Here is a 55,567-nt window from a genome sequence, read left to right as displayed (position 1 = left end):
CGATCGGATTGTCAGCCGCCTCTTCCTCCAGCGCGCCGACCGCCCGGATCGCCCGGTCGAACAGCGCGATCTGGTCGGGAAAGGCGTCGCGGAAGAAGCCCGAGATGCGCAAGGTCACGTCGACCCGCGGCCGGCCGAGCTCGGCCAGCGTCACGATGGCGTAGCCGGTGACCCGCCGCGAGGCCCGGTCCCAGACCGGCCGGGCGCCGATCAGCGCCAGCGCCTGGGCGATGTCGTCGCCGCCGGTGCGCATGTTGGAGGTGCCCCAGGCCGTCAGCCCGATCGAGCGCGGCCAGTCGCCCTCGTCCTGCAGATGCCGCGTCACCAGGAGCTCCGCCGAGCGTCGGCCGAGATCGTAGGCCGCCTCGGTCGGCACGGCGCGGGTGTCGACGGAAAAGAAGTTGCGCCCGGTCGGCAGCACGTCCGGGCGCCCCCGCGTCGGTGCGCCCGACGGTCCCGGTGCGACAAAGCGGCCGGCAAGCCCGGCCAGAAGGCCGGCGATCTCGGCCGGGCCCGATCCCGTCACCGCCGGCGCCAGCCGCGTCTCGACCTCGGTCAGCACCGCCCGCGTCGCCGTCCAGCCCGGCTCCGCCGCCGTCTCGCCGGTCACGAGCCGCGCCGCCAGCCATTCGATCCGCTCCACCGTATCGCCGGCCGTACGCCATGCGTCGGCCGACAGGTTCTGGAGCACGTCGGGCCGCGCCGCGGTCCATGGGGCCGCCATGTCGCAATCCAGCGGATCGAAGCCGCCCGTCTCCACGCCATCGCTCGCCAGCAGATCGGCCGCGATCGCCCGGTGCAGCGAGCCGTCGCCCGGCGCACTGCCGCGCGGCAGCCGGGCCAGCGCCACGGTCAGATCAGTCAGCAGCCGGCCTTCCGGCGCAACGCCGAAGACATGCAGCCCGTCGCGGATCTGCATCTCCTTCAGGTCGCACAGATAGGCGTCGAGCTTTTCCAGCGCCGTATCCTCGGCTTCACCCGCCGCGATGCCGGCATCCTGGTCGAGACCGATGTCGCGGACGAGGTCGAGGATCTGGCCCTTCAGCAGTTCCAGCCGCCGCGGGTCGCTGCCTGCCGCCTCGTAATATTCGTCGACCAGCGCCTCCAGATCGCGCAGCGGCCCGTAGCTTTCGGCCCGCGTCAGCGGCGGCGTCAGATGATCGATGATCACCGCGCTCGTGCGGCGCTTGGCCTGAGTGCCCTCGCCCGGATCGTTGACGATGAAGGGGTAGAGATGCGGCAGCGCCCCGAACACCGCCTCGGGGAAACAGGCCTTGGACAACGCAAGCGCCTTGCCCGGCAGCCATTCCAGATTGCCGTGCTTGCCCATGTGGATCACCGCGTCGGCATCGTATTGCGTCCGCAGGAAGGCGTAGAGCGCCAGGTAATTGTGCGGCGGCACGAGGTCCGGCGAGTGGTAGGTCTCCTTCGGGTCGATATTGTAACCGCGCGCCGGCTGGATTCCGACCAGCGTCTCGCCGAACCGTGCCAGCGGCAGGGCAAACGCGTCCCGATCGGCCAGGAAGAACGGATCGGCCTCCGGCGCGCCCCAACGCCCCGTCACCGCCGCCTGCACCGCCTCCGGCAGACCGTCGAAGAACGCCCGATAGGCCTCGAACGCCAGCGTCTCGCGGATCTCCCGCGCCGCCGTCCCGGCATTGGTCGGACCGGCCATCAGATGGTCGATCAGCCCGTTGCCCGTCGTCGGCACGTCGGCGACGTCGTAACCCGCCGCCGCCATGGCGTTGAGGACGGTGATGGTCCCGGCCGGCGTGTCCAGGCCGACGCCGTTGCCGAGCCGCCCGTCCCGGTTGGGGTAGTTCGCCAGGAGGATCGCCACCCGCCGCGCTTTCGCGGGCTTTGTCCGCAGCCGGCACCAGCGCGCCGCCAGTTCGGCGACGAAATCCACCCGGTCCGGCAGCGAACGATGCGCCACGATGTCCGTCTGGGTGAGCGCATCCCAGTCGCCCGCCGACTTGAAGGCGATGGCCCGGCCAAGCACCCGCCCGTCCACTTCCGGCAGGGCGACATTCATCGCCAGATCGCGCGCCGAGAGCCCCTGCGACGACGTCTCCCAAGCCTCGCGCGGGCCGCTCGCCAGCACCGCCTGCAGGACGACGGCCCCGCCTTCCTCCAGCACCGTCGGCACCCGCTCGCCGCCGGGCGACGAGACCGCGAAGCCGGTCAGATTGACGACGACATCCGGCGCCCGCTCGGCAAACAGCGCCCGCAAGGTCTCGATCGACACCGGGTCCTTGAGGCTGGAGACATAGACCGGCAGGACGTCGAGCCCCTGCCGCGCCATCGCCCTCGCCAGCGCCTCGACGGGCTCGGTCTGGCCGCTCTGCATCAGCGCCCGGTAGAAGACGATCGCCGCCAGCGGCCGCGCCGCCGGCGTCGCCACTGTTTCGCCGGGAGCATCCGGGTGCAGTGCCGGAGCGGCAGCCGGCCGCGACGCGTCGGCCGCGACGCCTGCCAGTTCCAGCCTGCCCGCCTTCAGCAGCGGCTGCGCCTCCGGCGGCCAGTCCCCGTCCGACAGGATCGCGCCCAGCGCCTGCAGGAAATTCTCCGCATTCGCCGGCCCGCCCTCGACGAGATAGCGCCACAGCCGGTCGCGCTGCCCCTCTCCAAGCGTGTTGTAGCGGTCGAGGCCCGGATCCGGCTTGTCGTCGCCGGGCACCACGACCAGATGGCCGCCCGTCGCCTGGGCATTGGCCAGCAGCGCGTCCAGCCCGTAGGGCCAGTAGGCCGCACCGCCGAGTATGCGCACCACCACCAGCTTTGCGTGGCGAAGCGTCCGGGCGACATAGGCGTCGACCGACATCGGATGCTTCAGCCGCAGGAAATTCGCCAGCCGCAGCGACGGGGCAGCCGCGCCCAGCCGCCCGGCGGCCCCGGCCAGGCCGGCGATCTCCGTGTCGGCGGCCGACAAAACGACGATGTCGGCCGCCGTCTGGCCGAGATCGACCGCCTCGCCGCCATCGTCGATCGTGCCTTTCTGGGCAAGAAGAAGATGCACGACGCTGTGCCCTACTCCGCCGCCGCCTGCGCCGCTCCGTCGGTCAGGGCGCGGATGGTCGCCTGGATCGTCCCGCAGGTCGCCGCGTCCAGCCCGTCATGCAGGCCGATGACGACCAGCCGGGTGGCGCGGGTCTCACCCGGCTTCCAGGGCCGGTCGAAATAGGTCTCGATGCGCTGGCCGACGGCCTGCACCACCAGCCGCATCGGCTTGCCCGGCACATCGGCAAAGCCCTTCAGCCGCAGGATGTCGTGGCCGGCAATGACCGCGGACAGCCCGTCCGCGAAGGCCTTCGGATCGGCGACCTGCCCGGCCTCCACGACGAAGCTCTCGAACTCGTCATGGTCGTGATCGTGCCCCTGGCCTTCATGGTGGAGCTCGTGATGCGACTTGCGATCTCCGATCAGATCCTCCGTCCCGGCGGACAGGCCCAGGAGCACGTCGGTCGGCAGCACGCCACCTTCCGCCGTGACGATCTTCACGGCCTCGGCGCACTGGCCGCCGATCTCGCCGCGCACCCGCTCCAGCGTCGCCGCGTCGACGAGGTCGGCCTTGTTCAGGACGATCAGGTCGGCCGCCCGGATCTGGTCCTCGAACAGCTCTTCCAGCGGATTGTCGTGGTCGAGGCTCTCGTCGGCGGCCCGGGCCGCGGCGACCTTGGCCTCGTCGTCGGCAAAGCGTCCGGCGGCGACCGCCGCGGTGTCGATGACCGTCACCACGCCGTCCACCGTCACCCGCGTCTTCACCTCGGGCCAGTTGAACGCGGCGACCAGCGGCTGCGGTAGTGCCAGCCCCGAGGTCTCGATGACGATGTGATCGGGCAGCCGGTCGCGGGCGAGCAGCTTGGTCATGGTCGGGATGAAGTCGTCGGCGACGGTGCAGCAGATGCAGCCATTCGTCAGTTCGACCACGTCGTCCTCTGTGCAGGTCTCGATGCCGCAGCCGGTCAGGATGTCGCCATCGACGCCCAGATCGCCGAACTCGTTGATGATCAGGGCGATCTTCCGGCCGCCGGCATTCTGCAGCATGTTGCGGATCAGCGTCGTCTTGCCCGCTCCGAGAAAGCCGGTGACGACGGTGGCTGGTATCTTCTGCACGGCTTCAACCTTTCAGGGTGAGCGGCAGGCCGGCGGCGACGAAGATCGCCTCGTCGCACGCGGCCGCGATCAGTTGGTGGAGACGCCCGGCGTGGTCGCGGAAGCGCCGCGCCATGGCGTTTTCGGGGACGATCGACAGGCCGACCTCGTTGGAGACGAAGACGATGAGCCCCGGCGGCCGGCCTTTCAGGCAGGCCACGAGCCGATCGGCCTCCGCGTCGACGTCGCGTTCGGCGAGCATCAAATTCGACACCCAGAGCGTCAGGCAGTCGACCAGCAGCGCCCGGTCCGGCGCAGCCTCGCTTTCGATGGTCGCGACGAGATCGAGCGGCGCCTCGACGGTGCGCCACGGCGCCGGCCGACGCGCTTTGTGCGCGTCGATCCGGGCGGTCATTTCGGCGTCGAAGGCCTGCCCCGTCGCGATGTAGACGGGGGCGCGGCCGCTCTCGCCGACGCGGCGCTCGGCGAAGGCGCTCTTGCCAGAGCGCGCGCCGCCGAGAACGAGGACGAGGCGGTCGGTCGCGCCGGCCTCAGCCGGCAAGACCGGCGATCGCCAGCAGCTGCTCGCCGAGGATCATCGCCCCGGCACCGGCGACGACGCCGCCCGACACCCGCAGGCCGAAATTCTCGCGGGCGGCGAGGCCGCTGCCGAGAAGCCGCACGGCGATGAAGCCGGCGGAGACCGCGACGACATACTGGATGGCCGCGAAGCCGATCAGATAGGCGGCGACGGCGCCCGATTCCGAACCGACCACCGCTTCGCCATAGGCATAGCCGTGGAACAGGCCGGCGACGGCGAAGAGCGAACCGATCGCGAGCATGCCGTAGGAGCGGCCGGACAAAGCGAGGATGCCGATGCCGGCGACCGACAGGGCGACGACGAATTCGGCGGCCGGCAGGTCGAAGGCCATCAGGTGCAGCAGCGTGCCGGCGACGGTGGCGCCGATGAACAGCAGCGGCGCGGCGAAGCGATGCGCGGTCAGCGCGGCCAGCAGGCCGACACCGATGATGAAGGCCAGATGGTCGAGCCCGATGACCGGATGGGCAAGACCCGACAACAGGCCCCCGCCCATGCCCTGCGGCGCCATGCCACCCGCGGGGTGGTGGGCGAAGGCCGCGGTCGGAATCAGGGACAGCAGCGCCGTGACGGCGAAACGATTGCGGAAAGGCATGAAGACAACTCCCGTGTCCTGTTGGAACGGACGCGGATAGTCCCAAAAAACCGGCGTTTCCCCGAAACTCCGCGGCACGACGGCCGCCGGATCGAAACACAGGTCCTGAAGGAACATCCCGTCCCGTAGACGTCGCACGTGGATGGCAGGTCTCCTGGCTCGCGGGTCGTCGGTCTTCGCCTGGCCTTCCCGGAGACATCTCCAGTGGCTTTTCGCCGGTCTCGCCTGGCCTGACGGCCCGACGCATCCCGGTGGTGAAGACCTCGCCGCTCTACAGTCGCGGGGTCGGCTGCGATATGGGCCCCCTGTTTGGGTCGGCCCGTCGCATTCCCTCTTCGCCCCTGCCGCGTGGCAGCGGGGGAACCATCCTTCGACGGACCCGGCGCAAGCGTCGAATCCGATCAGCTCGCAGACTAGCGATCGGCCGGCGCGACGCAAGCCAATTCGCCCCACGGGCGGGCTCTGCGTGCCGTGCGCGGCCCGAACGCAAAAGGCCCGGCCGCAGTCTCCTGCAGCCGGGCCTCGATGCATGTCAGGCGCTCGGCTCAGCGCGCCGCCGACTGCTCGCAGGCTTCCACATGCTTGGCCAGCGCCTCGTTGGAGAGGATCGCGCTGATCGTGCGGATGTCGCGGTTCTGGAACTTCGGCGTCTTCTGCAGCTCCTTGAGCCGCTCGAGCATGGTCACTCGGCTCATGGTGTTCTCCTTCTTGCCGGTTCCGCGACGGGGATCCCGCCGCGGGTTGGGGCGGGCGCCGTCAGGCGGCCCGCACGCTCGCGGTCACGGGAATCTCGATGTCGACCTCGAGGGTCGAGACCTGTTCGCCGCGATCCATCTTCACGATCACCTTCTCGCGGTCGACATGGACGTGCCGTGCGATCACCGCGAGAATCTCCTCGCGCAGGAGCCCGACGAGATCGGAATGGCCGACCGTCGCGCGCTCGTGGGCGAGCAGGACCTGCAGGCGCTCGCGCGCCATCGGCGCCGAGCTCTGCTTGCTGAAGAAACTGAAAAGGCTCATGCCGCTCTCCGTCCGAAGATCTTGCCGAACAGGCCGCGCTTCTCCCCCGGGATCACCATGGGAACGGTCTCGCCGGCCAGGCGGCGCGCGGCGTCGGTGTAGGCCAGCGCCGGCGCGCTGCGGGCGTCGCCCAGCGTGACCGGCGTGCCGAGGTTGGACGCGCGCAGCACGTCCATCGATTCGGGAATGATGCCGAGGAGCGGGATCGACAGGATCTCCAGCACGTCCTCGACCTTCAGCATGTCGCCGCGCTCGGCCCGGTTCGGGTCGTAGCGGGTCAGAAGCAGGTGCTTCTCCATCCGCTCGCCGCGCTCGGCCTTGGCGGTCTTGGCGTCCAGCAGACCGATGATCCGGTCGGAATCGCGCACCGAGGAGACTTCCGGGTTGGTCACCACCACGGCGACGTCCGCATGGCGCATCGCCAGGGTCGCGCCGCGCTCGATGCCGGCCGGGCTGTCGCAGATGATCCAGTCGAAGGTCTCGCGCAGCTCGTTCATGACGATCTCGACGCCTTCCGACGTGAGATTGTCCTTGTCGCGGGTCTGCGAGGCCGGCAGCAGGAACAAAGTCTCCAGCCGCTTGTCGCGGATCAGCGCCTGCGGCAGCTTGGCGTCGCCCTGCACCACGTTGATCAGGTCGTAGACCACCCGGCGCTCGGCGCCCATGACCAGGTCGAGATTGCGCAGGCCGACGTCGAAATCGACCACGACGGTCTTCTCGCCCCGCTGCGCCAGCGCGGCGCCGAGCGCTGCCGTGGAGGTCGTCTTGCCGACGCCTCCCTTGCCCGAGGTCACCACGATTACTTTTGCCATCTCGTTCTCCTGTATGCTGGTCGGCCGCCGGCTAGACCAGGATTTCCGTCTTGAGCGTGTCGCCGTCGAGCCAGACCTGCACGGCCTGCCCGCGATGCGCCGGATTCATGTCGTCGGCCATCTTGTAGAGGCCGTCGATCGCCAGAAGCTCGGCCTCGAGCTTGCGGCAGAAGATGCGGGCCGAGGCGTTGCCGACCGAGCCGGCCATCGCCCGGCCCCTGAGGGTGCCGTAGACGTGGATCGAGCCGCCTGCGACGATCTCCGAACCCGACGCGACCGAACCGAGGATGGTCACGTCGCCTTCCGGGAAGATCACCGACTGGCCCGAGCGCACCGGCTCGTGGATGATGATCGACGGCATCGCCCGGACCGGCTGCGGCTCGGGCCGCGGGGCCGGCGCTTCGGCCTTCGCGGCAGTGCTGGCCGGCGCGCTCGCGGGAGCCGGCGCGGCCGGCGCCTCGAAATCGTCGGCCGGACGTCCGCCCTTCATCGCCGGCGGCATGCCGAAGCCGAGCAGCGAGGCACGGGCGCCCTCGATGCCCATGATCCGGACACTGCGCTCGCCGAGTTCGCCGATCAGCTCCTTCAGCTGCGCCTGGTCGATGTCCAGGCCCTCGACGTCGAGAACGATGGGACGGCCGAGGAAGAAGCCGGTCGAACGGGCGGCCAGATCGTCGAGGCGAGCCAGCCAGCTGTCGAACGGCAGCTCGGGGGACAGCACCAGCGCGAGGAAGGAGCGGCCCTTGAGGCGGATCGGACGGGTGTCTGTTAGCGCTTTGGTCATCTGCGTTAATTTTCGGTTGCTGGGCGATCTAATCGGACGTCGGTTAACCGGAGATTAAGCCTCAAAGCCTGCGCCGGGCTGACGCGAAAGCGGCGATTTGCCCTGTCGGGATACGGCCTTGGCGGGGCTATGACGTCCTTGTGGCCTTGCGATGGCAGCCGCTTTCGGCCATGACGCCGGGGCAGGGTCGGCCCTTGAGATCGGGGCTACGGCCGCAGACACGGGGACTTGCCATGATCACCGGACGGATGTTCGCCACGCTCGCAGGGGCCCTCGGCCTGTTCGCCGGGCTCGCCACGCCGGGCCTCGCCCAGGAGCCGATCACCCTCGGCGAGATGAACAGCTACACCACCCTGCCCGCCTTCACCGGTCCCTATCGCAAGGGCTGGGAACTGGCGCTGGAAGAGATCAACGCCGCCGGCGGCATCGATGGCCGGCCGGTCGCGGTCGTCAGCCGTGACGACAATGGCAAGCCCGCCGACGCCATCCGCATCGCCGAGGAATTCGTCGCCTCCGACGACGTCGCGGTTGTGTGGGGCGGCTTCTTCTCCAATGTCGGCCTCGCCCTCACCGACTTCGCCAAGCAGCGTCAGGTGCCGTATCTGGCGACCGAGCCGCTGGCCGACGCCATCGTCTGGTCGCAGGGCAACCGCTACACCTTCCGCCTGCGCCCCTCGACGGCCATGCAGGCCGCGATGCTGGCCGAAGAGGCCGCCAAGCTCGACGCCACCCGCTGGGCGACCATCGCGCCGAACTACGCCTATGGCACCGATGCGGTCACCGCCTTCAAGGCCGAGCTGAAGAAGCGCAAGCCCGACGTCGAGTTCGTCGGCGAGCAATGGCCGCCCCAGGGCAAGCTCGATGCCGGCCCCACCGTGCGCGCCCTCGAAGCCATGAAGCCCGACGCGATCTTCAACGTCACCTTCGGCGCCGACCTCGCCAAATTCGTCCGAGAGGGCGACATTCGCGGCCTGTTCGACGGCCGCGAGGTCGCCTCGCTCCTGTCCGGCGAGCCGGAATATCTCGAGCCGCTGGGCGCCGAGGCCCCCGAAGGCTGGATCGTCACCGGCTACCCCTGGTACGACATCGATACGCCCGAGCATGACGCCTTCCGCAAGGCCTACGAGGCGAAATACGGCGAGCATCCCTATGCTGGCTCGCTCGTCGGCTATAACGGGATGAAGGCCCTCGCCGCCGCCCTGACGAAGGCCGGCGGCGCCACCGACGCCGACTCGCTGATCGCCGCCTTCGAGGGCCTCGAGGTTTCCGACGCCCCGTCCGGCCCCTTCACCTTCCGCGAGGCCGACCACCAGTCCACCATGGGCGCCTGGGTCGGCCGCACCGCGGTGCGCGATGGCCAGGGCGTCATGGTCGACTGGCGCTATGCCGACGGCGCCGACTATCTGCCGTCGCCCGAGGACGCCCGCAAGCTTCGCCCCGCCGAATAGGCTGGCCGCACAGGCAGCGCACAGACGCCAGCGCGCGGTGACCCCTCCGGTCGCTGCGCGCCGGCGCCCATCCCCAACGAGGAGACGGTGTTGACGACGCTCGGCTTCGTATTCGCCCAGCTCCTGGCCGGCCTTGCCGACGCGTCGTCGCTGTTCCTGGTGGCGGCCGGCCTGTCGCTGATCTTCGGCGTCACCCGCATCGTCAATTTCGCCCACGGCTCGCTGTTCATGCTGGGCGCCTATGTCGCCTATTCGGCGGTCACCTGGCTGCCGACCGGCTTTCTCGGCTTCTGGGGCGGGATGCTCGTCGCGGCCGTCGCAGTGGCGCTGATCGGCGGGCTGATCGAGATCGTCATCCTGCGTCGGCTCTACGCCTCGGCCGAGCTCTACCAGCTCGTCGCCACCTTCGGCGTCCTCCTCGTCATCCAGGATGTCGCGCTGGCGATCTGGGGGCCGGAAGACCTGCTCGCGCCCCGCGCGCCCGGTCTTGGCGGCGCCCTGCGGATCTTCGGCGAGCCGGTGCCGCAATACGACCTCCTGCTGATCGCCGCCGGCCCGGTCGTCCTCGCCGTCGTCTGGCTGGTCCTCAACCGCACCCGCTGGGGCACGCTGGTCCGCGCCGCGACCGAGGACCGCGAGATGACCGGCGCCCTCGGCGTCGACCAGGCGCGCCTGTTCACCACCGTCTTCATGCTGGGCGCCTTCCTTGCCGGCCTTGCCGGCGCCCTCCAGACCCCGCGCGAGGCCGTCAGTCTCGCCCTCGATCTCGACGTCGTGGTCGAGGCCTTCGTCATCGTCGTCGTCGGTGGGCTGGGCTCGATCGGCGGCGCCTATGCGGCCGCCGTCCTGATCGGCGTCCTCAATGCCTTCACCCTCCTGTGGTTTCCGACCCTCGCCACTGTCCTGCCCTTCCTGGTGATGGCGGCGATCCTGGTGGTGCGGCCCTACGGCCTGTTCGGCCAGGCTGCCCTCGTCGCGCCGGCCCCGGCCGAACGCGGCGCCACCCTGCGGCTGCCTGGCCGCACGGTGACGATCCTCGTCGTCCTCGCCGTTGCGGGTCTCGCGCTGCTGCCGCTGGTCGAATCCGGCTTTGCCCTGATCCTGCTCACCGATTTCTTCGTCGCCGCCCTCTTTGCCGCCAGCCTGCAGTTCATCATGGGCCTCGGCGGCATGATCTCCTTCGGCCACGCCGCCTTCTTCGGCCTCGGCGCCTACGGCGCAGCACTGGCCGCCACGGCCCTCGGCCTGCCCATGTTCGCCGCCATGGCGCTGGGCGTGGCCACCGGCGGCCTAGGCGCGCTGATCATCGGCTGGTTCTGCGTCCGCCTGTCCGGCGTCTATCTCGCCATGCTGACCCTTGCCGGCGCCCAGATCCTCTGGGCCGTCGCCCTGCAATGGCAGGATGTCACCGGCGGCGACGACGGCATTCTCGGCGTCTGGCCCGACCGCTTCGCCGCCTCCCGCACGGTCTATTACCTGATCGCCCTTGGCCTGTGCGCCGGCGGCCTCTGGCTGATCCGCCGCATCGCCCATGCGCCCTTCGGCTATCTCCTGCGCGCCACCCGCGACTCGCCCCTGCGCGCCGAGGCCATCGGCCTCGACGTGCGCGGCCGCCAGCTCGCCGCCTTCGTCATCGCCGGCCTCTTCGCCGCGCTCGCGGGCACGGTCTTCGTCTTCGCCAAGGGCAGCGTCTTTCCCACCATCCTGGCGGTCGGCCAGTCCGTCGACGCCCTTTTGATGGTGCTGATCGGCGGCGTGCAGGCCCTGTCGGGTCCGATCGCCGGCGCCGCGATCTTCGTCGGCATCGAGGACTGGGTCGGCCGGCTGCCCTATTGGCGGTCGATCTTCGGCGTCATCATCCTCGCCGTCTGCATTCTGGCGCCCCAGGGCATCGCCGGTGGCCTGCGCTCGGTAGCCGGCCGCGTCCGCCGCCGCGCCACAGCGCCTTCCGGAGCGCCGGCATGAACGCGCTGGAGATCCACGGCCTGAGCAAGGCCTTTGGCGGTGTCGTCGCGGTCGACGACGTCGGCTTTCACGTCGCCTCGGGCGAGATGCTCGCCCTGATCGGCGCCAATGGCGCCGGCAAATCCACCACCTTCAACATGCTCAACGGCCAGCTGCGTCCCGATCGCGGCTCGGTGCGGCTGTTCGGGTCAGAGATCGCCGGCCTGCCGGCCCGCCGCATCGCGCGCCGCGGCGTCGGCCGCACCTTCCAGATCACCCAGACCTTCACCTCCATGACGGTGCGCGAAAACCTGCAGACCGCCCTGCTCGCCCATCGCAAGCGCCGCTTCGACTTTTTCTCCCGCGCCGTCGCCGCCGAGCGGGCGGAAGCCGACCGCCTGCTCGCCATTGTCGGCATGTCCGAGGCCGCCGACCGCCCCTCCGCCGAGCTTGCCTATGGCGACGTCAAGCGGCTGGAACTCGCGGTCGCGCTGGCCGCATCGCCGCGGCTCCTGCTGATGGACGAGCCGACAGCCGGCATGGCGCCGCGCGAGCGCACCGCCCTGATGGCGCTGGTGCGCAGCATCGTCGAGGACACCGGCCTCAGCGTCCTCTTCACCGAGCACGACATGGATGTGGTCTTCGCCCATGCCGACCGCATCGTGGTGCTCAACCGGGGCGCCGTCATTGCCGAGGGCACCGCCGATGCGATCCGCGCCGACCCGACCGTTCGCGCCGTCTATCTCGGCGGCGGCACACCGGAATCAGTCACTGAACAAGTCTCGCCAAATGCTTGAACTGCAAGCGATCGACAGTTTCTACGGCGACGCCCACATCCTGCATGGCGTGTCGCTGACCGTGAACGAAGGCGAGATCGTGGCCCTCGTCGGGCGCAACGGCGCCGGCAAGTCCACGACGCTGAAGAGCGCCATGGGCCTCGTGCGCCCCCGCCGCGGCACGGTGCGCTATTGCGGTGCCGACATCACCGGTCTGCCGCCCTATCGCATCGCGCGGCTGGGCCTCGGCTACGTCCCCGAGGATCGCCGCATCTTCAAGGATCTGACGGTCTCGGAGAACCTCGAGGTCGGCCGCCGCGACGCCGCGGATGCGGACACGCCATGGACGCCGGCGCGGCTCTTCGACCTCTTCCCCAATCTCGGCGAACGCCGCGGCCAGAAGGGCGGGCGCCTGTCCGGCGGCGAGCAGCAGATGCTCAGCCTCGCCCGCACCCTGATGGGCAATCCGCGGACCCTGTTGCTCGACGAACCCTCCGAAGGCATCGCGCCGGTCATCGTCGACGCCATGGCCGCGGCGATCCGCGACCTCAAGCGCGAAGGCCTGTCGGTGCTTTTGTCGGAGCAAAATCTCGGCTTTGCCCGCGCCATCGCCGACCGCGCGGTGATCATCGAGACCGGCACCGTCCGCTTCACCGGCAGCTTCGCCGAGATGGAAGCCGATCCCGACATCGTCTCCAGCCACCTCGCCGTCTAGGCGGCGCGGCCCTTTCGACGGACGCGATCAGCCACCGTCGCCGAAACCCGCGCCCTGGTGCTCGCCGAGCTTCGGCGCCGGCCGCTCCAGCGACAGTTCGGCATCGCCATAGGTGATCGGGCTGCGCACGCCCGCCATGCCGCCCGGCGCGATCTGCATGCCGCGATGGACGATCTGCGGATCGGCGAAGACGTCGGCGACATCGTTGATCGGCCCCGACGGCACGCCCACCGGCTCCAGCGCGGCCAGAAGGTCGTCGCGGCGCCATGCGGCGATCGCCCCGGCCAGGATCGGCGTCAGCGCCTCCCGGTTGGCGACCCGCGCCTCATTGGTGGCGTAGAGCGGATCGGCGGACAGCTGCGGCAGGTCGAGGACGGCGCAGAGCCGCGCGAACTGCCGGTCATTGCCGCAGGCGATGATCAGATGGCCGTCGGCGACCGGAAACACCTGATACGGCACGATGTTGGGATGGGCATTGCCGAGCCGCGACGGCGCGGCGCCGGTGGCGAAGAAGTTCAGCGCCTGGTTGGCCAGGACACCCGCCATGCAGTCGTAGAGCGCCATGTCGACATATTGCCCGCGCCCGGTCCGCTCGCGGTCGGCCAGCGCCGCCTGGATGGCGATGGTGCCGTAGAGCCCGGTGAAGATGTCGGCGAAGGCGACGCCGATCTTCTGCGGCTCGCCCGCCGGATCGCCGGTCAGGCTCATGATGCCGCCCATGCCTTGGATCATGAAGTCGTAGCCGGCCCGGCCCGCATAGGGGCCGTCCTGGCCGAAGCCGGTGACCGAGCAATAGACGAGGCGCGGATTGATCGCCTTCAGGCTCTCGTAGTCGAGGCCGAACTTTTCCAGCCCGCCGACCTTGAAGTTCTCGATCAGCACGTCCGCCTCGGCTGCCAGCGACCGTACCAGCGCCCGCCCCTCCTCGGTGCCGAAATCGGCGACCACCGAGCGCTTGCCGCGGTTGCAGGCGTGGAAATAGGCCGCCGTGCGCTCGCCGTCCCGCTCGACGAAGGGCGGCCCCCAGCCGCGGGTGTCGTCGCCCGCCGGGCTCTCGACCTTGATCACGTCGGCGCCGAGATCGGCAAGCGTCTGGCCGATCCACGGGCCGGCCAGGATGCGGGCGAGTTCCAGGACCTTCAGTCCGGCATGGGGTGCGTGCGTCATCCGGTCGGCGTGCCGCCCGGCGCCGGCGCTGTCAAGCTGCACCAGCGCTTATCGACGGCCCTCGGGGTGAGGATAGCTATGTCTTACGCTGCGGCATTCTGAGTTGATACTCAACCTCAACAGACGCGCGCGAGCATGCCGGACGGCCTGCCGGCGCCCCGACGGGGAAGGCGGGGCGAGGTCGCCCTCGCGACCTGCCCCTCGCCGGGATCGGCGAATAGGGCCCGCTCGCGGAGCCGCCGGAGGCTGCGCCCGGCCGCTCCCGGCAGCAGGCCCGCCTTCCTCAGTCCACGAAGGCGCGTTCGACGACGAAGGTGCCGGGCTTGTTGTTGGCGCCTTCCTCGAAGCCGCGGGCTTCCAGCAGCGCTTCCGTGTCCTTCAGCATCGCCATGGAGCCGCAGATCATCGCCCGGTCGGTCTCCGGGTCCAGCGGCGCGATGGCGAGGTCCTCGAACAGCTTGCCGTTCTCGATCAGCGTGGTGATCCGGTGGCCCCGCGTCTCGCCGTCGCGGGTCGCGCTGGCGTGGAAGATCAGCTTGTCGCCGATGAACTCGCTCATCAGCTCGTCGGCCTTCGACGTCTCCACCAGTTCGCGGCCATAGGCCAGCTCGGCATTGCCGCGGCAGGTCTGGGTAAGGATCACCTGGTCGAACTTCTCGTAGGTCTCCGGGTCGCGGATCACCGAGGCGAAGGGCGCGATGCCGGTTCCGGTCGAGAACAGGAACAGCCGCTTGCCAGGCTTCAGCGCATCGTGGACGAGCGTGCCCGTCGGCTTCTTGCGCATCAGCACCGTGTCGCCGACCTGGATCTTCTGCAGATGCTCGGTCAAGGGGCCGTTCGGCACCTTGATGGAGAAGAACTCCAGTTCCTCGTCCCACGCCGGGCTGGCGATGGAATAGGCGCGATAGACCGGCTTGGCCGCGTTCGGCAGGCCGATCATCACGAACTCGCCCGAGCGGAAGCGGAAGCTCTGCGGCCGGGTGATGCGGAAGGCGAACAGGCTGTCGGTATAGTGCGTGACCTTGGTCACCGTCTCGGCAAAGACGCCGGCGGGAATCGGGAAGGCAGGCTCCGGCGAATGCTCCGGCTGTTGGGCGAGAGAACTCATCAGGCGTCGTTCCTTTCCATGGTCCGCGACCGCGCGAGACGGCCTTGTCCGGTGCGCGCGACGGATCAGCGCCGCGTCACGATTGATCGGGTCCCGGCTGTCGGGAGAATGGCAGGCCGGACAGCATCCTTGCCCCGTGCCTACATCGCAGTCGTGCCGGAAGATAGAACCCCGCACCCCGCAATGCAGCGTCGCACGTTCCAAATATCGGCATTGTTCGGGGAAAACATTCGCCGCAGCCGCCATGCGGCGCGTGCGTCCGCCCTCACCTCAGTTCAGGTTCGCCGCGGCCCGCGCCTCGGCCATCTCTTCGAGGCACGCGACCCGCGCGCTCGAACAGGCAAATCCCGCGATCACGCTGCGCACCACCCGCGCGCCGACCCCGGTCAGGTCGAAGCCGCGATCCGAGCGCAGCCATTCCGAGATGACGCCGCTCACCGCACAGACATAGGCGGTGGCCGCCTCCTTCGGCTGCCATTCGTGCTTCAGCTCGCCGCGAATCTGCACCGCCGCGAAGATCCCAGTGATCGCCTTGTGCATGGTGGCCTCGGCATCCGCCCGGCGCAGCATCGCGTCCTGCATCTCGCCGACATATTCGCAGCGAAACAGGAGAATGGTCAGGATCTTGCGCGTCCGTTCGTCGCGCTCCAGATGGCGAAGCGCCTCCAGCGTGTTCTCGTAGAGGTCCTGCAGCGACCGCCGGCCGGCACAGGCCTGCTCGTCGAAGAACTCTTCCTGGGGCAGCTTCGCGCGCTCCTGCATCGCCCGGAACAGTTCGAGCTTGTTGGAGAAGTGCCAGTAGATCGCGCCGCGCGTCAGGCCGGCGCTCGCGGCAATGTGACTGAGGGTCGTTCCTGCGACGCCCTGTTCGTAGAACAGCGTTTCCGCCGCGTCGAGGATCGCCTCGCGCGTCTGCATCGCGTCCTGCTTGGTGCGTCTCAAGTCCGGGCCTCCCTTGCTCCGATACATTTATGGATGTATGTATGCCGCAATGCAAGAGAGCGGCGCCATGGCCGGCCGGAAAAAGGTTTTACAATGCGCGGACTTAACCTGATTTTGCGCATGACGGCGTGCGTCGGCGTCTCGCTGGCAGCCGCGGGCGCGGCCTTCGCACAGGCCGGCGGCACCCCGCCCCCGCCCGCCGTCACCGTCCTGACGGTCAAGAGCAAGAACCTGCCGGTGACCTACGAATATGCCGGTCGCGTCGCCTCCTCCCGCGAGGTCGAGGTCCGGGCGCGCGTCGGCGGCATCCTGCTCGAACGCAATTTCGACGAAGGCTCGCGCGTCGAGGCCGGCACGCTGCTGTTCCATATCGATCCGGCGACCTACGAGGCGCAGGTGGCGCTGGCCAAGGCGCAGGTGCTCCAGGCGCAGGCCCAGCTCGGCCAGGCCAAGCGGACCGAGGCCCGCGCCCGGCAGCTGGCCCAGAGCGGCGCGTCGAGCCAGGCGACCCTCGAGGACTCCGTCTCGTCGCGCGAACTCGCCGAAGCCCAGGTCGCAGCCGCCGAGGCGCAGTTGCAGACCGCCACCCTCTCCCTCGACTACGCCACCGTCGAGGCACCGGTCGCGGGCGTCACCAGCCTGGAACAGGTGCCCGAGGGCAGCCTGCTCAGCACCGGCGACCTGCTGACCCGCATCAGCCGCCTCGATCCGGTCTATGTGAACTTCTCGGCCGCCGACAGGGAAGCCGCCTCCATCCGCGAACTGGTCGAGAGCGGCCAGTTGCAGGGCGCCTCCTCGCCGTCCGACCTCACCGTCACGCTGATGTTCGGCAATGGCGAGACCTACGGCGAAACCGGCACCATCGACTTCACCTCGACGACGATCGATTCACAGACCGGCACGATCCTGTCGCGCGCCGTCCTGCCCAATCCCGAAAGCCGCCTCCTGCCGGGCCAGTTCGTGCGCCTGCAGCTCGAGGGCCTGTCCATCGAGAACGCCATCGAACTGCCGACCGAGGCGCTGATGCAGGGCCCGCAGGGCACCTTCGTCTACACGCTGAACGACGAGAACCTGGCCGAGGTCAGCCCGGTCGTCGTCGGCCGCGAGCTCGACGGCTCCATCGTCATTTCCGAGGGCCTCGCCGATGGCGACAAGGTCGTCGTCAAGGGCGTCGTCAAGGTTCGCCCCGGCGCCCCGGTCAACCCGCAGCCGGCAGCCGCGAACGCCGATGCCGCCAGCAGCGAGCCGGATGCGCCGGCGCCGGACGCCCCCGCCGCCGAGGCAGCCCCCGCAACAGACGCCCCCGAGCCCGCCGCGGCCGAGCCCGCCGCCGACACCGCCAACGAGGCGGCTGGCGAACAGCAGGGTGCGATCGAGCGCGCCGTCGACGCGGCGAACGACAAGGTCGTTGCCGACGCCGGGCACACGCCCGGTGAAGCCGGCCGCACGGATGCTCCGCCGGTGCCCCTGACGGCCCTGCCCGATGGCGACGACGCCCGCCGCGCCACCAGCGACGGCGACGCTTCGTCGGAGTCCGCCCGATGAATGCGCGGTTCTTCGTCGACCGGCCGATCTTCGCGGCCGTCATCTCGATCCTGATCACCCTCGGTGGCCTGCTGTCGATCAGCGCGCTGCCGATCGAGCAGTATCCGCAGCTTGTGCCGCCGCAGGTCCAGGTGCGCGCCTCCTATCCCGGCGCCAGCGCCGAGACCATCGCCCAGACCGTCTCCGCGCCGATCGAGCAGCAGATCAACGGCGTCGAGGACATGCTCTACATGCAGTCCACGAACTCCTCGACGGGCACGGCGACGATCACCGTCACCTTCGCCAGCGGCACCGATCCCGATCAGGCGACGATCAACGTCAACAACCGCGTCCAGCAGGCCAATGCCTCGCTGCCCGAGCAGGTCCAGCGTCTCGGCGTCACCGTCGCCAAGCAGAACTCGTCGATCCTCGCGGTTCTGACCATGTCGTCGGAGGACCCGCGCTACGACGCGACCTATGTGTCGAACTACGCGCTGCTCAACGTCCTCGACGAGCTGAAGCGCCTGCCCGGCATCGGCGAGGCGCAGCTCTTCGGCGCCCGCAACTATTCCATGCGCATCTGGCTGCGGCCCGACGCGCTGGCCTCCTACGGCCTGACGCCGGGCGACGTGGCCACGGCCGTGCGCGACCAGAACGCCCAGTTCGCCGCCGGCCAGTTCGGCGCGCCGCCCACCAACACCGACCTCGCCTTCACCTATTCGGTGACCACGGCCGGGCGCCTTCCCGACGCCGAGGCCTTCGAGAACATCATCCTGCGCTCCGACGAGAACGGCTCCTCGCTGCTTCTCAAGGATGTCGCGCGGGTCGAGCTCGGCGCCCAGGATTACGGCTTCAACGCCACCTATAACGGCACGCCGACGGTGCCCATCGGCATCTACCTGCAGCCCGGCGCCAACGCCCTCGACACGCTGAGCGGCGTGCGCACCCGCATGGAGGAGCTCTCCGGCTCCTTCCCCGATGGCATCAGCTTCGCCATTCCCTACGACACCACCAAGTTCATCGAGGCCTCCATCGAGGAGGTCATCATGACCTTCATCGAGGCCATGGCGCTGGTCTTCGTCGTCGTCTTCATCTTCCTGCAGAGCTTCCGGGCGACGCTGATCCCGATGCTCGCCGTCCCGGTGTCGATCATCGGCACCTTCGGCGTGCTGCTGGCGCTCGGCTTCTCGATCAATCTCCTCACCCTGTTCGGCCTCGTCCTGGCCATCGGTATCGTCGTCGACGACGCCATCGTGGTCCTGGAGAATGTCGAGCGGATCATGACCACCGAGGGGCTCAACGCCAAGGACGCCACCGCCAAGGCGATGACCGAAGTCGCCGGCCCGGTGATCGCCATCGTGCTCGTCCTGTGCGCCGTGTTCATCCCGGTGGCGTTCCTCGGCGGCCTCGCCGGCACCATGTACCGGCAGTTCGCCGTGACCATCGCCGTCTCGGTGGTGATCTCGGGCATCGTCGCCCTCACCCTCACCCCGGCGCTCTGCGGCCTTCTCCTGAAGCAGGGCCATTCCGAGCCCTGGGCGCCGTTCCGCTGGTTCAACACGGGCTTCGACAAGCTGACCAACGCCTATGGCGCCGGCGTTGCCTTCATCATGCGCCGGGCCGTCGTCGCCCTCGTCCTGTTCGCCGGCATCGTCGGCGGCAGCTACTATTTCTTCCAGACGATCCCCGGCTCGCTGGTCCCGGACGAGGATCAGGGCGTCAATTTCGCCATCGCCATCCTGCCGCCGGCGGCCTCGCTGGCGCGCACGACGGAGGTCATGGAGCAGGTCAGCGCGAATGTGCGCGAGCATCCGGCGGTCGCCGACGTCGTCGCCTTCGCCGGCTTCGACCTCCTGGCCGGAACCCAGAAGTCCAGCTCGGGCGTGGCCTTCGTCACCCTCAAGGACTGGTCGGAGCGCGAGGACCCGTCGCTCGACGCCCGCAACCTCACCGGCCCGATCATGGGCATGAATGCCGGCATCCAGGACGGCATGGTGCTGGCCTTCAACCCGCCGCCGATCCAGGGCCTGTCCACCACCGGCGGCTTCGACCTGTTCGTGCAGGACCGGCAGAACCGCGGCTCCCAGGAACTGGTCGCGGCGACCAGCGCGCTGGTGGCGGCGGCGGCCGAGCGGCCGGAGCTGGCCGGCGTGCGCACCACCTTCTCGGCCAACGTCCCGCAGTACCAGATCGACGTCGACCGCCAGAAGGCCAAGGCGCAGGACGTGCCGATCTCGTCGATCTTCGAGACCATGCAGTCGACCTTCGGCTCGCTCTATGTGAACGACTTCACCCTGCTCGGCCGCAACTACCGGGTCTCGCTGCAGTCCGAATCCGACTTCCGCGAGAAGCCGCAGGATCTGCGCTTCGTCTACGTCAAGGCGAACAACGGCGCGATGATTCCCCTCGACGCCCTCCTGTCGGTCGAGCGCATCGTCGGTCCGGACCTCATCGAGCGCTTCAACGCCTTCACCGCGGCCAAGGTCTCCGGCGGCCCCGCCCCCGGCTATTCGTCGGGGCAGGCGCTGCAGGCCATGCAGGAGATCGCGGCCGAAAAGCTGCCCGACGGCTATCAGGTCGCCTGGACGGGTTCGGCCTATCAGGAGATCGCATCGGGCGGCACCGGGCTCGCCGCCATCGGCTTCGGCATCCTGATGGTTTTCCTCATCCTGTCGGCCCAGTACGAACGCTGGTCGCTGCCCATCGCGGTCCTTCTGGCGGTGCCCTTCGCCATGTTCGGCGCGCTCCTGGCGATCTGGCTGCGCGGCCTCGACAACGACGTCTACTTCCAGATCGGCCTGGTCACGCTGGTCGGACTGGCGGCCAAGAACGCCATTCTGATCGTCGAGTTCGCGGTGCTGAAACGCGAGGAGGGTCTGTCGGCCTTCGACGCCGCGCTGCAGGGCGCCAAGCTGCGCTTCCGGCCGATCGTCATGACGTCGCTCGCCTTCATCCTGGGCGTCGTGCCGCTGGCGATCTCCACCGGCGCCGGCTCGGCCAGCCGCCACTCCATCGGCACCGGCGTCATCGGCGGAATGCTCGCGGCGACCTTCGTTGCGATCTTCTTCATCCCGCTGTTCTACAAGCTGCTCGCCCGCAAGCAGCCGGCCCGCGGCAGCCACGCGGCTCCGACCTCCGGCGACGATGGCGCAGCGACGCCGGCGCCTGCCCCGGCCGAATAGCTTTCGGCCCGGCCGGTTCGCCTCGGGAACCGGTTCATCCCACAAAAAAGGGCGGCGCGCCTGGCTGGCGCGCCGCCCTTTTGCCGTGTGAGCACAAAGCATTGCCGGATTGTCCGGAATCGATCTCTCAGCCGTTTCCGCCCCACCGCGCGATCACGCCTCTGCCGGCACCTCCAGCTTGTCCAGCGGGCACGGATGATCCTTCTTGTCGCATTTGCGCCGATAGACATGCGCCCAGCGGTCGTAGCGCCCGGCCCTGACCAGCCGCTCGGCAAGGGTGCGGAAGAACGCCTTCTTCTCGGCCTTGCCGTCCAGCCGCTTGAACCGCTTCTTTTCCGGCTTGGTCATGGCGCAGCCGATGCAGCGGCCGCCATCCTTGTATTTGCAGATATCGATGCACGGGGACGGGGCATCGGCCCAACGTTTGGCCACGGGCGCTCCTGTGATGGTCGGATGGCGAAGGGACGAATGACGCGGCGGTCTCGATCCGGCCTGCGGCACTTCCCTTCCATTCCCGGTCTGCTATGAATAGATGAAAGTGGTTGTCAAGTTTAGAACGGTTCGAGACGTCGGGTGCGATTCCCTGTCGCGGGTTCCCGGCGCGGTCTTCTTACAGAACGCGGTTGCCTGAATGTCTGCACTGCCCCTGCCCGAGACTCTTCCCTCCTCCGGGCGCGCCCCGGCGCGAATCCTCGCCTTTCCCGGCGGCAATTGCCCGACGGTCCGACCCGCCGCGCCCCAGCTCACCGATGCCGAACGCGACGAGCTGAATCGTCTGCGCTGGTTCGCATTGCGCAGCCGGCTCGCGCCGAAGCCCGATCTCGAACGGGCCTGCTTCCTTCTGGCCGGCGAGGAGAACGTCTCGCTGGAGCGCTTCGCCATCGCCTTCTTTCGCGGCCTCTCCGGCCAGAGCCTGCGCGAGATGGTGTTCTACCGTCCCGGCGCCAAACAGGCCTCGGACGACGAGATCTGGCTGTTGCGCCTTCTCGCGGTGCTGCGCGCCGGCGAGAACGCCGCCGCCGGTGCGCTGGTCGCCTGGCGGGTCCGCCCCGAGGGCCGGCGCTGGCTGCGCTTCCTTGCGGCCTCCCTCGCCCGGGCGCTCTGACGCTCTGACGCGAAAAATCGCATGGGGCCGATTGCCGCGACCTTGCCATGCCCGGCCTCGGAGGCTAGATTAGAATTATTCTAAGACACCACTAAGGGACCGGAGACCATGGGACTAGTAGCAGCCAAGATCGAGCCGACGGCGAAGGAAGAGATCGTCAACGGCCTCACCCAGTCGTTGGCCGAGACGGCGATCGCCACGCTGAAGGCCCAGAACTTCCACTGGAACGTGACGGGCATGTCCTTCGGCGCCCTGCACGCGCTGTTCCAGGAGATCTACGAGGATCACTTCGAAGGTCAGGACACGCTGGCCGAGCGCATCAAGGCGTTCGACGCCCATGCCGAGGGCCGTTACTCGGTCTATCTGGAACGCAGCGCCATCGAAGAGCATGACGGCCGCACCGACGCCCGCACCATGGTCGAGGTCCTGATGCAGGACCAGGAGACCCTCTCCTCGACCCTGTCGGCGCTTGCCGAGGTCGCCGACCAGCATGGCGATTTCGCCACCAACGACCTGGCGACCGCCCGCATCGAGCAGCACGACAAGTTCGCCTGGATGCTGCGCGCCCATCTGAAGACCACCGCCGCCTGAGGCGACCCGCTCGCCGCCCTCGCCGGCGGCGGACACCAGACGTGAAAAAGGCCCGCCGGAGATCGTCCGGCGGGCCTTTTTGCATGTCTCGACAGTGTTTGCGGGCGGCCCGGATCAGGCCTCGTCGCCCTCCACCGGGATCGGACAGGGAACGCCCTCCCGCTCGCATTTGCGCCGGTAGGACATGATCCAGAAAGCCGGGTTGCGCGCCGATTCCTGCAGCCGCCCGATCAGCGTCTCGATGAACTCGCGCTTCTGCTCAGCACCGCCTGACGACGGGAAGGCCTGCTTCTCGGCCTTGGTCATCGAGCAGCCGACGCAGCGGCCCTGGCGCTTGTATTTGCAGATGTCGACGCAGGGGGACGGCGCGGTGGCCCAGGCGGCGTCCGCGGCGTCGGTAACCTTGGTATCCATGAAGAGGGCTGGCCGCTGTTGACGAAATGGCGGGTGACGGCCGGCATATAGGAGCGTCGCCGCCATCCTGCCAGCGGTCGCGCACGCACATCACACACACGAGGGTGACCGGCGCGCCATCCGTGCGCCGGTCCCATCAAACGATCGCAGGATGCGCGTCAGCTCGCCGCGGCGAGCCCGTGCACCGGTTCCATCAGGCCGAGCCGCCGGCGCATGAACGCCTTGTTGCCCAGGAGATCGTCGATCGTGTAATTGCCCAGTGCCCCGAGAAACGCGTTCAGTGCCTCGCGCAGGGCGGAATTGAGCTCGCAGCTCTCGATCAGCGGGCAATCCACGGCGCCGGTCTCGAAGCACTCCGCCAGGGCGAAATTCTCTTCGGTCACTTCCACGACATTGCGCAGATTGATCGCCGCAGCCGGCCGCGCCAGGCGCACGCCGCCATTGCGGCCGCGCACCGTCTCGACCATGCCGGCCTCGACCAGCGGCTGCAGGATCTTGAACAGGAACAGCTCCGACGCCGAATAGGCTGCCGCGATATCCTTGATGCGACTGAGCTGCCCGCCATTGGAGGCGCAGTACATCAGGATCCGGATCGCGTAGTTCGTCTGGCGGGTAAGCCGCATCAAATCGTCCTCGACCATCGTCGCTGGTTAACTTCCAGCGAACCCAATCTAGAACGATTCCAGCATCATGAGAAGGGGAAGCGGGAACCGCGCATCCGCGCGGCCCCGTTTCGTCCCGTTTCGGCGCCGCAAGCGCCGCGCCCTATGCCCTATTCCGCCGCCTGTGCGGGCGTCTCGGCGGCCGCCGTCGGAATGTAGTTGAGGATCGGCGCCAGCCACCGCTCGACCTCGGCGACGGGCATGCCCTTGCGCGCGGCATAATCCTCGACCTGGTCCCGCTCGATCTTCGCAACCCCGAAATAATAGGAGTCCGGGTGTCCGATATAGAGGCCGGACACCGAGGAGCCCGGCCACATGGCGTAGCTCTCGGTCAGCTTCACGCCGGTGGTCGCCTCCGCGTCGAGAAGCTCGAACAGCGTCGTCTTCTCGGTGTGGTCGGGCTGGGCCGGATAGCCCGGCGCCGGCCGGATGCCGGCATAATCCTCGCTGATCAAATCTTCCGGCGTGAAGGTCTCGTCCGGCGCATAGCCCCAGAATTCCCGCCGCACCTTCTCGTGCATGCGCTCGGCAAAGGCCTCGGCGAATCGGTCGGCGAGCGCCTTGACCATGATCGACGAGTAGTCGTCATTGGCCTTGGCGAAGCGATTGGCGATCGCCTCCTCCTCGATCCCGGCGGTCACCACGAAGCCGCCGACATAATCCGCCTTGCCGCTGTCCAGCGGCGCGACGAAGTCGGCCATCGCGACGTTCGGCCGGTCGCCGCGCTTGGTCAGCTGCTGGCGCAGCGTGTAGAGCGTCGCCAACTCCTCCTTGCGGTCGTCGCCGGTGAACAGGCGGATGTCGTCGCCCACCGAATTGGCCGGCCAGAAGCCGATCACGGCCCGCGGCTGGAACCACTTCTCGGCGATGATCTGCTTGAGCATGGCCTGCGCGTCGTTGAACAGCGACCGCGCCGCCTCGCCCTGCTTCTCGTCCTCCAGGATGCCCGGATAGCGGCCCTTCATCTCCCAGGTCTGGAAGAACGGCGTCCAGTCGATGTAGCGCGACAGCTCCTCCAGGTCCCAGTCCGTAAAGACCCGGGTGCCGGTGATCGCCGGCTTGACCGGCTCGTAGGCCGCCCAGTCGCTGACCTGCGCGTTGGCGCGGGCCTGGGCCAGCGGCAGCCGCTTCTTGTCGCGCTCGCCCTTGCGATGCGCTTCGGCGACCTTCTGGTAGTCGGCCTTCACGCCCTCGACATAGGCGTCGCGGGTTTCCTCGGAGAGGAGGTGCGACACCACGCCGACCGCGCGCGAGGCATCGGTGACATAGACCGTCTGGCCCCGGTTGTAGCCCGGGTCGATCTTCACCGCCGTATGCACCTTGCTGGTCGTCGCCCCGCCGATCAGCAGCGGGATGTCGAAGCCCTCGCGCTCCATCTCGGCGGCGACATGCACCATCTCGTCCAGCGACGGCGTGATCAGGCCGGACAGGCCGATGACGTCGACCTTCTCCTGCCGCGCCGTCTCCAGGATCTTGGCGGCTGGCACCATCACGCCGAGATCGATGACCTCGTAATTGTTGCAGGCCAGGACCACGCCGACGATGTTCTTGCCGATGTCGTGGACGTCGCCCTTCACGGTCGCCATCAGCACCTTTCCGGCGTTCGAGCGCTCGTCGGTGCCGTTCAGCCGCTTCTCCTCCTCCATGTAGGGGAGCAGATGCGCCACGGCCTGCTTCATCACGCGGGCCGACTTGACCACCTGCGGCAGGAACATCTTGCCGGCGCCGAACAGGTCGCCGACGATGTTCATGCCGTCCATCAGCGGCCCCTCGATGACGTGCAGTGGGCGGTCCGCCTCGAGCCGCGCCTCTTCGGTGTCCTCGACGATATATTCGGTGATGCCGTTGACCAGCGCATGGGCGATGCGGTCCTGGACGCTCTTCTCGCGCCAGGTCAGGTCCTTGGCCTTGGCCTCCTTGCCGCCGGCGCCGCGCCAGCGCTCGGCCAGTTCCAAGAGCCGCTCGGTCGGGTCGCCGCCATCGGCGCGCTTGCGGTCGAGGACGACGTCCTCGCAGGCCTCGCGCAGTTCCGGATCGATCGACTCGTAGACCGCCAGCTGGCCGGCATTGACGATGCCCATGTCCATGCCCGCCTGGATGGCGTGGTACAGGAACACCGCGTGCATCGCCTCGCGCACGGCCTCGTTGCCGCGGAACGAGAAGGACAGGTTCGACACGCCGCCGGAGATGTGGGCGCCCGGCAGGTTCTGGCGGATCTGACGGGTCGCCTCGATGAAGGCGACGCCGTAGCCGTTATGCTCTTCGATGCCGGTGGCGATCGCGAAGACGTTCGGATCGAAGACGATGTCCTCCGGCGGGAAGCCGGCCTCTTCGGTCAGGAGCTTGTAGGCGCGCGTGCAGATCGCGACCTTGCGCTCCAGCGTGTCGGCCTGGCCCTGCTCGTCGAAGGCCATGACCACCACAGCGGCGCCGTAGCTGCGCACCAGGCGCGCCTGCTTCAGGAAGCTCTCCTCGCCCTCCTTCATGGAGATCGAATTGACCAGCGCCTTGCCCTGCACGCATTTCAGACCGGCCTCGATCACCTCGAACTTGGAGGAGTCGATCATCACCGGAACCTTGGCGATGTCGGGCTCGGCCGCGATCAGGTTCAGGTAGTCGATCATCATCTGCTTGGAGTCGATCAACCCCTCGTCCATGTTGACGTCGATGATCTGGGCGCCGTTCTCCACCTGGCTGCGCGCCACGTCGAGGGCGGCCGGCAGGTCGTTCGCCTCGATCATCTTGCGAAAACGGGCCGAGCCGGTGACGTTGGTCCGCTCGCCGACATTGACGAAGGGGATCTCCTTGGTCAGCGTGAACGGCTCCAGGCCCGACAGGCGCATCAGCGGCGCGATGGTCGGCACCTTGCGCGGCTTGTAGCGCGCCGCCGTCTCGGCCACCGCCTTGATGTGGTCCGGCGTCGAGCCGCAGCAGCCGCCCAGGACGTTGACGAGCCCTTCCTCGCAGAAGATCTCGACCTCCTTGGCCATCTGCTCGGGGCTCTGGTCGTATTCGCCGAATTCGTTCGGCAGGCCGGCATTCGGATAGGCGCAGACGAAGGTGTCCGCGACGTTCGAGATTTCCGCCAGATGGTCGCGCATCGCCGCGGCGCCGAGGGCGCAGTTCAGGCCGATGGTAAAGGGCCGGCCGTGCCGCACCGAGTGCCAGAACGCCGTCGGCGTCTGGCCCGACAGCGTGCGGCCGGACAGGTCGGTGATGGTGCCGGAGATCATGATCGGCAGCGTCACGCCCTTTTCCGCGAAGATCTCCTCGCAGGCAAAGATCGCCGCCTTGGCGTTCAGCGTGTCGAAGATCGTCTCGATCAGGATCAGGTCGGAGCCGCCGTCGATCAGGCCGCGCAACTGCTCGCCATAGGCGATGCGCAGATCGTCGAAGGTGACGGCCCGGTAGCCCGGATTGTTGACGTCCGGCGAGATCGAGGCGGTGCGGTTCGTCGGTCCGAGCGCGCCGGCGACGAAGCGGCGCTTGCCGTCCTTCTCCTCGGCGCGGATGCAGGCGCGCCGGGCCAGCCGCGCGCCGTCGCGGTTCAGCTCGTAGACCTGGTCCTCCATCTGGTAATCGGCCTGGGCGATCGTGGTGGAGGAGAAGGTGTTGGTCTCCAGGATATCCGCGCCGGCCATGGCATAGGCGTAGTGGATGTCCTCGATCGCCTGCGGCTGCGTCAGGTTCAGGAGATCGTTGTTGCCCTGCAGGTGGCATTCGCAGGCGCCGAAGCGATGCCCGCGGAAATCGTCCTCGCCGAGGCCCAGGAGCTGGATTTCGGTGCCCATGGCGCCGTCGAGCACCAGGATACGCTCGGAAACCGCCTTGCGCAGCGCCGCGGACGCCTCTGCCGGCGAACGGCCTTCGGTCATCGCCCCGAAAAGCTTGTCGGACGTCTCTGTCATGGCTTCACCGTTTCCTTGTCGCTCCGCGGCAAATCACATAAACATATCCTTATGTCAATATTTGCCACGGCGTCGGCCTGTCTGCGCCCACCCTTACACCATGCCCGCGACGGATAGAATTCGAGCCGTGGCGCAGATGCTTGCGCCCGCGCCCGACAGGCGGATGACGGCTGCGGTGGAGGTGAGCGTCAGGCACTCTCCGTCACACGGCAAACCGACAGCGTCATCGGATGCGTCGCCCCTGGGCAGGAGAGCGACATCGGCCGCCATCGCAGCCGCCGCGTCACCCCCGCCATCCGCAGAAAACACACCCCACCTCCCCACTCGGCGTCATCCTCGGGCTCCGACCCGAGGACCCATGCCAAGGCGCCCCAACCGCCGCCACGCCGCAGAACGCCCCCCTTCCGCCCGCGAAACGACACCGGCAACGCAGAGGAATGGGTCCTCGGGTCAAGCCCGAGGATGACGGCGTTGGTGTTTGCGCCTCAGATGGGGAGGCCAACGACGGCTCTAGCGCTGGAGAGCGTCAGCGCTTGCGCCCCCCGCCCGCTAGCAAGCCCACGACAGCGCCGCATACGCCGGCCTCGGCAAGATGACGACATTGACCGCCGCCGCAGCGTCGGCGTCACCCCCACCATCCGCACAGAACGCACCCCACCTCCCCACTCGGCGTCATCCTCGGGCTCCGACCCGAGGACCCATGCCAAGCCGCCCCAACCGCCGCCACGCCGCAGACCGCGCCCCTCCTCCCCCGAAGCGACAGCGGAACCGCAGAGGAATGGGTCCTCGGGTCAGGCCCGAGGATGACGGCGTTGATGGAAAGGCACCGACAAACCACGACGTCAGCCTTGCACAAGCTTCAGGGCGTACCCATCTGTGTGTGGTGCAACGCGTCCCTGACTTGTCAGGTCGATGCGCCCAGGGTCTTCTGCTCTTCGTCCGACCACGGATGTACTGGCGAGTCGAAGAGTGAGGCCCGCACATTGTCTCTCAGAGACAACGCGGAGCCGCCGGGCAATGTCCTTGGCGGCTTTTTCGTGTCTGGAGCCCTGATGTGCCGCCCTAGACGGACGGCATCCCCCGCGGCCGGGCGCGCGCCCCGTCGCCGAAGATCAGACTGTCCAGCGCCAGCCGGCCGCCGCCGAAACACATCAGCGTCAGCGCCATCGCCGCCCAGGGCAGATGAAAATTCGCCCAGCCCTCCGGCACGGTGATCTGGATCACCGCGGTCATCAGCAGGAGCGCAAGGGCGGCAAAGCGCGTGCCCAGCCCCAGCACCAGGAGGATCGGCAGCACGATCTCGGCGATTCCCGCCAGATGCGCGCTCAGGATCGGCGCCGGATAGGCGTATTCGGCACCCAGGATATGCAGCTTGAACTCCTGCGTGAACAGATAGCGCGCGCCGCCCGACAGCTGCAGGAAGCCGTCCCACTTGGTGAGGCCGGACCTGTAGAACGGCACCGCCAGCGCGACCCGCAGGGCGAGCAGCGGCAGGGCCGCCGGCACCGCGCCCAGCGCCGCCTCGGCACGGATCAGCAACTCACGCATCCTCTGTCTCCCTATCGCGAAAGCCGGTCACGGCGCCGAGATCGATGAGCGCGATCAGTGCCTCGCCGAAGGCGAAGGTCTGGTCCGCGTCGACAGCCGCCCCGGCCGCCTCCGCCAGATTGGCCCCCGCCACCAGTGCCGCCACGAAGGGCACGCCGCAGGGTGGCAGGATGGTCGACCGCAATTCCGCATCCGGCCGCGTCACCAGCACCGCCTCTCCCCGCCAATTTTCGACCGGGCGCACCGGCTGCTCCTGATGGTGCGACCAGATCGTGCCGATGGGAAAAGGAGAGCGCACCAGCCGCACGGCCGGATGCAGCGCCGGCGTTATGGCATCGAGCCGCGACGGGTCGAGCCCGGCAAGGCCCGCCCGGTCCAGCGCGTGTGCTTCCGCCGCGTGATAGGCCTGCGTCAGCGCCACCTCGAGCCGGGCGACATCGGCGAGATAGGGCAAGTCCTCCGCCGGCGCGAAACCGGCGACGAAGTCCGCAAACCCGTGGCCGTATTCGAGCATCACCGGCGAGGCGGGCTTCTCGGCGGTCACATAGGCGCGCGCCATGATCTGGAAGAAGGCGTCGCCGACCAGTTGCCGGACCACCGGAAATGCCTTTTCCAGCGCACCGACCAGCCCGACATGGACATTGTTGCGATAGACCGCGAAGCGGCGGGCGTCGCGTGAGCCGCGATGCGTCGTCAGCCCCGCCGGCATCTCTGCCTCCGCCCCGGTCAGGGCGGCGACGAAATCCTGCGCGCCCGGCCTCGGCGCGGTGCCGGCCGCCGCGCTCATGCCGCCGACCGGACGCGGCGATCTACCTGCCGCGCGTCGGCCAACGCCCCTTCCACCCGCGCGACCTCGTCCATCAGCGCCGCGAAAGGAGGCACGTCATTGTCCCATTCCACCAGCGTCGGCAGCGGGCCGCTCTTTCGCAAGGTGTGCTGGTAGAGCGCGAAGACGTCGGGCAGCACCGGCGCGTTGTGCGCGTCGATCAGCAGCCGCTCGCCGGCATCGTCCACCGTCTCGTCATAGCCGGCCAGATGGATCTCCCCGACGCGCTCCAGCGGAAACCGGTCGATATAGGCAAACGGGTCGAGGCGGTGATTGACCGCCGACACCATGACGTTGTTGACGTCCAGCAGCAGGCCGCAGCCGGTGCGCTCGGAAATCGCCGTCAGGAAGTCGATCTCGTCGATGCTGGATTCGGCGAACAGGAGATAGGTCGAGGGGTTCTCCAGCAGCATCCGCACGCCGAGCGTTTCCTGCGTCTCGGCGACATGCGCCACCACCCGCTCCAGCGTCGCAGGCGTATAGGGCAGCGGCAGAAGATCGTTGAAGAACGCGCTTTCATGGGTCGACCAGGCCAGGTGCTCGGAAAAGCTCGCCGGCCGGTAACGATCGATCAGCGCCTTCAGCCGCGCCAGATGCGCCCGGTCGAGGGCGCCCTCGCCGCCGATCGACAGGCCGACGCCGTGCAGCGACAGCGGATAGCGCGCGGCGATCGCCGTGAGGTACCGGTGCGGCGGCCCGCCGGCGCCCATGTAGTTCTCGGCATGAACCTCGAAGAAACCGACCGCCGGGTCCGTTTCCAGGATCTCGCCCGCATGTTCGAGCTTCAGGCCGAGCCCAGCGGCGGCGGGCAAGGGCGATGTATCCGCCATCGATACGGCGGTCTTGCGATGTGACGACATGGGGGCAGCCTCCCGGAAGCCAGCGTCGGGGGAAGGCCCGGCTTGCCGGCCGGGCCTTCCGGTCAGGGCCGTGTCAGCTCGGCACGTCGCGGGTCAGCGGCTCGGTCGAGCCCATGCGGTCGCCCGGCACGTCCATGGTTTCGCAGGTTCCGGCCGGCACCGCCTTCCAGGCATTGCCCTGGTAGTCGACGCTGGACGTGCCGGCGCAGGTCGTGCCCGGGCCGGCGGCGCAGTCGTTCTGGCCGGCCAGCGCCACGCCGTAGCACTTCACCGTATCCTTGCTGTCCTGCGCCGAAGCCGGCAGCGCCGAGGCGGTCAGGGCGGCGGCGAGCGAGCCCGCCAGTGCGAGATTGAGAGAGCGACGGTCCATGGAATCCTCCTTCGAGACCTTTGATCGGGCGACACCGTTGCCGGTCCCGCCTCCCTGTCTTCGCCCTCGCTGCCCGGTTCGTTACGCCCTCTCGACCATCACCATCATGTGAACCGCGTCGCGCCCTGCCGGCGGAAAAATTCGCCATGCTGCGAAACATCCAAGGCACTGCGCGCGAAGGACCAGACATGAAGCCTGCCTCGCCCGTCCGGCCCGGACGACTGGAATCCCTCTTGATGGCGGCCAACGCCGGCGACGACGGCGCCTATCGTGATTTCCTGCAGGAGGTCGCGGGCCTTCTGCGCGGCTTTGCCCGCGCCAGGGCGCCGGTGCATGCCGGCGGCTTCGATCCGGAGGATCTGGTCCAGGAGATCTTGATGGCGGTGCATCTGAAACGACATACGTGGCGCGAGGGCGAGCCCGTGAAGCCGTGGCTCTTCGCCATCGCCCGCCACAAGGCGATCGACGCCTATCGCCGCGAGGGCCGGCGCATCAATCTCGACATCGCCGACTTCACCGACACGCTGGACGATCCCGCCACCATGCCCAACGCCAAGGCCCACGACATCTCCCGCGCAATCCTGTCGCTCGCCGGCCGCCAGAGGGAGGTCGTCGCCTCCCTGTCCGTCCATGGCCATTCCATCACCGAGACCGCCAGTCGCCTGGGCGTCACCGAGGGCGCCGTGCGGGTCGCCTTCCATCGGGGCCTCGCCGCGATCGCCGCCAGATTCGGACGGACCTGACGCCATGCAGACCGACACCCTCATCGACACGCTGGTCGCCGACCGCCAGCGGACCGCGCCGGAGACAGGCCCGTCCTGGCTGCTGCTCGCCCTTGTCGCCGCGGCGCTCGCCGGCCTTGTCTTCTTCACCGCCATCGGCGTCCGGCCGGATTTCGCCGGTGCGCTGCAGACCATCCGCTTCGACTTCAAATTCGTCGTCACCGGACTGCTGGCCGTCACCGCCATCGTCACGATGCGGGCCTTCTCGCATCCCGGCGAACCGCTGCGTCGGCTGTGGTGGCTGGCGCTGCCGGCCGGGGTGATGCTCGCCGCCGTCCTTGCCGAGCTGATCGCCCTGCCCTCGGACACATGGATGGCCTATCTCGTGGGCTCCAACGCGCTGATGTGCCTGACCGCCATCCCCTCCATGGGTGCCCCGGCGCTGATCGTCTTCCTGTGGGCCCTGCGCCGGCAGGCACCGACCCGGCCGGCCCTTGCCGGCGGGCTTGCCGGCCTCGCCGCCGCCGCCCTCGCCGCCATCTTCTATGCGGCGCAATGCACCGACGATTCGCCGCTCTTCGTCGCCGTCTGGTATCCGCTGGCCGCCTCGGCGCTGGTCGCGGCGGGCGCGCTTCTGGGCTGGCGGCTCCTGCGCTGGTAGCGCCTCCGGGCGTCGCGGCACCACGCCTCGCAGCCTCGGGGCGGCGCCCTTTACATCGCCCCATCGCTCACGTTGAACACGGCGCATGGGCGCGGGGTGCAGCCGCGCCGTTCCAGATGAGGCGCCATCGATGACCGCAATCGCAAACGCCGGATCGTCCTCCGGCACCCGCCTTCCGACCTTCGCCGATGTCGCCGCCGCGCGCGAGCGCATCGCCGGCATCGCCCACCGCACGCCGGTCCTGACCTCGCGCTTTGCCGACGCGCGGACGGGCGCGACGCTTCACTTCAAATGCGAGAACCTGCAGCGCGCCGGCGCCTTCAAGTTCCGCGGCGCCTGCAACGCCATCGCCGCCCTGCCCGAGGATGCGCGCCGGCGCGGCGTCATGGCCTATTCCTCCGGCAACCACGCCCAGGCGATCGCGCTGGCCAGCCGCATCGAGAACGTGCCGGCGACAATCCTGATGCCGGCCGACGCCCCGGCCATGAAGGTCGCGGCCACCCGCGGCTACGGCGCTGACGTCATTACCTACGACCGCTACAGCGAGGACCGCGAGGCGCTGGCCAACACCGTCGCGACGGATCGCGGCCTGACGCTGATCCCGCCCTACGACCATCGCGACATCATCGCCGGACAGGGCACCGCGGCGGCCGAACTCTTCGCCGAGACCGGCCCGCTCGACATCCTGCTGGTCTGCCTCGGCGGCGGCGGCCTCCTTGCCGGATCGACGCTGGCCGCAAGCGAACTGTCGCCCGGCTGCCGCGTCATCGGTGTCGAGCCGGAGGCCGGCGACGACGGCCGCCAGTCCCTGGCCCGGGGCGAAGTCGTGCGCATCGACGTGCCGCGCTCCATCGCCGACGGCGCGCTGACCACCCATCTCGGCGATCTCACCTTCCCGATCATCCGCGACCGGGTGGATTCGATCGTCACCGTGCCCGACGCGGCGCTGGTCGACGCCATGCGCTTCTTCGCCGAGCGCATGAAGATGGTGGTCGAGCCGACCGGTTGCCTGGCCGCCGCCGCCGCCTTCACCGGCGCGGTGCCCTGTGAAGGCCAGCGCGTCGGCATCATCGTCAGCGGCGGCAATGTCGACGTGGCGAGCTACGCCCGCTTCCTCGCCGACTAGGGTCGCCCCGTCCCGCCGACACCGGAGCCGCACCCCGTCAGTCTCCGGCGTCGCCCGAAGCGTCCGGCCAGCCTTCGCGCCCGATCAGCGGCACGAAGGCGACCATCTCGAGCACGGTCTCGTCGAATTCCGTGGCCGAGCGCCGGGTGATCCGGCGCAATTCCTGGCCCTGCCGCGTCCGGCCGACCGGGATCACCAGCCGCCCGCCGATCGCCAGTTGCGCGCGCAGCGCCGCGGGAACCGCCGGCGCGGCCGCGGCCACCAGGATCGCGTCGAAGGGAGCGGCGCTTTCCAGCCCGCGCGTGCCGTCGCCGATGGTCACCGCCACATCGTAGCCGAGCGCCTGCAGCCGCGCGCGCGCCGACTCGCCCAGCGCCGTATCGCGCTCGATCGAGACGATGGTCGCGCCCATCTCGGCCGCGACGGCGGCGGCATAGCCCGAACCGGTGCCGACATCGAGCACCCGGTCCCCCGGCGCGATTGCCGCCGCTTCCAGCATCCGCGCGACGATATAGGGCTGCGAGATCGTCTGCCCGCCGCCGATGGACAGCGGCCCGTCCACATAGGCGGACGACACCAGCGCCTCCGGCACGAAGGCCTCGCGCGGCACCCGTCCCATGGCCTCGAGCACGCGGCGGTCCGAGATGCCGTGGCGGACGAGCTGGTCCTCCACCATCCGGCGGCGCAGTTCCTCGCTCATCGGCTCTCTCCCTGGTTTCCGGTCGCCCTCGCGCAGCTGTCCCGTTGCTCTTTGCCCCGCTGTCGCCGCTTACGGCACCGGGCTGAGCACGATCTTGCCGCGCACATGGCCGGTCTCGATCCGCTCATGCGCCGCCGGCAGATCCGCGAACGCCATGGTCGCGATCTCCGGCGGCCGCACAGTACCCGAGGCGACGAGGTCGAGGATCCGCGTCAGATGCGCCCGGTCGCGCCCGACATGCGGCCGCACGATCCTGATGTTTTCGGGCGTCGCCATGTCGGCCGGCCCCGGCGCAATGTGCACCAGCAGGCCGCCGGGCTTCAGCACCTTCAGCGAGCGACGATGCACCTCGCCGCCGATCGTGTCGAACACCACGTCGCAATCGGCCACCGCCTCCTCGAAGGACGTGGCAGTGTAGTCGATGACGCTGTCGGCACCGAGATCGCGCAGATAATCGTGATTGCGCGCACTGGCCGTCACGAACACCTCCGCGCCCACATGCCGGGCATATTGCACGGCGAAGCTGCCGACGCCGCCGGCCCCGCCATGGATCAGGATGCGCTGGCCGCGCGCGAGCTGCGCCACGTCCTCCAGCGCCACCAGCGCCGTCAGCCCGGTCAGCGCCAGCGCCGCCGCCTCGACATGGGACAGCGCCTCCGGCTTGCGGGCGACGAGCCCGGCCGAGAGTGCGAGCTTGCCGGCGCAGGCGCCCTCATGGCCGCGGTCGAGCACCCCGAACACGGCATCGCCCACCGCGACATCGGTCACGCCCTCGCCTAGGCTCGCGACCGTGCCGGAGAAATCCCGGCCGAGCGTCAGCGGAAAGCGGATGGCATCCGCCCCCGGCGAGCGGCCGGCCCGCAGCTTGGCGTCGGCCGGATTGACGCTCGCCGCCTTAACCGTGACCAGCACCTCGCCCGGCCCCGGCACAGGATCGGGCACCTCGCGCAGCATCAGGCTGTCCGCCGGTCCGAATTCGTCGATCTGCCAGGCCTGCATGGCCGCCTCCCCCTCAATTGCGCCGATGTGGCGACATGCCGAAACGGGCGGGCCCGCCACCGTCCGGCAAGCGGCACCGCCTCCTCGCGCTCCCGCCGCCTCACCCCTTATGGTCCTCCGCTTAGGAGAAAAGAACCGGCGAGACGCTTTCGTCCCGCAACTTTCCCGCCTATCACTTCATCAGGCAACCTGACGGATTGGAAGACCCATGGCGCATCCCGTGACCGCTCGCGAGAACCGGCTGAAGACCCGCGTGGCCGCGGGCGAGAAATCCTTCGGCGTCTGGCTGCAAAGCGCCAATGCGACCACGGCCGAGATCGTCGGGCTCGTCGGCTTCGACTTCGTCATCATCGATCAGGAGCACGGCACCGGCGACATCCAGTCGGCGATCGACATGATGCGGGCGCTGAACGGCACGCCGACCACCGCCATCATCCGCGTGCCGGCCGCCGATCCCGCCTATCTGAAGCGCATCGTCGATGCCGGCGCCGAGGCCGTGCTGGTGCCCATGGTCAATTCCGCCGCCGAGGCGCAGAGCGTCATCGACGCCTGCCTCTACACGCCCTTCGGCCAGCGCGGCAACGCCGCTGCCGTCGTGCGCGGCTCGCGCTACGGCCTTGTGCCGGACTATGTCGCCACCGCCCACGAACGGCTGATGGTCATCCCCCAGATCGAAACCGTCGAAGCCGTCGCCAATGCCGAGGCGATCGCTTCGGTGCCCGGCGTCGACATGGTGTTCATCGGCCCCGCCGACCTGTCGGGCAGCGCCGGCATGCCCGACCAGACCGGCGCGCCCGAGGTCGAGCGGCTGATCGCCGAGGCCGAGGCCGCCGTGCGCCGCGCCGGCAAGCCGCTGGCCACCGTCCCGCGCCAGGGCCGCAGCTGGCAGCAGCTTCTCGGCGAGGGCTACGCCGCCGTCGCCTCCGGCAGCGACATCGCCTGGCTGCGCGATGCCGCCCTTGCCCAGGCGAAGGAATGGCACGATTTCGCCGGCTGACCGGCGCTTGGCAAGCTGACCTTGCCGCGCGCAGTCGGGTCGGCTGTCCCGGCCCCGCCTCCACGGCGGCGACAGGCATCAATCCGCGTCGGCCTTGCCGGCCGCGGCCGGGTCCGGTCCCGGAACATGCAGCCCGGCCAGCAGGCTGACGAGCTCGGCCTGCCGGGACAGGCCGGTCTTCATGAACACCGCCTTCAGCTGCGAGCGGACGGTTTCCGGCGAATTGCCGGAGATCCCTGCCAGCGTCTGGATGGTGCCGCCCCTGGCGATGCCGCGCGCGACGCGGGATTCGGCCGGCGTCAGGTCGAACAGCCCTTCGATGATGTCCGCCGACGGCACCTCGCGGCGCGTCACGGGCGTGATCAGCAGAACCGCCGAGGCCGAGAAGAAGATGTCCCGCGCCGCCAGCCGCACCGGCACCAGATGGGCGATCATCGGCGGATGCCCTTCGCGCGCCGCCAGCGGGATCGAGCGCATCGACCGGGCTCGGCCTTCCGACAGGACATCTGCCAGCAGCGCATCGGCGCCCGGATCGCTGAAGGCGACGCGCTTGCTGCCGTCGCGGATCACGTCGGGGATCAGCGCCTCGAACAGCCGGTTCGCCGCGGCGATGCGGTGCGACAGCGACAGCACCGCCCCCGGCAGGCCGACGAGGCCGAGCATTTCCGTCGCCGCATGCGCCCGCTCCAGCTCCAGCCGTCCGGACAGGACGGCCGCCCGCGCCAGATGCGGCCGCAGCGCGTCGAGCTTGTCCACGGCGGCACGGTCGAAGGGACCGTCGTCATAGCGGCGCTCGAAGGTGTAGAGCAGCTTGTCGCCGGTCGGCACCTTCACGCCCGTCCCGGCGCACCACCCATAGCCTCGGGGCCGCAGGAACTCCGTATACATGGGCTGGGTGTCGAGGTGCTCGCGCGTCATCACGTCGAGCTCGGTGATGAAACCCGGATGGGTGGACGTCAGTCCGTGCGGCGTCCGCATATCCATCTCCGGGCGGCCGAGCGCCGCGAAGTCGGCGAGCAGGTCGGACATCATCTTCGAACCGACCCAGCGCATGCCGTCCGGATGAAGGTCGAGCAGCGCGCCACCGCAGCTTCCCACGTCTTCGGCGACGTCGTGGAGAATGGCCGGCCAGAACTCGCCGACGAAGGCAGCCTCGTAGATCCTGTCGACAAGGTCCGTCTCGCCGCGTGGCATGCTCCGCTCCGTCCGATGGCCGACAAGCCATCAGACGCTACGAATTACATCCTCTGCGTGCAAGCGGGATGCATCGCCTGCATGTCGCGCCTCACGCATGTCCCTCGCGCTCGACAACCCGCAGCACGTAGTCGCCGAGGAAATCCGGCGTGTCCGGATCGTAACGGACGGTCGCGATATACGGGTACTCGTCGGCGAAGGTCCCGAGGTCACCGCTCGCCGAGAACAGCAGCGTCGGGATCCGCCGGCGCTTGAGCACGGCGAGCACCATCGGCAGATAGCGGCAGCGGGCATCGACGCCGACCACGGCCACGTCGTAGTGCCGGCGCAGAAGGTAGCCGAGCTTCGCCGGCAGGCTGATGCAATCCGCCAGGATCTCCCGTCCGAGGAGAACGTCCTCGATGAACGCGGCCACCAGCGGGTCGTCGACCAGCACCAGCGCCTCCAGGCCGGACATCCTGCCGCCGAAACTGCCGGCCCCGTCCATCATCGCCCGACACCTGCCATCCGGCCCACGCACCGCGCCCGTTCGAGGACGAGAGTGCGTCGACGTCTTCCTGCGGAACTGCGGCTCGAAACGGTGGCACCCGCGACAGCCTGATGCATGATCGTGCCCTTCGGTGCGCGGGCACCGGCCCGCATTGTTCCCATGGTCCCGCCGGTCGCCCGTCTCCGCATCCCCCGTTTGAGGGATACGCCCAGCAAACCGGCCGCATCGGCCCGTCACGCCCAGGAGAACCGGGCGCGGGCGACGACTCGGCCGGGTTTCGGCACCTCATATACAGAAACCTGCCGTAGCGTCATTTGACAGGCGCATCAGAAGGTGAAAATTTTTACGCGCGCTGAGAAGATAAGCACAAGCCGGACAGCTACATGGGGGAGCGAAACATGATCGCCACGGCTGCGCCGCCTTGTTTGACCACCGCTCCGAACGCCGGGTGCCGCCCTGCCGATCCACGGCCTTTGCCCCGCGCCTGACACCGCGACCGGCGGAGGATACGATTTTCCTGCAGGGGCTCCCCGAAGGCATCGCGCGGATCGAGACGATGGGGTATCGCAAGCTCGACGCACTCGGCGCCCCGCCGCTTCGCAATGTCCGCACGGTGGGCGGCGGCGCCGTCAACACGGCCTGGAGGGAGATCCGTCGGGCCATGCTGGGCGTGCCCTTTCTGCCGGCGCGGGCATCGGATGCGGCGGCGGGCACGGCCCGTCTCGCCCTCGGCAGGAACGCCCTCCCATGACCGGTCACGCCATGCAGTTCGACAGACTTCGCGACATCGCCGAACGCTACGACGCCTTCTTCCTCGACCAGTTCGGCGTCGTCCATGACGGCACCGCGGCCTATCCCGGCGCGCCCGAGGCGGTTGCGGCACTGGCCGGTCTCGGCAAACCGGTGCTGTTCGTCACCAATTCCGGCCGGCCGGCGGCCTTCAACGAGGACCGCCTCGCCCGTCTCGGCATCGCGCGCAGCCTCTATCTCGCCTGCGTCACTTCCGGCGACGTCGCCATCGGTCTCTGCGAGGACGGCACCATCCCGCTGCCGCGGGACCGCGAGATCCGCTGCCTGACCCTGTCGAGCCCCGGCGACACCAATTTGTCCGACCGGCTCGGCTGCCGCGCCGTCGAGGCGGCCGCGGACGCCGATCTGGTCGTCATCGCCGGAAGCCAGGCCGACCGCATCGCCATGGCCGAGTATGAGGACCGCATGCGCCCCGCCGCCAGCCGCGGCGTGCCCTGCATCTGCACCAATCCCGACCGCGAGATGCTGACGCCGCAGGGCCTCGTGCCGGCCGCCGGGGCGATCGCCGACCTCTACGCGGCGCTCGGCGGCGAGGTCACCTTCGTCGGCAAGCCCTATGGCGAGATCTACGCCGCGGCCCATGCGCTGATCGCCGACATCCTGCCGTCGCGCATCCTCTGCGTCGGCGACAGCATCGACCACGACATGGCCGGCGCCGCGTCCTTCGGGGCAGCCAAGGCATTGGTGCGCACCGGCATCCTCGCCGGTGCCGATGACGAGACGGTCGCCGCCCGAATTGCCGCGGAGGGCGTCACCGTCGACCACCATCTCGCCGGCCTGCAATGGTGAGCCCGCGATAGCGCCGCGCCCCGTTCGCATCGCGGGGAAAGACGCGTCTCAGCCGGCGATGGCGTCGCGAGACTGCAGGCCGTAGCTGCCGAACCCCTCCAGCACCTCGGCGATCTCGGCATCGCTCAGGATCACCGGGCCGCCCGGCAGCAGCAGGCTGTGGTGATATTGCTGGGCCAGCGTCTCCAGCTCGACCATCCGCCACATCGCCTTGTCGAGATCGCTGCCGATGGTGATGGCGCCGTGATTGGCGAGCAGGCACCCCGTCCGCCCGTCCAGCGCTGCCAGCGCTTCGCGGGACAGCGCTTCCGTGCCGTAGCGCGCATAGCCCGAGCACTTCACGTCGGTGCCGCCGAAGACGGCGACCATGTAGTGGCAGGCGGGGATCGCGCGGCGGGTCATCGCCAGAGTCGTGGCGAAGATCGGATGGGCATGGACGACCGCGCCCGCATCCGGCCGCGCGCGCAGGATGTCGCGGTGAAAGCGCCATTCGGTCGACGGCTTCAACGGCCCCGACCAGTCCGAGCCATCGCCTTCCAGCGGCACCGAGACGATCATCTCCGGCGTCAGCGCCCCGTAGGGCGTCGCGCTCGGCGTCAGCAGCATCGCATCACCATGGCGCGCCGAGATATTGCCCGACGTGCCCTGATTGATCCCGTTGCGGTTCATCTCCAGGCACAGATCGATGATCTGCTGCCGCACCGCCCGTTCGCTGTCGCGCATTGGTCCCTCCCTCTCGATTGTCGTCCGCCGCCCCACCCCGGAACCGGGCCCGTGCTCCCATCCCCGGCCCAGACGCGCGCTGACCGCCCTCACGCGGCGGCGTTCTCCGCCAGGATCGCCCGGGCCGTCACCTCGTCGGTCACCAGCCCGTCCAGGAATTCGCTGCGCAGCAGCGCCAGGATCGGCGACACCTTGTCGGCTCCGCCCGCCAGCGCCACGACCCGCGAGGCCCGCAGATGGTCCAGCGTCGGCGACAGCGCCCGGGCGCTGACGGCTTCCGCCACCGGCTGCCCCGCCGCGTTGAAATAATGCCCGAGCAATTCGCCGACGGCCTTGCCGGCGCGGATCTCGCCGATCTCGTCGGAGCCCACCAGGCTGGCGGTGAACAGGAACGCGTCCTCGGTCACGTCGCCGATGCCGGCAAAGACCAGCCGCGCCGAGCAGGCGAGGTCGAAGACTTCGCCGACGCCCGGCTGGCTCAGCAGCACCGCCTTGTCCTCGGCCGTGTTGGCGAAGGTCGGCAGCGGGATCTGGAAGGCCTCCGCGCCGGTCTTTTCCGCCAGCCGGTGGATGACATCGTAGGGATTGGCGGCAAAGCGCCGGGTGAAACCGCCGAGCACCGAGACGAAGCGCGTGCGCCCGGTCGCCACCGCCGGCATGGCGTCGACGGCCGCCGCCAGGGTGCGGCCATGGCCGACGCCGATCAGCGCGTGTTCGCCGCGCTCGATCTCGTTCTTCAGGAAGTTCGCGCCGGCGATCCCCAGCACCCGCAAAGGCAGCGCCGTCTCCTCGCCGAGATCCGGCGCCACGCTGCAGAACTCGAGCCCGAAGCGCTGGCGGATCGTCTCCTCCAGCTCAAGGCATTCGGCCACTTCCGCATCGACGAAGACCCGCACCAGCCCGTCGCGATGGGCGCGGGCGATCAGCCGATGCGCCTTGATGCTGGTGACGCCGAGCCGCTTGGCGATCTGGCCCTGGGTCATCCCGCCGGAAAAATACAGCCAGGCGGCCCGCGCCGCGAGACCGGCCTCCCCGTATTCGTCATGGCGGTGTGGCGCCTCGTTCGGCACGGCAGTCTCCCGGTTCCGCGGACATCGCCGCACGCCATTTCACCGACAACGCAGCGAGCTGGAGCTATCCACCGCCGCCGCACGCCCGGCAAGCCTCACCCCCGGCGCCTGCCGCCGACTGTACAGAATCCTAGAGACGCGCCCACAGAATTGCAAAATATTGCGTCATGTGCATAGATTTTCCTGCCGTTGCGGAAACCGAGGCAGGCCCCGGCATATGAGGCGTACATGGCCTTTACTGCCTCGAACTCGCCTTCCGCGAGCGCGAGCCCGCCGATCGCCAGGTCGTGGCGGCCCTCGCCGAATCCGTCGCCCATCGGGCCCCTATGCGGACACCGGCCTCGCCCAGAACGATCGCGTCCCGTCGCGCGCCTGACCGGTGCGGCGCCTGAGCGGCTCCCCCTTGCGCTCGCCGCCGACGCCGGGGCGATCCGCCCCGCGGCCGCCCCCGCGCCACGCCAGACCCCGCCCGTGCCGGCTGGCACGCGGCCACCTTTCGAAGCGCCCATTGCGTGACTTTCCGCCGGACCGCCCCATAAGTAGCTGACCAACGACGCGAAACGGAGCTCGATCGACCATGGCTGGCATGCGACCGCAAGAACGCCTCTGGATTTTCCCGAAGGTCAATCGCCCGGTCTTCCTCGTCTCCGCCCTGCTGATCGTCGCCTTCATCGTCTTCGGCGCGATCTTCAGCGATTTCGCCAACACCATCTTCACCGGCGTCCAGGGCTGGCTGACCGGCTATCTCGGCTGGGCGATGATCGTCCTCGTCAACGCCCTCCTCGTCTTCGTGGTCTTCCTGGCGCTCGGACCCTTCGGCGACGTCCGGCTCGGGCGCTCCGACGAAAGCCCCGAATATTCGCTGTTCTCCTGGACCTCCATGCTGTTCAGCGCCGGCATCGGCATCGGCCTCATCTACTGGGGCGTCGCCGAGCCGATGTACCATTTCTTCGCCCCGCCGAACGCCGAACCGGAAACCGTCGCCGCCGCCCAGGAGGCGATGGCCATCAGCTTCATGCACTGGGGTTTCCACGCCTGGGCGATCTATGCGGTCGTCGCGCTGGCGCTGGCCTATTTCCACTTCCGCAAGGGCCTGCCGCTGGCGATCCGCTCGGCCCTGTTCCCGCTGATCGGCGACCGGATCTACGGCCGCTGGGGCGACCTCGTCGACATCATCGCCGTCTTCGGCACGATGTTCGGCATCGTCACCTCGCTCGGCCTCGGCGCCATCCAGGTCAATACCGGCCTCACCCAGCTCTTCAGCGTGCCCGAGCATGTCAGCGTTCAGATCGCGATCATCGCCGCCATCACCGCCATGGCCACCATTTCGGTGGTCGCGGGCCTCGACGGCGGCATCAAGCGCCTGTCCAACATCAACATCGTCCTGACGCTGCTCTTCCTCGCCTTCATGGTGATCGTCGGGCCGACCCTGTTCATCTTCGACAGCTTCGTCGGCAATTACGGCTACTACATCAGCCGTCTGATCCCGCTCGGCACCTGGAGCGAGAGCTGGCGTGCCGGCAACGAGGCCGGCGACTGGCAGAACAGCTGGACCATCTTCTACTGGGCCTGGTGGATCAGCTGGGCGCCCTTCGTCGGCGTCTTCGTCGCGCGCATCAGCCGGGGCCGCACGGTCCGCGAGTTCATCGTCGGCGTCATGCTCCTGCCCTGCACGATCATGTTCTTCTGGTTCACTGCCTTCGGCGGCACCGCCATCTCGATATCGCTCACCGGCGATCCGGCGCTGATCGAGGCCACCCGGGAGAATTACGCCAACACCATGTTCGTGCTCCTCGGCTACTTCCCCTATTCCGGCGTCGCCTCCCTCTTCGCCACCGTCTTGATCGTCATGTGGTTCGTGACCTCCTCCGATTCGGGCAGCTTCGTCATCGACATGCTGACCGCCGGCGGCGATCCCAACCCGCCGAAGATCCAGCGCATCTTCTGGGCGGTCTCGGAGGGCGCGGTCGCCTCGGTGCTCCTCCTCGCCGGCGGCCTGGGCGCCCTGCAGGCGGCGGCCGTCATCGCCGGCTTCCCCTTCGCCGTGGTGCTGTGCCTGATCGCCTGGGGCCTGATGCGCGCCCTGCGCTGGGACGACCTGATGGTCCACCGCCACCGCCAGCGCTTCCGCAGCGATGCCGAGGCCGAGCACAACATGGGCACCGAAGCCCACGACGCCTATGCCGAGCTCCCCTCCGCCGGCGAACCCGACGCCCCGCCGCCATCCTCCGCCGTCCCGGCGGAGTGACCGGCAAAGGTCGAGGGTCCGCCGGCATCCAGCTGCTACGACAGGGGGGAGTGCCCCGCGCTCTTAGGCAGGAAGAATGGTAGCGACAGGGGAACTGCTCCCCCGGACAAGCGGGTTTTGATTGAGGCTAGCTTTCCAGGGTGGATTACACCTCGCCAGCTTAGATTGTCGCATGGACTGATCTACGATCCCGAGCGAAGGCTATTTCAGCGTTTTAGTCGACTACAACAATGCGTAAATCGTTGTTCCCTGGGAGGGGGTCGCCTACACTATCAATTAACCGCGCGGAATATTTTCCGGGACAAAGAGCAAAACGATAATCATAAATTCTGTATTCATTCGTCTCCGGGATGAAAACTACATTCACCTTTATGTCCCTTGCGCCGACCTCGGCACTCGATAGACCCAGTGCATGCCAAACCTCCCTGAAGGTCATAGAACTAAGAACGCCAAAGATCTGCTCTGAACCAGAGAGTTCCCGGAGGGCTTTTGCCGAAGGCGAAACCGGCTCACGCTCATAGCATTCTCCGTCGCGGGTAAAGAAAAACGCTACAGGACCGGCTGTTGGATTCCGCAAATTTCCCCAGAAATATAACGCTTTCCGACCATCAACAGTGTCGAGAGCGCTCATAGATACACTAGCCCCGTGAGGGATTACACCGACACATTGCCTATCTACGACATTACTGCAAAATGCTGCATCTCTGACCGACTGAGCAACCGCAGCATGTGACACGAGACAGAACATTAGCAGACTGCCTAAAGGAAGTAGTTTTGCTATTCTGCCCACACTTTTCCTCCCAATATCGTATGCTACAAACGGTTTAGTTTAAACCGAGTTCTGGCACGCGAACGCTTCGGCTACTCGCATGGGTGCTTCCGTTGCCCGAGGGCAGGCAAATGCATTCACGGAGGACCAGAATCAACATCCATGTTTGCGAGCGAGCTAGCAGATGCCCACCGACTCAATCAACTGTAAACAATCATCAACGTCAAGACTATTCGAAAACACCAGAACATTCTAGGGCACTCTATCTGTTACAAAACTAGGAAATGCGGCCACTGAAAGCATGAAGGAATGCATTTTGCTTCCTGAGGCCCAAATGCTTGTGATATCGACGAAAATTAAGCTCGGATCTTAGGCCTGGATGAGCCAACTTCTCACAAGCCACACCTTCACGTGATTATTTGATACTCGATCCACGTCGTCACTACGCATCCAATCTGACGTTTAGTCACCTAGGATGACACGCTGAGTAGCCCGCACGCAAGTCGGCCTACGGCATGCGAGACCTAACCACCTGGAATATCTGGAAAAATTTGGTAGCGGGAGAGGGACTTGAACCCCCGACACGCGGATTATGATTCCGCTGCTCTAACCAGCTGAGCTACCCCGCCACGGAGCGGATCGTCGCAACGACCGCTCGGAACGAGGGCGGATATAGGAGAGGGCGCGGACGCCTGTCAATGCCTTCGCTGAGCTTTCGCCCAGGAAGCCGCGATGCGGTGGCGCCCGGCCCCTCGGCCCGCAGGTCTGCACGCCCTGCGCCGCGCTTTGCCATGCCCGACTTGCGAGGCGTCCGCCGCTTCGCTAGGTCGAAGCCATGTCAGCTGAGGTCCATGCCATGTCGCCAAGAATCGCCGTCGTCGGATGCGGGCAATGGGGCCAGAATCATATCCGCACCCTGGCCGAGATCGGTGCCCTGGCCGCTGTCGCCGACCGCAACCCGGACCGCGCCACGGCCTTCAGCGAGCAATACGGCGTTCCCGCGCTCGCGCCCGAGGTCGCCATCGCCTCCCCGGACATCGACGCCCTCGTCCTGGCCCTGCCGGCCTCGGTGCATGGGGTCACCGCCCGCGCCGCCTTTGCCGCCGGCAAGGACGTCCTGATCGAAAAGCCGATCGCCCTCGACCCGGCCGATGCCGAACGCACCGCCGCGGCGGCCCGCGAGGCCGGACGGCTGTTGATGGTCGGCCATGTCCTGCGCTTCAATCCGGTGTTCCGGGCGCTCTGCGGCGAGGTCGCCGCCGGCCGCATCGGCACGCTGCGCCACATGATCTCCACCCGCATGGGCCTCGGCCGCTTCCTCGGCATGGATGTGGTCTGGGACCTCGCCCCGCACGATCTGTCGATGGTGCTGCATCTGGCCGGCGCCCATCCGATCGATGTCTCCTGCCGCCGCCGCACCGTCCTCAGCGACGAGACCGACATCGCCGACATCGTCATGGACTTTCCCGGCGGCGTCGGCGCCGAAATCCACGTCTCGCGGGTCTCGCCCTATCGCGACCGGCGCTTCTCGGTGATCGGCACCAAGGGCATGCTGACCTTCGACGATCTTGCGCCCGAGGGGGAGAAGCTCGCCTTCTACGCCCACACGGTGTGGCGGACGGACAATGCCTTCGCCTTCGAGAACGCCCCGGCGCAATATCTGGAGACCGAGCCAGGCATGCCGCTGGATCGGGAATTGCGGCATTTCATCGAATGCATCGGCACGCGGGCCGAGCCCGAGACCGGCGCCGACGAAGCCGTCGAGACGGTGCGGATCCTGTCGGTCGCCTCGCCGCTGGCGCGCACCCCCGGCTGATATTGAAGAAGGCGGCCGGCGGGAAAATCTGCCGGCCCCGCGCGCGCCTGCCTGCCTACGTGATCGCGCCTATTCGGCGGCCAGCACCGGTGCGGCGCGCTGCGCCCTCTGCGGCCGGTCGGTCTCGCTGATCACGCCACCGCCCAGCACTTCGGCGCCGACGCCCTCGCCGCGATAGAAGACGCAGGCCTGCCCCGGCGCGACGCCGTCCTCGCCCGAGGCCAGCTCCACCGTCCAGGCGCCGTTCTCGACATGGATGCGCGCCGGTGCCGGCGGCCGGGTCGAGCGCACCCGCACGTAGATCTCTTCGTCCGCCGCTGCCATGTCGGCCGGATCGGTGCGGCCCAGCCAGTTCACGTCGCGCAGTGTCAGACGGCGCGTCGCCAGCGCCTCGCGCGGGCCGACGACGACCTGCGCCGTCGCCGGATCCAGCGCCACCACATAGAGCGGATCGGCCGCGGCAATGCCGAGCCCCCGGCGCTGGCCGATCGTGTAGTGCACGATGCCCGCGTGGCGGCCCAGATGCCGCCCGTCCAGATGGACGATGTCGCCGGGCTCGCTGGCTTCCGGCCGCAGCTTGCGGATGACGTCGCTGTAGCGGCCCTTGGCCACGAAGCAGATGTCCTGGCTGTCGGGCTTGGCCGCAACCACGAGGCCGTGCCGCTCGGCCAGCTCACGCGTCTGCGGCTTGGTCAGCCCGCCCAGCGGGAAACGCAGGAAGTCGAGCTGCTCCTGGGTGGTGCCATAGAGAAAATAGCTCTGGTCGCGGTCGAGATCGGCCGGCCGGTAGAGGCTGCGATGGGCGCCGTTCTGGCGGCTCTCGATATAATGGCCGGTCGCCAGCGCGTCGGCGCCCAGATCCTGCGCCGTGGCCAGGAGGTCGCGGAACTTGACCGTCTGGTTGCAGGCGACGCACGGGATCGGCGTCTCGCCGGCCAGGTAGCTGGCGGCGAACGGATCGATCACCGCCTTGCGGAACCGGTCCTCATAGTCGAGCACGTAATGGTGGATGCCCAGCGTCTCGGCGACGCGGCGGGCATCGTGGATGTCCTGGCCTGCGCAGCACGAGCCGGCACGCCGGGCCCCCTCGCCCGCATCGTAGAGCTGCAGCGTGATGCCGACGACGTCGTAGCCCTCCTCCTTGAGGATCGCGGCCACGACGGAGGAATCGACGCCGCCCGACATGGCGACGACGACGCGCGTGTCGGCGGGTGGCTTCGGCAGATCGAGACTGTTCGACATCGGCCACTCCGGCAGCGTGTTCGAATGGACGGGATGTGGGTACGGGAATGCCCGCTTCTACCCGCAGGCGGGGACCGAATGCAAAATCCCTGTGGCGGCAGCATGACGGCGAGGCCGACTCGCGACGCGCAAAAAACTTCGCCGCGGCCGCTATTTTCCGCCTCCGCGGGGCGCCAATCGGGGCTTGCAGCCGCGAAATGCGGATTTTCGGAGGCCACTTTTCACGCCGTCAGGGCGAAAAAGCCCGGATTCGCAGGCAGTTGGCCAATTGCTTCAAACTGTTATCGAAACCTTACGCGACGCTTGACGGATTTTTTAGGAGCGGCGTTCTAGGTTGGGGCTCGATTAGGTCTTGAGTGTTGTAGAGAGTACAATGACCGATCAGGTTAGACCACGCGTTAAGTACGTCATTGGCCCCGACGGCAGCCCGTTGACGATTGCCGACCTGCCGCCATCCAACACCAGACGTTGGGTCATCCGCCGCAAGGCCGAGGTCGTTGCCGCCGTGCGCGGTGGCCTCCTCAGTCTCGATGAAGCCTGCTCGCGGTACACGTTGACCGTCGAGGAGTTCGTCTCCTGGCAGATGTCCATCGACCAGCACGGGCTTGCCGGACTGCGCACCACGCAGATCCAGGAATACCGCAAAAAGTCCGACCTTCACTGACGGTCGGATCGGGCCCCGCCTCGTGCGGGGCTCTCAGCGCCCGGCTCCGGCCGGCCGCAAACCGGTTGATCCGCCTGCCGCGGTCGCCTCACGGCGCCGTGCCGTCGCCGATCGAATCGCCTGGACCGCGCTGCGCACGAATCCGCCGGTCCGATTCCCGCTCCCCTCCCCTCGCGCCTTCTTCCGCCCGTTTGACGGCCGCTCGGCCTGAGCGCGACGCCTGTCGCGGCATCGCCGCGTGGCCGATCCCGATACGGAAAATGCCAGGCCCGCCCAACTGGCGTCCTGGCACTGAGATCACGCGGCCTTGCGAAAGTCGGGCCGACCGATCACCGCCCCCGTCGCCGCGCGGCGCCAGGGGCTGAGTGAAAGATTGCCGGTGCGGTTCGCGCCGGGCGGTCGCTGGTCAGCCGACGGCTTCGCGGCGGTCGTCCTCGCCGTCGCGCTGGCCGTCGCGCAGCTCCAGCTTCTCGGCATGCAGCAATTCGGCCTCGGCCTCTTCCAGCGCCAGCTTCGCGGCGTTGATCTGGGTCCGCAGGTCCTGGACCGAATTGGTCAGGTTGTCGCGACGCGAGCGCGCCGCCTTGGCGAAGGTCGGATAGGCGAAATGGGTGATATCGGTAATCCCCGCCTTCTTTTCCTCGTTCGAAATCTGATGATCGAGCTCGGCCGCCATCCGGGCGAACTCCCCCATCATCAGTTCGAGCTGCTCGAGCTGACGACGCTTTTCGCTGACCTTGAAACGCGTCAGTCGCACCAGGTTGTCACGCTTCATCACTCAAACTCCAGATGACGGGCTCCGTCTGACGGCCCGGAAAAGATGCGGCGGACGGTTTTGGGCAAGCCTCGTGAGCTATGCGTTTAACCGTCTGTTTACGCGCACCATTAATCATAGGGGTGAGGATTTAAGGCTGGGTAAACCGAACGCACCGACTTTGGCGGATCGCTCAATCAGGCGGAACACCGGGGTCAGACCAAGGGAAACCAGGTCTTTCATCGTAGGACAGATGCCCGCAGCCCGGCCGACCGTTCGGATTGTGAGCATTTGTTAACCACTTCGTGCCACTTTTGGGCCGAACTTTAGACAAACCGGGGCCATGCCGTTTACCCGAATCGGCAGGGCTGGGCTAAGAGGAATTTCTGATGCGCGTTCTTTTGATCGAAGATGACAGCGCGGTCGCGCAGAGCATCGAGCTCATGCTCAAGTCAGAGAGCTTCAACGTCTATACGACCGATCTGGGCGAAGAAGGCGTCGACCTCGGCAAGCTCTACGACTACGACCTCATCCTTCTCGATCTGAACCTGCCGGACATGTCGGGCTACGAAGTCCTGCGCACCCTGCGCCTGTCCAAGGTGAAGACGCCGATCCTGATCCTCTCCGGCATGGCGGGTATCGAGGACAAGGTGCGCGGCCTCGGCTTCGGCGCCGACGACTACATGACCAAGCCGTTCCACAAGGACGAGCTGGTCGCCCGCATCCACGCCATCGTCCGCCGCTCCAAGGGCCATGCCCAGTCGGTCATCAACACCGGCGACCTGACGGTCAATCTGGATGCCAAGACGGTCGAAGTGAACGGCCAGCGCGTGCATCTGACCGGCAAGGAATACGCCATGCTGGAGCTGCTCTCGCTGCGCAAGGGCACCACGCTCACCAAGGAAATGTTCCTCAACCACCTCTATGGCGGCATGGACGAGCCCGAGCTGAAGATCATCGACGTCTTCATCTGCAAGCTGCGCAAGAAGCTGGCGACGGCCACCGAGGGCAAGAACTACATCGAGACGGTCTGGGGCCGCGGCTACGTGCTGCGCGAGCCGGAAGTCGCCCGCGGCGCCGCCTGATCGCGCGCCCGGCTTTCTGATCGCGTCCCGGATCTTTCGGGACCTGTCTTCCAAACGGCCTGCCCGGTTCCCCGCGGCGGGCCGTTTGGCATTCGGGCCTGGCTGTTTTCGGATTGGCTGTTGCGGATGATCGGCGCCATGCGCCGCCTGCCTTGCGAGACGTCGGCTCACGCGGCCGAGGCCGAGGCGCCTTCCGCGCTGGTGCCGGCAGCCTGGACGAAAGGCGTCAGCCAGCCTTCCAGCGCACTGCGATCGAATGGCTTGTAGATATAGTCGGTGACGCCGGCCCGGCGCAGGCGCGTCATCAGGCCGAGGTTGGATTCCACGATCGAGGCGAGGATCACGGTCGGCCGGCCCTCCGCCTCGGCGCGCAGATGGCGGACCAGCTCGACGCCGGCCGGATCTTCCGCCGACGCCGCGACGATCACGATCTCCGGCAGGCCGTTGGCGGCGACCCATGCCTTGGCCTCGTCGCCCGAGGCGACCCCTTCAACCGTCAGTCCCATCTGGAACAGGATGCGCGACGCCACCTTCCGGATCACCGGAGCCGGATCGACGATCAGACAGCTCTGCATGGGCGCTCACCTCTCCTGACGGGGCCCGGACAATCCGTCCGGAACTCCTTCGTGGTGGATCAGTCCTAGCGCAGCATCTTTGCTGTTTCGTTCAGGAACAGGGGTAACATTACCTAAACGGCGTGTCCGTCAGGCCACCGTGAACAGAACCGAGCCCTCGGTCTTCTCGTGCGCGACCGTCAGGCCGGATTCCTGCGCGAGGAACAGCGTGTAATAGGGCTGGATCGTCTGGGCATCCATCGCCTCCTGCGCCACGTCGCCGTTGAGCAGCGCCATCAGCCGCGGCTGGATGCGGATGCGGTCGCCGGTGGCGCGCACCGTCGCGCGCGGCGGATCGATCGATTCGATCACCACCTTGATCTCCCCGCCCCGGCTGATCGAGGCGTTGGCTAGGACGATCAGATTGAGGATGATCTTGACGAAATTCTTGGCCACGTAGCCCGGCTCGCCCTCCCAGACGATCGCTGCCTTCTCGTGGTTCATGTAGCCATTGGCGACGGTCTTGGCGTCGTTCAGGTCGATCGTCGCGGTCTGCGAACCGGCGGCGCCGAAGGCGATGCGGGCGAACTGCAGCTTGGCGACGGCCGATTTCAGCGAATGGCGGACCAGCTCCATCGATTCGGGATCGTTCGGCATGTCGTCCAGCAGCTCGAGGCCACTCTGGATTCCGAACACCGGCGAGATGATGTCGTGGCACAGCTTGCTGGACAACAGCGCGGCGAGATCCGCAGCCGACAGTTCGGGAAGGGTTGTCATGCAGGAGGTTCCGTTCGATCGAGCCATGGGGAGCCGACGGCGAATCAGCCGTCTCGCTTTGGCACAAAGCATGGGTTCCTGCCCGGAATCCGTCAACCGAGCCGCATCATCCGTACCGCCGCGACACGCACATTGCGGGCGTTAGGCGATTGGAAAGCATGTTTTGGTCAAATGCCGGATATCGCGTCGCAAGCGGGTACCGGGTCGGTCGTCGATCGCCCGCGCCCGCCCTGTCGAAAGGAACCGAACATGAATGCCATCACAGGGGCGGTCCGCAGTCTCCTCTTCGCTGCGGCCACCGCATTCCTCGTCGCAGGCTTCGGCGCTGCATCTCCCGCTCACGCCCAGGCCGGCACCAGCGGCTACAACACCGACGAGGTCATCGCCACCGGCCATAAATTCTTCGGCACCACCTCCGGCAGCCTCGCCCAGGTCGTCGAGCAGGCGTTCAAGAAGTTCGGCTTGCCGAACGGCTACATTCTCGGCGAGGAAGCCGCCGGCGCCTTCTTCGGCGGCCTGCGCTTCGGCGAGGGCACGCTCTTCACCAAGAATGCCGGCGAGCACCGTATCTTCTGGCAGGGCCCCTCGCTCGGCTTCGATGTCGGCGGCGACGGCGCCCGCACCATGATGCTGGTCTACGACCTGCCCTCGGTGGAAGCCGTCTATGGCCGCTTCGGCGGCGTCTCGGGCAGTGCCTATCTGGTCGGCGGCCTCGGCATGACGGTGCTGACCCGTGACAACATCGTGCTGGTGCCCATCAAGACCGGCGTCGGCGCCCGTCTCGGCGTCAATCTCGGCTATCTCAAGCTGACCCCGATGCCGACCTGGAATCCCTTCTGAGCCCATCACCCGCGCGGCGGCCGGTCAGCCCGGCCGCCGCAAGCGTTGCCCGATGACCATACCGGACCGTGAATCGCGCACCGAAAAGCCCGGGCCTCGGCCCCTATTGTCGCTTCGTGCGTTATAAGGGTATCCGAAAGCCCCCAGCGTAGGTCCCCATGATCGCCTCCGGCCTGATATTCCTGTTCGGCTTCTTGGCCGCTGCCCTGATCGCCCTGCTCGTGTCGCCGATCGTCTGGCGCCGCGCCAAGCGACTGGCCCGCCGCGAGTTCGAGGCGACGATTCCCGTCAGCGCCAACGAGATCCGCGCCAGCTACGACCATGTCCGCGCCCAGGCCGCCATGGAATCCCGGCGCCGCGAGATGGAAGCCCACGCCGTCCGCGAGAAGGCCGCGCTGGAGCGCGCCGAGGCCGGCCGCGTCGCCGTCGAGAATGCCGATCTGCGCGGTCGCAACCGCGTCCTCACCGAGACCGTCGCCCAGAACGTCGCCGATCTGAAGGAACTCTCCGCCGCCCTGGAGGCCCGCGAGCAGGACTATCGCAAGCTCGAGGAAGAGCTGCGCGAGACGGTCCACGACCTCGACCTGCGCACCGAGGAGATGAACGCCCTCTCCGATCGCTTCCGCGACCTGACCGGCATCGCCGAGGACCGCAAGCTGAGCATCGTGTCGCTGGAGACCCGGCTGGAGGAAGCCCAGGACGAGGTCCGCTCGCAGGAGCGCATCGGCCGCGAGCGCGACAATGCGATCGACCGTCTGCGCAGCCAGGTCGGCGCCCTCGACGCCAGCCTGCAGAAGGAAAAGGCGACCGCCCGCAAGCTCGAGGAAAAGGTCATCCGCCTCACCGCGCGCCTCGCCGACCAGGACGAGCGCCTGGCGCTGCACGCCGGCGGCCGGGACAGTCTCGACGACGCGGATGACACCGATCTGCCGCAGGCGAGCCGGGCGGACGACACATCCCCGGACGACATCGACAAGACTCCGGTCGTGGCTGCCGCTGCCCCGGTCAGCGCCGAGGCCGTGCGCCGCCAGCTGGAAGAACATCTCGACCTGCCGGCCCATCCGCTGGGCGAGGACGACGACGAGGAAGCCCTGCGCGAACGCATCAGCGACATTGCCGCCCGGGTGATTCACCTGACCGGCAAGGCCGAAGGCCCCAATTCCGTCATCGAGCGCATTCTGGCCGCGGACGAGTCCGGCAAGACCGGCACTGCCGAAAGCGGACGCCCGACGCTGGCCGGCCGGGTCCGGCGCCTGCGCGCCGAGGAATCGAAGACCACCGGACAGGCCGCCGAATAGCTCGCGCCCGCCGACGCGTCGTCGCCTGAAAGACCGGCCGACCCCGCGCCCCCTACCGCTGCCGATCGACCGTGCCGCGCGTGGGCGCTTGGCGACCCGGCGCCCCGCTACCCCGTCGTGTCGTCTCCGGCAAACAGCCGGTGCAGGACGATCGCCGCCGAGGTCGCGACATTCAGGCTGTCGAGCCCCGGCGCCATCTCGATCCGCACCGTCTCGACCGCACGCATCAGCTCCGGCGACAGCCCCTGCCCTTCGGCGCCGAGGCACAGCGCCGTGCGTCCTGCCGTCGCCAGCCCTGCCAGCGGCGTCTCGCCGGCCGGCGACAGCGCCAGGACCCGGTAGCCCGCCGCCCGGCACGCCGCGACGAGGCTCTCGCCCGTCCCCTCCCGGCACCAGGGCACCGTCAGGGCCGTGCCCACCGACACCCGCAGCGCCTTGCGATAGAGCGGATGGCAACTGGTCGCGTCGCACAGCACCGCACCGGCGCCGAACGCCGCCGCATTGCGGAAAATCGCACCGAGATTGTCGTGGTTGGAGAGGCCCACGGCGATGACGACCGGCCGCCCGCCGGCCGCCGCGATCGTCTCGCCCGCCGACGGCCGCGCTCCGCGCTCTGCCCCATGGGCCAGCACGCCGCGATGCACGGCAAAGCCGGCGATCCCGTCGAACACCGCCTGGTCCGCCACATGGATCGGCACGTCGTTTGGAAACCGCGCCAGCCGCTCGGTCAGTCCGGCCAGCCGGTTGCGCAGGATCAGCAGCGATGTCGGCCGAAAGCGCTGCGACACCAGAAGCTGGTCGAGCACCACCGTGCCCTCGGCGATAAAGCCGTCACGGCCGACGAGATCGCGGTCCCGCACATTGCGAAACGGCTCGACCCGCGGGTCGGCCGGGTCGTCGATGGCGATGGTGGAAAGCGAAACCGGCATGGGAGACGTCGAACCAATCGGAGAGAAGCGCGGCAGCGCCCGGGGCGGCCTGCGTATCGCCGTTCGCCGCATCGGGCAAACCGGCAGGCCGCATCGCCGGCATCAGTCCGGCAGTTCGAACTGCGACGCCCCCGAGGCCTTCTCCATCTCGAAGGTCACCCTCGTTTCCTTCCACTCCTCATAGGGCGCGTCCGGCGCGCGCAACGGCAGGCAGCGCTTCATCGCCCTCACCGCCGCATCGCGCAAAGTCCGTTCGACGGCATTCGCCGGCACGTAGTCGGTGCTGGCCTTCACGAGATCGGCGTCGGGCGCCAGTTGCAGGACGAAGGTGATGGGCCGGACCGAGGTGGCCCTCTGCGCCGACGGTGAGGTCCAGCACCGCTTCACCTGCGCTTCGATGCTGGCAACCGGCTTCTGTGCCGAGGCGACGGTCGTGGTGAGGCACAGGGCGAGTGCCAGTGTCAGAATCTTCCGGCCCATGGCTGCGGACAATCGGTTTTCCCCGTTGCGATGACGATACAGACAGCGTCCTACCACGCCGCCGCCCACGACAGCGAGCGACGAACTGGCGCGCCTCGACACGAGTGCGGGAAGCGCCAGCCAGATCGGCAAGCCCCGCCACGGCAAGGCGCTCTGCGCCGCCCAAGAACGCGAAGCGACACTCGGCTGCGAATAATGTCATCGATGATTGGAAGCCAGCAAACACTGCAACCACCCGAGAGGGGGAGTGGTACGCCCAAGGGGAATCGAACCCCTGTTTGCGCCGTGAGAGGGCGCCGTCCTAACCGCTAGACGATGGGCGCTTGCTGGTGAGCGAGGATATAACCGGGCGATTTGCCCGATGCAAGGGGGGCATCGGGCAAATTCTGCGAACTATTGCGGCAGCGCGTAGCGGGCCGTGACGCTGCCGTCGGTGAGCGACACCAGATACAGCGACACCTCGGACCCGTTGCGCACGCGCAGGAGCGCCTGCTTGCCGTCGAGCGAGCTTTCCAGCACCTCGCTGCCGGCCGGCAGCGCGATGGTCGTCTCGATGCCCTCCAGCGGCCCCGGCCCGCCCATGGTGCGGTAGACAATGGCCGCCAGCACGGCCATAAGCCCGATCGTCATGATCCCGATCGAGACCACCAAGAGCCGCACCATCTTGCGCCGGAGCCGTTCGGTCGCCGGGTCGAGCGGCTTTTCGGTGTCGTCGTTGTCCTCGATGCTCATGGCGCGTCCGGTCGGTCTGGCGGCGGCATCGTCCCGAAGGATGCATCTGGTTTCGGGACGGGACACCGCATTGAGAGGGATCAAAATGCCTGTCACTCCAGCGG

The 55,567-nt window shown here is 68.1% G+C and carries 53 protein-coding genes, 2 tRNA genes and 1 riboswitch (1 of these 56 running past the window's edge); of the genes, 20 read left to right on the top strand and 35 right to left on the bottom strand.

Annotated elements, in window-relative coordinates:
• The 8 genes from cobN to minC form a co-directional block, all read right to left on the bottom strand.
• Positions 1-3,019 carry the 5' portion of a cobaltochelatase subunit CobN gene (cobN, locus tag J3367_RS03060; RefSeq protein WP_421460163.1) on the bottom strand. Its footprint begins 764 nt before the window's first position, so only the first 3,019 of its 3,783 coding nucleotides appear in the window; its start codon is at positions 3,017-3,019; its stop codon lies beyond the left edge, outside the window.
• Between the two features lie 11 nt (positions 3,020-3,030).
• A complete protein-coding gene (gene cobW / locus J3367_RS03055; RefSeq protein ID WP_024348769.1) occupies positions 3,031-4,116 on the bottom strand; it encodes a cobalamin biosynthesis protein CobW in 1,086 nt (361 codons plus the stop codon).
• A 4-nt stretch (positions 4,117-4,120) separates the two neighbouring features.
• Positions 4,121-4,657, bottom strand: a complete 537-nt coding sequence (gene cobU / locus J3367_RS03050; protein ID WP_421460161.1) for a bifunctional adenosylcobinamide kinase/adenosylcobinamide-phosphate guanylyltransferase — start codon at positions 4,655-4,657, stop codon at positions 4,121-4,123.
• Positions 4,647-5,288 carry a HupE/UreJ family protein gene (locus tag J3367_RS03045; protein ID WP_024348771.1) on the bottom strand — a complete coding sequence of 214 codons (642 nt, stop codon included), beginning with the start codon at positions 5,286-5,288 and terminating at the stop codon, positions 4,647-4,649. Before J3367_RS03045 ends, cobU begins: the two co-directional genes overlap by 11 nt.
• 126 nt (positions 5,289-5,414) lie before the next feature.
• Positions 5,415-5,671, bottom strand: a riboswitch (cobalamin riboswitch).
• Between the two features lie 162 nt (positions 5,672-5,833).
• Positions 5,834-5,983, bottom strand: a complete 150-nt coding sequence (locus J3367_RS03040; protein ID WP_169513611.1) for a hypothetical protein — start codon at positions 5,981-5,983, stop codon at positions 5,834-5,836.
• Positions 5,984-6,044: 61 nt separating this feature from the next.
• Positions 6,045-6,308 carry a cell division topological specificity factor MinE gene (minE, locus tag J3367_RS03035; RefSeq protein WP_024348772.1) on the bottom strand — a complete coding sequence of 88 codons (264 nt, stop codon included), beginning with the start codon at positions 6,306-6,308 and terminating at the stop codon, positions 6,045-6,047.
• Positions 6,305-7,120, bottom strand: coding sequence for a septum site-determining protein MinD (minD, locus tag J3367_RS03030; protein WP_009208858.1), 816 nt, complete (start codon positions 7,118-7,120; stop codon positions 6,305-6,307). Before minD ends, minE begins: the two co-directional genes overlap by 4 nt.
• Before the next feature lie 31 nt (positions 7,121-7,151).
• Complete coding sequence (gene minC / locus J3367_RS03025) at positions 7,152-7,904, bottom strand: septum site-determining protein MinC (RefSeq protein WP_024348773.1); 753 nt, start codon at positions 7,902-7,904, stop codon at positions 7,152-7,154.
• 233 nt (positions 7,905-8,137) lie between these two features.
• On the opposite strand from minC, the gene J3367_RS03020 reads away from it, so the two are divergent.
• From J3367_RS03020 to J3367_RS03005, 4 genes are all read left to right on the top strand, one after another.
• Positions 8,138-9,352: an ABC transporter substrate-binding protein gene (locus tag J3367_RS03020; RefSeq protein ID WP_024348774.1), complete on the top strand. Its 1,215-nt coding sequence runs from the start codon at positions 8,138-8,140 to the stop codon at positions 9,350-9,352.
• Between the two features lie 87 nt (positions 9,353-9,439).
• Complete coding sequence (locus J3367_RS03015) at positions 9,440-11,317, top strand: ABC transporter permease (RefSeq protein ID WP_029702538.1); 1,878 nt, start codon at positions 9,440-9,442, stop codon at positions 11,315-11,317.
• A complete protein-coding gene (locus tag J3367_RS03010) occupies positions 11,314-12,093 on the top strand; it encodes an ABC transporter ATP-binding protein (RefSeq protein WP_024348776.1) in 780 nt (259 codons plus the stop codon). The genes J3367_RS03015 and J3367_RS03010 overlap by 4 nt, the downstream gene beginning before the upstream one ends.
• Entirely contained in the window at positions 12,086-12,787 is a 702-nt protein-coding gene (locus J3367_RS03005; protein ID WP_024348777.1) for an ABC transporter ATP-binding protein, read from the top strand. The genes J3367_RS03010 and J3367_RS03005 overlap by 8 nt, the downstream gene beginning before the upstream one ends.
• 27 nt (positions 12,788-12,814) lie before the next feature.
• Here the strand turns inward: J3367_RS03005 and J3367_RS03000 are convergent, their stop codons facing one another.
• The 3 genes from J3367_RS03000 to J3367_RS02990 all read right to left on the bottom strand — a co-directional run bounded on the left by J3367_RS03000 (position 12,815) and on the right by J3367_RS02990 (position 16,004).
• Positions 12,815-13,954 (bottom strand): CaiB/BaiF CoA transferase family protein, encoded by a 1,140-nt coding sequence (locus J3367_RS03000; protein ID WP_024348778.1) that lies wholly within the window; start codon positions 13,952-13,954, stop codon positions 12,815-12,817.
• 283 nt (positions 13,955-14,237) lie between these two features.
• Positions 14,238-15,062: a ferredoxin--NADP reductase gene (locus J3367_RS02995; protein ID WP_024348779.1), complete on the bottom strand. Its 825-nt coding sequence runs from the start codon at positions 15,060-15,062 to the stop codon at positions 14,238-14,240.
• 270 nt (positions 15,063-15,332) lie between these two features.
• Positions 15,333-16,004 carry a TetR family transcriptional regulator gene (locus J3367_RS02990; protein ID WP_024348780.1) on the bottom strand — a complete coding sequence of 224 codons (672 nt, stop codon included), beginning with the start codon at positions 16,002-16,004 and terminating at the stop codon, positions 15,333-15,335.
• 120 nt (positions 16,005-16,124) lie between these two features.
• Here J3367_RS02990 and J3367_RS02985 point away from each other — a divergent pair, with 120 nt between their 5' ends.
• Together J3367_RS02985 and J3367_RS02980 are read left to right on the top strand one after the other, a co-directional pair.
• Complete coding sequence (locus tag J3367_RS02985; RefSeq protein ID WP_244877502.1) at positions 16,125-17,549, top strand: efflux RND transporter periplasmic adaptor subunit; 1,425 nt, start codon at positions 16,125-16,127, stop codon at positions 17,547-17,549.
• On the top strand, positions 17,546-20,710 hold the full coding sequence (locus J3367_RS02980; RefSeq protein WP_060576864.1) for an efflux RND transporter permease subunit: 3,165 nt from the start codon (positions 17,546-17,548) through the stop codon (positions 20,708-20,710). Before J3367_RS02985 ends, J3367_RS02980 begins: the two co-directional genes overlap by 4 nt.
• Positions 20,711-20,863: 153 nt before the next feature.
• On the opposite strand, the gene J3367_RS02975 is transcribed toward J3367_RS02980, so the two are convergent.
• Positions 20,864-21,142, bottom strand: a complete 279-nt coding sequence (locus tag J3367_RS02975; RefSeq protein WP_024348782.1) for a DUF1289 domain-containing protein — start codon at positions 21,140-21,142, stop codon at positions 20,864-20,866.
• Positions 21,143-21,341: 199 nt separating this feature from the next.
• Between J3367_RS02975 and J3367_RS02970 the strand changes: the two genes are divergently transcribed.
• Positions 21,342-21,815: a hypothetical protein gene (locus tag J3367_RS02970; protein WP_024348783.1), complete on the top strand. Its 474-nt coding sequence runs from the start codon at positions 21,342-21,344 to the stop codon at positions 21,813-21,815.
• 108 nt (positions 21,816-21,923) lie between these two features.
• Positions 21,924-22,406 (top strand): Dps family protein, encoded by a 483-nt coding sequence (locus J3367_RS02965; protein ID WP_024348784.1) that lies wholly within the window; start codon positions 21,924-21,926, stop codon positions 22,404-22,406.
• 114 nt (positions 22,407-22,520) lie between these two features.
• On the opposite strand, the gene J3367_RS02960 is transcribed toward J3367_RS02965, so the two are convergent.
• From J3367_RS02960 to J3367_RS02930, 7 genes are all read right to left on the bottom strand, one after another.
• A complete protein-coding gene (locus J3367_RS02960; RefSeq protein WP_024348785.1) occupies positions 22,521-22,820 on the bottom strand; it encodes a DUF1289 domain-containing protein in 300 nt (99 codons plus the stop codon).
• Positions 22,821-22,978: 158 nt separating this feature from the next.
• Positions 22,979-23,443, bottom strand: coding sequence for an iron-responsive transcriptional regulator RirA (rirA, locus tag J3367_RS02955; RefSeq protein ID WP_024348786.1), 465 nt, complete (start codon positions 23,441-23,443; stop codon positions 22,979-22,981).
• Between the two features lie 149 nt (positions 23,444-23,592).
• The gene (metH, locus tag J3367_RS02950; protein ID WP_024348787.1) at positions 23,593-27,390 is read right to left on the bottom strand and encodes a methionine synthase; all 3,798 of its coding nucleotides are present in this window, start codon (positions 27,388-27,390) and stop codon (positions 23,593-23,595) included.
• Positions 27,391-28,452: 1,062 nt separating this feature from the next.
• The gene (locus tag J3367_RS02945; protein ID WP_051141478.1) at positions 28,453-28,938 is read right to left on the bottom strand and encodes a DoxX family protein; all 486 of its coding nucleotides are present in this window, start codon (positions 28,936-28,938) and stop codon (positions 28,453-28,455) included.
• Entirely contained in the window at positions 28,931-29,725 is a 795-nt protein-coding gene (locus J3367_RS02940) for a DNA-binding domain-containing protein (protein ID WP_024348790.1), read from the bottom strand. The genes J3367_RS02945 and J3367_RS02940 overlap by 8 nt, the downstream gene beginning before the upstream one ends.
• Positions 29,722-30,624, bottom strand: a complete 903-nt coding sequence (locus tag J3367_RS02935) for a DUF692 domain-containing protein (RefSeq protein ID WP_081651777.1) — start codon at positions 30,622-30,624, stop codon at positions 29,722-29,724. Before J3367_RS02935 ends, J3367_RS02940 begins: the two co-directional genes overlap by 4 nt.
• Positions 30,625-30,697: 73 nt before the next feature.
• Entirely contained in the window at positions 30,698-30,994 is a 297-nt protein-coding gene (locus tag J3367_RS02930) for a DUF2282 domain-containing protein (RefSeq protein ID WP_024348792.1), read from the bottom strand.
• Positions 30,995-31,182: 188 nt separating this feature from the next.
• Between J3367_RS02930 and J3367_RS02925 the strand changes: the two genes are divergently transcribed.
• The 3 genes from J3367_RS02925 (at position 31,183) to J3367_RS02915 (ending at position 33,503) form a co-directional block, all read left to right on the top strand.
• On the top strand, positions 31,183-31,737 hold the full coding sequence (locus J3367_RS02925) for a sigma-70 family RNA polymerase sigma factor (protein ID WP_024348793.1): 555 nt from the start codon (positions 31,183-31,185) through the stop codon (positions 31,735-31,737).
• A 4-nt stretch (positions 31,738-31,741) separates the two neighbouring features.
• Positions 31,742-32,377, top strand: coding sequence for an NrsF family protein (locus J3367_RS02920; RefSeq protein ID WP_024348794.1), 636 nt, complete (start codon positions 31,742-31,744; stop codon positions 32,375-32,377).
• A 130-nt stretch (positions 32,378-32,507) separates the two neighbouring features.
• Positions 32,508-33,503 carry a threo-3-hydroxy-L-aspartate ammonia-lyase gene (locus J3367_RS02915; RefSeq protein WP_024348795.1) on the top strand — a complete coding sequence of 332 codons (996 nt, stop codon included), beginning with the start codon at positions 32,508-32,510 and terminating at the stop codon, positions 33,501-33,503.
• 37 nt (positions 33,504-33,540) lie between these two features.
• Here the strand turns inward: J3367_RS02915 and J3367_RS02910 are convergent, their stop codons facing one another.
• Positions 33,541-34,203 (bottom strand): protein-L-isoaspartate(D-aspartate) O-methyltransferase, encoded by a 663-nt coding sequence (locus J3367_RS02910; protein ID WP_024348796.1) that lies wholly within the window; start codon positions 34,201-34,203, stop codon positions 33,541-33,543.
• A gap of 69 nt (positions 34,204-34,272) precedes the next feature.
• Positions 34,273-35,202: an NADP-dependent oxidoreductase gene (locus J3367_RS02905; protein ID WP_024348797.1), complete on the bottom strand. Its 930-nt coding sequence runs from the start codon at positions 35,200-35,202 to the stop codon at positions 34,273-34,275.
• Positions 35,203-35,410: 208 nt separating this feature from the next.
• On the opposite strand from J3367_RS02905, the gene J3367_RS02900 reads away from it, so the two are divergent.
• Positions 35,411-36,199: an HpcH/HpaI aldolase family protein gene (locus J3367_RS02900; protein ID WP_024348798.1), complete on the top strand. Its 789-nt coding sequence runs from the start codon at positions 35,411-35,413 to the stop codon at positions 36,197-36,199.
• Between the two features lie 78 nt (positions 36,200-36,277).
• On the opposite strand, the gene J3367_RS02895 is transcribed toward J3367_RS02900, so the two are convergent.
• Together J3367_RS02895 and J3367_RS02890 are read right to left on the bottom strand one after the other, a co-directional pair.
• Positions 36,278-37,393, bottom strand: a complete 1,116-nt coding sequence (locus J3367_RS02895) for a helix-turn-helix transcriptional regulator (RefSeq protein ID WP_024348799.1) — start codon at positions 37,391-37,393, stop codon at positions 36,278-36,280.
• 91 nt (positions 37,394-37,484) lie between these two features.
• Positions 37,485-37,883, bottom strand: coding sequence for a hypothetical protein (locus J3367_RS02890; protein WP_024348800.1), 399 nt, complete (start codon positions 37,881-37,883; stop codon positions 37,485-37,487).
• A 421-nt stretch (positions 37,884-38,304) separates the two neighbouring features.
• Between J3367_RS02890 and J3367_RS02885 the strand changes: the two genes are divergently transcribed.
• Positions 38,305-38,634 (top strand): FGGY-family carbohydrate kinase, encoded by a 330-nt coding sequence (locus J3367_RS02885; RefSeq protein WP_024348801.1) that lies wholly within the window; start codon positions 38,305-38,307, stop codon positions 38,632-38,634.
• Positions 38,631-39,482 (top strand): TIGR01459 family HAD-type hydrolase, encoded by an 852-nt coding sequence (locus J3367_RS02880; protein ID WP_024348802.1) that lies wholly within the window; start codon positions 38,631-38,633, stop codon positions 39,480-39,482. The genes J3367_RS02885 and J3367_RS02880 overlap by 4 nt, the downstream gene beginning before the upstream one ends.
• Positions 39,483-39,530: 48 nt before the next feature.
• Here the strand turns inward: J3367_RS02880 and J3367_RS02875 are convergent, their stop codons facing one another.
• Both J3367_RS02875 and J3367_RS02870 read right to left on the bottom strand, forming a co-directional pair.
• Positions 39,531-40,205, bottom strand: coding sequence for a class II aldolase/adducin family protein (locus J3367_RS02875; RefSeq protein WP_024348803.1), 675 nt, complete (start codon positions 40,203-40,205; stop codon positions 39,531-39,533).
• Positions 40,206-40,294: 89 nt separating this feature from the next.
• The gene (locus J3367_RS02870; protein ID WP_029702551.1) at positions 40,295-41,188 is read right to left on the bottom strand and encodes a sugar-binding transcriptional regulator; all 894 of its coding nucleotides are present in this window, start codon (positions 41,186-41,188) and stop codon (positions 40,295-40,297) included.
• A gap of 664 nt (positions 41,189-41,852) precedes the next feature.
• Here J3367_RS02870 and J3367_RS02865 point away from each other — a divergent pair.
• Positions 41,853-43,523 (top strand): BCCT family transporter, encoded by a 1,671-nt coding sequence (locus J3367_RS02865; RefSeq protein WP_024348806.1) that lies wholly within the window; start codon positions 41,853-41,855, stop codon positions 43,521-43,523.
• 214 nt (positions 43,524-43,737) lie between these two features.
• Here the strand turns inward: J3367_RS02865 and J3367_RS02860 are convergent, their stop codons facing one another.
• On the bottom strand, positions 43,738-44,154 hold the full coding sequence (locus J3367_RS02860; RefSeq protein WP_155898344.1) for a hypothetical protein: 417 nt from the start codon (positions 44,152-44,154) through the stop codon (positions 43,738-43,740).
• A gap of 690 nt (positions 44,155-44,844) precedes the next feature.
• Positions 44,845-44,921, bottom strand: a tRNA-Met gene (locus tag J3367_RS02855).
• A 227-nt stretch (positions 44,922-45,148) separates the two neighbouring features.
• On the opposite strand from J3367_RS02855, the gene J3367_RS02850 reads away from it, so the two are divergent.
• Positions 45,149-46,108 (top strand): Gfo/Idh/MocA family protein, encoded by a 960-nt coding sequence (locus tag J3367_RS02850; RefSeq protein WP_024348825.1) that lies wholly within the window; start codon positions 45,149-45,151, stop codon positions 46,106-46,108.
• 69 nt (positions 46,109-46,177) lie between these two features.
• Here J3367_RS02850 and mnmA read toward each other — a convergent pair whose 3' ends face one another.
• Entirely contained in the window at positions 46,178-47,350 is a 1,173-nt protein-coding gene (gene mnmA, locus J3367_RS02845) for a tRNA 2-thiouridine(34) synthase MnmA (RefSeq protein ID WP_024348826.1), read from the bottom strand.
• Between the two features lie 373 nt (positions 47,351-47,723).
• Between mnmA and J3367_RS02840 the strand changes: the two genes are divergently transcribed.
• Entirely contained in the window at positions 47,724-48,014 is a 291-nt protein-coding gene (locus tag J3367_RS02840; RefSeq protein WP_024348827.1) for a DUF1153 domain-containing protein, read from the top strand.
• Between the two features lie 406 nt (positions 48,015-48,420).
• Here the strand turns inward: J3367_RS02840 and J3367_RS02835 are convergent, their stop codons facing one another.
• Positions 48,421-48,789: a flagellar export protein FliJ gene (locus J3367_RS02835; RefSeq protein ID WP_029702559.1), complete on the bottom strand. Its 369-nt coding sequence runs from the start codon at positions 48,787-48,789 to the stop codon at positions 48,421-48,423.
• Between the two features lie 368 nt (positions 48,790-49,157).
• Between J3367_RS02835 and ctrA the strand changes: the two genes are divergently transcribed.
• A complete protein-coding gene (gene ctrA / locus J3367_RS02830) occupies positions 49,158-49,853 on the top strand; it encodes a response regulator transcription factor CtrA (RefSeq protein WP_009208810.1) in 696 nt (231 codons plus the stop codon).
• Positions 49,854-50,020: 167 nt separating this feature from the next.
• On the opposite strand, the gene J3367_RS02825 is transcribed toward ctrA, so the two are convergent.
• Entirely contained in the window at positions 50,021-50,428 is a 408-nt protein-coding gene (locus J3367_RS02825; protein WP_024348829.1) for a response regulator, read from the bottom strand.
• 129 nt (positions 50,429-50,557) lie between these two features.
• A complete protein-coding gene (chpT, locus tag J3367_RS02820; RefSeq protein ID WP_009208808.1) occupies positions 50,558-51,184 on the bottom strand; it encodes a histidine phosphotransferase ChpT in 627 nt (208 codons plus the stop codon).
• 249 nt (positions 51,185-51,433) lie between these two features.
• Between chpT and J3367_RS02815 the strand changes: the two genes are divergently transcribed.
• Together J3367_RS02815 and J3367_RS02810 are read left to right on the top strand one after the other, a co-directional pair.
• The gene (locus J3367_RS02815) at positions 51,434-52,024 is read left to right on the top strand and encodes a DUF1134 domain-containing protein (RefSeq protein ID WP_009208807.1); all 591 of its coding nucleotides are present in this window, start codon (positions 51,434-51,436) and stop codon (positions 52,022-52,024) included.
• Positions 52,025-52,182: 158 nt separating this feature from the next.
• Positions 52,183-53,322 carry a hypothetical protein gene (locus J3367_RS02810; RefSeq protein ID WP_024348830.1) on the top strand — a complete coding sequence of 380 codons (1,140 nt, stop codon included), beginning with the start codon at positions 52,183-52,185 and terminating at the stop codon, positions 53,320-53,322.
• Positions 53,323-53,429: 107 nt separating this feature from the next.
• On the opposite strand, the gene J3367_RS02805 is transcribed toward J3367_RS02810, so the two are convergent.
• The 4 genes from J3367_RS02805 to J3367_RS02790 form a co-directional block, all read right to left on the bottom strand.
• Entirely contained in the window at positions 53,430-54,251 is an 822-nt protein-coding gene (locus tag J3367_RS02805) for a TrmH family RNA methyltransferase (RefSeq protein WP_024348831.1), read from the bottom strand.
• Between the two features lie 102 nt (positions 54,252-54,353).
• Positions 54,354-54,743, bottom strand: a complete 390-nt coding sequence (locus J3367_RS02800) for a hypothetical protein (RefSeq protein WP_155898350.1) — start codon at positions 54,741-54,743, stop codon at positions 54,354-54,356.
• 236 nt (positions 54,744-54,979) lie between these two features.
• Positions 54,980-55,054, bottom strand: a tRNA-Glu gene (locus J3367_RS02795).
• A gap of 70 nt (positions 55,055-55,124) precedes the next feature.
• Complete coding sequence (locus J3367_RS02790) at positions 55,125-55,463, bottom strand: hypothetical protein (RefSeq protein ID WP_024348833.1); 339 nt, start codon at positions 55,461-55,463, stop codon at positions 55,125-55,127.
• Between the last annotated feature and the right edge of the window lie 104 nt (positions 55,464-55,567).

This window comes from Aurantimonas sp. NFXS3 (assembly GCF_049132005.1).
Lineage (GTDB): Bacteria > Pseudomonadota > Alphaproteobacteria > Rhizobiales > Rhizobiaceae > Aurantimonas > Aurantimonas coralicida.
This window is presented reverse-complemented; position numbering and strand designations above follow the sequence as displayed.

Excerpts from the sequence above, each read along its gene's own strand:
- J3367_RS02995 (WP_024348779.1), bottom strand. The coding sequence starts at position 15,062 with ATGAGTTCTCTCGCCCAACAGCCGGAGCATTCGCCGGAGCCTGCCTTC.
- J3367_RS02805 (WP_024348831.1), bottom strand. The coding sequence starts at position 54,251 with ATGCCGGTTTCGCTTTCCACCATCGCCATCGACGACCCGGCCGACCCG.
- J3367_RS02940 (WP_024348790.1), bottom strand. The coding sequence starts at position 29,725 with ATGAGCGCGGCGGCCGGCACCGCGCCGAGGCCGGGCGCGCAGGATTTC.
- J3367_RS02890 (WP_024348800.1), bottom strand. The coding sequence starts at position 37,883 with ATGATGGACGGGGCCGGCAGTTTCGGCGGCAGGATGTCCGGCCTGGAG.
- J3367_RS02930 (WP_024348792.1), bottom strand. The coding sequence starts at position 30,994 with ATGGACCGTCGCTCTCTCAATCTCGCACTGGCGGGCTCGCTCGCCGCC.
- minE (WP_024348772.1), bottom strand. The coding sequence starts at position 6,308 with ATGAGCCTTTTCAGTTTCTTCAGCAAGCAGAGCTCGGCGCCGATGGCG.
- mnmA (WP_024348826.1), bottom strand. The coding sequence starts at position 47,350 with ATGTCGAACAGTCTCGATCTGCCGAAGCCACCCGCCGACACGCGCGTC.
- minD (WP_009208858.1), bottom strand. The coding sequence starts at position 7,120 with ATGGCAAAAGTAATCGTGGTGACCTCGGGCAAGGGAGGCGTCGGCAAG.
- J3367_RS02935 (WP_081651777.1), bottom strand. The coding sequence starts at position 30,624 with ATGTCGTCACATCGCAAGACCGCCGTATCGATGGCGGATACATCGCCC.
- ctrA (WP_009208810.1), top strand. The coding sequence starts at position 49,158 with ATGCGCGTTCTTTTGATCGAAGATGACAGCGCGGTCGCGCAGAGCATC.
- J3367_RS03000 (WP_024348778.1), bottom strand. The coding sequence starts at position 13,954 with ATGACGCACGCACCCCATGCCGGACTGAAGGTCCTGGAACTCGCCCGC.
- J3367_RS03045 (WP_024348771.1), bottom strand. The coding sequence starts at position 5,288 with ATGCCTTTCCGCAATCGTTTCGCCGTCACGGCGCTGCTGTCCCTGATT.
- J3367_RS02985 (WP_244877502.1), top strand. The coding sequence starts at position 16,125 with ATGACGGCGTGCGTCGGCGTCTCGCTGGCAGCCGCGGGCGCGGCCTTC.
- J3367_RS02980 (WP_060576864.1), top strand. The coding sequence starts at position 17,546 with ATGAATGCGCGGTTCTTCGTCGACCGGCCGATCTTCGCGGCCGTCATC.
- J3367_RS02965 (WP_024348784.1), top strand. The coding sequence starts at position 21,924 with ATGGGACTAGTAGCAGCCAAGATCGAGCCGACGGCGAAGGAAGAGATC.
- J3367_RS02960 (WP_024348785.1), bottom strand. The coding sequence starts at position 22,820 with ATGGATACCAAGGTTACCGACGCCGCGGACGCCGCCTGGGCCACCGCG.
- J3367_RS02790 (WP_024348833.1), bottom strand. The coding sequence starts at position 55,463 with ATGAGCATCGAGGACAACGACGACACCGAAAAGCCGCTCGACCCGGCG.
- J3367_RS02865 (WP_024348806.1), top strand. The coding sequence starts at position 41,853 with ATGGCTGGCATGCGACCGCAAGAACGCCTCTGGATTTTCCCGAAGGTC.
- minC (WP_024348773.1), bottom strand. The coding sequence starts at position 7,904 with ATGACCAAAGCGCTAACAGACACCCGTCCGATCCGCCTCAAGGGCCGC.
- J3367_RS02815 (WP_009208807.1), top strand. The coding sequence starts at position 51,434 with ATGAATGCCATCACAGGGGCGGTCCGCAGTCTCCTCTTCGCTGCGGCC.
- J3367_RS02915 (WP_024348795.1), top strand. The coding sequence starts at position 32,508 with ATGACCGCAATCGCAAACGCCGGATCGTCCTCCGGCACCCGCCTTCCG.
- J3367_RS03040 (WP_169513611.1), bottom strand. The coding sequence starts at position 5,983 with ATGAGCCGAGTGACCATGCTCGAGCGGCTCAAGGAGCTGCAGAAGACG.
- J3367_RS02810 (WP_024348830.1), top strand. The coding sequence starts at position 52,183 with ATGATCGCCTCCGGCCTGATATTCCTGTTCGGCTTCTTGGCCGCTGCC.
- J3367_RS02880 (WP_024348802.1), top strand. The coding sequence starts at position 38,631 with ATGACCGGTCACGCCATGCAGTTCGACAGACTTCGCGACATCGCCGAA.
- J3367_RS02875 (WP_024348803.1), bottom strand. The coding sequence starts at position 40,205 with ATGCGCGACAGCGAACGGGCGGTGCGGCAGCAGATCATCGATCTGTGC.
- J3367_RS03010 (WP_024348776.1), top strand. The coding sequence starts at position 11,314 with ATGAACGCGCTGGAGATCCACGGCCTGAGCAAGGCCTTTGGCGGTGTC.
- chpT (WP_009208808.1), bottom strand. The coding sequence starts at position 51,184 with ATGACAACCCTTCCCGAACTGTCGGCTGCGGATCTCGCCGCGCTGTTG.
- J3367_RS02870 (WP_029702551.1), bottom strand. The coding sequence starts at position 41,188 with ATGACCCAGGGCCAGATCGCCAAGCGGCTCGGCGTCACCAGCATCAAG.
- J3367_RS02840 (WP_024348827.1), top strand. The coding sequence starts at position 47,724 with ATGACCGATCAGGTTAGACCACGCGTTAAGTACGTCATTGGCCCCGAC.
- J3367_RS02970 (WP_024348783.1), top strand. The coding sequence starts at position 21,342 with ATGTCTGCACTGCCCCTGCCCGAGACTCTTCCCTCCTCCGGGCGCGCC.
- J3367_RS02860 (WP_155898344.1), bottom strand. The coding sequence starts at position 44,154 with ATGAGCGCTCTCGACACTGTTGATGGTCGGAAAGCGTTATATTTCTGG.
- J3367_RS02925 (WP_024348793.1), top strand. The coding sequence starts at position 31,183 with ATGAAGCCTGCCTCGCCCGTCCGGCCCGGACGACTGGAATCCCTCTTG.
- J3367_RS03020 (WP_024348774.1), top strand. The coding sequence starts at position 8,138 with ATGATCACCGGACGGATGTTCGCCACGCTCGCAGGGGCCCTCGGCCTG.
- J3367_RS03005 (WP_024348777.1), top strand. The coding sequence starts at position 12,086 with ATGCTTGAACTGCAAGCGATCGACAGTTTCTACGGCGACGCCCACATC.
- J3367_RS02945 (WP_051141478.1), bottom strand. The coding sequence starts at position 28,938 with ATGCGTGAGTTGCTGATCCGTGCCGAGGCGGCGCTGGGCGCGGTGCCG.
- J3367_RS02910 (WP_024348796.1), bottom strand. The coding sequence starts at position 34,203 with ATGAGCGAGGAACTGCGCCGCCGGATGGTGGAGGACCAGCTCGTCCGC.
- rirA (WP_024348786.1), bottom strand. The coding sequence starts at position 23,443 with ATGCGGCTTACCCGCCAGACGAACTACGCGATCCGGATCCTGATGTAC.
- metH (WP_024348787.1), bottom strand. The coding sequence starts at position 27,390 with ATGACAGAGACGTCCGACAAGCTTTTCGGGGCGATGACCGAAGGCCGT.
- J3367_RS02895 (WP_024348799.1), bottom strand. The coding sequence starts at position 37,393 with ATGCCACGCGGCGAGACGGACCTTGTCGACAGGATCTACGAGGCTGCC.
- J3367_RS02825 (WP_024348829.1), bottom strand. The coding sequence starts at position 50,428 with ATGCAGAGCTGTCTGATCGTCGATCCGGCTCCGGTGATCCGGAAGGTG.
- J3367_RS02835 (WP_029702559.1), bottom strand. The coding sequence starts at position 48,789 with ATGAAGCGTGACAACCTGGTGCGACTGACGCGTTTCAAGGTCAGCGAA.
- J3367_RS02905 (WP_024348797.1), bottom strand. The coding sequence starts at position 35,202 with ATGCAGGCCTGGCAGATCGACGAATTCGGACCGGCGGACAGCCTGATG.
- J3367_RS02920 (WP_024348794.1), top strand. The coding sequence starts at position 31,742 with ATGCAGACCGACACCCTCATCGACACGCTGGTCGCCGACCGCCAGCGG.
- J3367_RS02850 (WP_024348825.1), top strand. The coding sequence starts at position 45,149 with ATGTCGCCAAGAATCGCCGTCGTCGGATGCGGGCAATGGGGCCAGAAT.
- J3367_RS02900 (WP_024348798.1), top strand. The coding sequence starts at position 35,411 with ATGGCGCATCCCGTGACCGCTCGCGAGAACCGGCTGAAGACCCGCGTG.